Origin of the sequence: Pseudomonas putida (assembly GCF_005080685.1) — a bacterium.
Taxonomy (GTDB): domain Bacteria; phylum Pseudomonadota; class Gammaproteobacteria; order Pseudomonadales; family Pseudomonadaceae; genus Aquipseudomonas; species Aquipseudomonas putida_V.
Genome location: NZ_CP039371.1, coordinates 4,808,789 through 4,866,459, shown reverse-complemented (window position 1 = coordinate 4,866,459; position 57,671 = coordinate 4,808,789). Strand labels below are relative to the sequence as shown.

43 protein-coding genes and 4 pseudogenes (2 of these 47 running past the window's edge) are annotated in these 57,671 nt (G+C 62.7%); 22 read left to right on the top strand and 25 right to left on the bottom strand.

What is annotated here, in order from left to right:
- Positions 1 to 1,008, top strand: partial view of a beta-ketoacyl-ACP synthase III gene (locus E6B08_RS22490; RefSeq protein WP_136916029.1) — the 3' portion only. The gene continues 114 nt to the left of window position 1, outside the view; 1,008 of the gene's 1,122 nt are visible here — the last part of the coding sequence; the start codon falls outside the window, past its left edge; the stop codon is at positions 1,006 to 1,008.
- 174 nt (positions 1,009 to 1,182) lie between these two features.
- Here E6B08_RS22490 and E6B08_RS22485 read toward each other — a convergent pair whose 3' ends face one another.
- Positions 1,183 to 2,427, bottom strand: coding sequence for a putative porin (locus tag E6B08_RS22485; protein ID WP_136916028.1), 1,245 nt, complete (start codon positions 2,425 to 2,427; stop codon positions 1,183 to 1,185).
- A 264-nt stretch (positions 2,428 to 2,691) separates the two neighbouring features.
- Between E6B08_RS22485 and E6B08_RS22480 the strand changes: the two genes are divergently transcribed.
- On the top strand, positions 2,692 to 3,819 hold the full coding sequence (locus tag E6B08_RS22480) for a GNAT family N-acetyltransferase (RefSeq protein ID WP_136916027.1): 1,128 nt from the start codon (positions 2,692 to 2,694) through the stop codon (positions 3,817 to 3,819).
- A 147-nt stretch (positions 3,820 to 3,966) separates the two neighbouring features.
- On the opposite strand, the gene E6B08_RS31575 is transcribed toward E6B08_RS22480, so the two are convergent.
- From E6B08_RS31575 to E6B08_RS22455, 6 genes and pseudogenes are all read right to left on the bottom strand, one after another.
- Positions 3,967 to 4,830 carry a methyl-accepting chemotaxis protein gene (locus E6B08_RS31575; RefSeq protein ID WP_416194410.1) on the bottom strand — a complete coding sequence of 288 codons (864 nt, stop codon included), beginning with the start codon at positions 4,828 to 4,830 and terminating at the stop codon, positions 3,967 to 3,969.
- A pseudogene (locus E6B08_RS31570) lies at positions 4,822 to 5,592 on the bottom strand (MCP four helix bundle domain-containing protein); the annotation flags it as partial. The pseudogene E6B08_RS31570 and the gene E6B08_RS31575, both read right to left, overlap by 9 nt.
- A gap of 94 nt (positions 5,593 to 5,686) precedes the next feature.
- Complete coding sequence (locus E6B08_RS22470; RefSeq protein WP_136916025.1) at positions 5,687 to 7,519, bottom strand: ABC transporter ATP-binding protein; 1,833 nt, start codon at positions 7,517 to 7,519, stop codon at positions 5,687 to 5,689.
- 62 nt (positions 7,520 to 7,581) lie between these two features.
- Positions 7,582 to 8,139 (bottom strand): peptidylprolyl isomerase, encoded by a 558-nt coding sequence (locus E6B08_RS22465; RefSeq protein WP_136916024.1) that lies wholly within the window; start codon positions 8,137 to 8,139, stop codon positions 7,582 to 7,584.
- Entirely contained in the window at positions 8,133 to 8,945 is an 813-nt protein-coding gene (locus tag E6B08_RS22460) for an alpha/beta fold hydrolase (RefSeq protein WP_136916023.1), read from the bottom strand. The genes E6B08_RS22465 and E6B08_RS22460 overlap by 7 nt, the downstream gene beginning before the upstream one ends.
- Positions 8,946 to 8,957: 12 nt before the next feature.
- Complete coding sequence (locus E6B08_RS22455) at positions 8,958 to 9,881, bottom strand: LysR family transcriptional regulator (protein ID WP_133328126.1); 924 nt, start codon at positions 9,879 to 9,881, stop codon at positions 8,958 to 8,960.
- Positions 9,882 to 9,929: 48 nt separating this feature from the next.
- On the opposite strand from E6B08_RS22455, the gene E6B08_RS22450 reads away from it, so the two are divergent.
- The 4 genes from E6B08_RS22450 (at position 9,930) to E6B08_RS22435 (ending at position 12,924) form a co-directional block, all read left to right on the top strand.
- On the top strand, positions 9,930 to 10,244 hold the full coding sequence (locus E6B08_RS22450) for a DUF3316 domain-containing protein (RefSeq protein WP_136916022.1): 315 nt from the start codon (positions 9,930 to 9,932) through the stop codon (positions 10,242 to 10,244).
- A gap of 109 nt (positions 10,245 to 10,353) precedes the next feature.
- The gene (locus E6B08_RS22445) at positions 10,354 to 10,953 is read left to right on the top strand and encodes an FMN-dependent NADH-azoreductase (protein WP_136916021.1); all 600 of its coding nucleotides are present in this window, start codon (positions 10,354 to 10,356) and stop codon (positions 10,951 to 10,953) included.
- A gap of 158 nt (positions 10,954 to 11,111) precedes the next feature.
- Entirely contained in the window at positions 11,112 to 11,987 is an 876-nt protein-coding gene (locus E6B08_RS22440; protein ID WP_136916020.1) for a carboxylate/amino acid/amine transporter, read from the top strand.
- 1 nt (position 11,988) lies between these two features.
- On the top strand, positions 11,989 to 12,924 hold the full coding sequence (locus E6B08_RS22435) for an AEC family transporter (RefSeq protein WP_136916019.1): 936 nt from the start codon (positions 11,989 to 11,991) through the stop codon (positions 12,922 to 12,924).
- Positions 12,925 to 13,852: 928 nt separating this feature from the next.
- On the opposite strand, the gene E6B08_RS22430 is transcribed toward E6B08_RS22435, so the two are convergent.
- The 3 genes from E6B08_RS22430 to E6B08_RS22420 form a co-directional block, all read right to left on the bottom strand.
- Positions 13,853 to 14,104, bottom strand: a complete 252-nt coding sequence (locus E6B08_RS22430; protein ID WP_192938580.1) for a DUF3077 domain-containing protein — start codon at positions 14,102 to 14,104, stop codon at positions 13,853 to 13,855.
- A 191-nt stretch (positions 14,105 to 14,295) separates the two neighbouring features.
- On the bottom strand, positions 14,296 to 14,577 hold the full coding sequence (locus E6B08_RS22425; protein ID WP_136916017.1) for a DUF3077 domain-containing protein: 282 nt from the start codon (positions 14,575 to 14,577) through the stop codon (positions 14,296 to 14,298).
- Positions 14,578 to 15,151: 574 nt separating this feature from the next.
- Positions 15,152 to 16,453 (bottom strand): mechanosensitive ion channel family protein, encoded by a 1,302-nt coding sequence (locus tag E6B08_RS22420; protein ID WP_136916016.1) that lies wholly within the window; start codon positions 16,451 to 16,453, stop codon positions 15,152 to 15,154.
- 103 nt (positions 16,454 to 16,556) lie between these two features.
- Between E6B08_RS22420 and E6B08_RS22415 the strand changes: the two genes are divergently transcribed.
- The gene (locus E6B08_RS22415; protein WP_136916015.1) at positions 16,557 to 17,918 is read left to right on the top strand and encodes a DEAD/DEAH box helicase; all 1,362 of its coding nucleotides are present in this window, start codon (positions 16,557 to 16,559) and stop codon (positions 17,916 to 17,918) included.
- A 156-nt stretch (positions 17,919 to 18,074) separates the two neighbouring features.
- Here the strand turns inward: E6B08_RS22415 and E6B08_RS22410 are convergent, their stop codons facing one another.
- Positions 18,075 to 18,347, bottom strand: a complete 273-nt coding sequence (locus tag E6B08_RS22410; protein WP_136916014.1) for a hypothetical protein — start codon at positions 18,345 to 18,347, stop codon at positions 18,075 to 18,077.
- A 153-nt stretch (positions 18,348 to 18,500) separates the two neighbouring features.
- Between E6B08_RS22410 and E6B08_RS22405 the strand changes: the two are divergent.
- From E6B08_RS22405 to E6B08_RS22385, 4 genes and pseudogenes are all read left to right on the top strand, one after another.
- Positions 18,501 to 18,701: pseudogene (locus tag E6B08_RS22405) on the top strand (SDR family NAD(P)-dependent oxidoreductase); the annotation flags it as partial.
- A gap of 226 nt (positions 18,702 to 18,927) precedes the next feature.
- Entirely contained in the window at positions 18,928 to 19,185 is a 258-nt protein-coding gene (locus E6B08_RS22395) for a BrnA antitoxin family protein (RefSeq protein WP_136916012.1), read from the top strand.
- A 75-nt stretch (positions 19,186 to 19,260) separates the two neighbouring features.
- The gene (locus E6B08_RS22390; protein WP_136916011.1) at positions 19,261 to 19,668 is read left to right on the top strand and encodes a transcriptional regulator; all 408 of its coding nucleotides are present in this window, start codon (positions 19,261 to 19,263) and stop codon (positions 19,666 to 19,668) included.
- A gap of 95 nt (positions 19,669 to 19,763) precedes the next feature.
- Complete coding sequence (locus E6B08_RS22385) at positions 19,764 to 20,690, top strand: DMT family transporter (RefSeq protein WP_136916010.1); 927 nt, start codon at positions 19,764 to 19,766, stop codon at positions 20,688 to 20,690.
- On the opposite strand, the gene E6B08_RS22380 is transcribed toward E6B08_RS22385, so the two are convergent.
- The gene (locus E6B08_RS22380) at positions 20,641 to 21,837 is read right to left on the bottom strand and encodes an MFS transporter (RefSeq protein ID WP_136916009.1); all 1,197 of its coding nucleotides are present in this window, start codon (positions 21,835 to 21,837) and stop codon (positions 20,641 to 20,643) included. The two genes, E6B08_RS22385 and E6B08_RS22380, sit on opposite strands and share 50 nt — an antisense overlap.
- Before the next feature lie 107 nt (positions 21,838 to 21,944).
- Between E6B08_RS22380 and ptrR the strand changes: the two genes are divergently transcribed.
- The gene (ptrR, locus tag E6B08_RS22375; RefSeq protein ID WP_136916008.1) at positions 21,945 to 22,838 is read left to right on the top strand and encodes a putrescine utilization regulator PtrR; all 894 of its coding nucleotides are present in this window, start codon (positions 21,945 to 21,947) and stop codon (positions 22,836 to 22,838) included.
- 124 nt (positions 22,839 to 22,962) lie between these two features.
- Positions 22,963 to 23,091 (top strand): PA1414 family protein, encoded by a 129-nt coding sequence (locus tag E6B08_RS31360; RefSeq protein WP_265411722.1) that lies wholly within the window; start codon positions 22,963 to 22,965, stop codon positions 23,089 to 23,091.
- A gap of 96 nt (positions 23,092 to 23,187) precedes the next feature.
- On the opposite strand, the gene E6B08_RS22370 is transcribed toward E6B08_RS31360, so the two are convergent.
- Positions 23,188 to 24,567 carry a sodium:solute symporter gene (locus tag E6B08_RS22370; RefSeq protein WP_136916007.1) on the bottom strand — a complete coding sequence of 460 codons (1,380 nt, stop codon included), beginning with the start codon at positions 24,565 to 24,567 and terminating at the stop codon, positions 23,188 to 23,190.
- Between the two features lie 114 nt (positions 24,568 to 24,681).
- Complete coding sequence (speB, locus tag E6B08_RS22365; protein WP_136916006.1) at positions 24,682 to 25,632, bottom strand: agmatinase; 951 nt, start codon at positions 25,630 to 25,632, stop codon at positions 24,682 to 24,684.
- A gap of 224 nt (positions 25,633 to 25,856) precedes the next feature.
- Here speB and E6B08_RS22360 point away from each other — a divergent pair, with 224 nt between their 5' ends.
- The 4 genes and pseudogenes from E6B08_RS22360 to E6B08_RS22350 all read left to right on the top strand — a co-directional run bounded on the left by E6B08_RS22360 (position 25,857) and on the right by E6B08_RS22350 (position 29,122).
- Positions 25,857 to 26,750: a LysR family transcriptional regulator gene (locus E6B08_RS22360; protein ID WP_136916005.1), complete on the top strand. Its 894-nt coding sequence runs from the start codon at positions 25,857 to 25,859 to the stop codon at positions 26,748 to 26,750.
- A gap of 134 nt (positions 26,751 to 26,884) precedes the next feature.
- A pseudogene (locus E6B08_RS31565) lies at positions 26,885 to 27,166 on the top strand (PAS domain-containing protein); the annotation flags it as partial.
- Positions 27,167 to 27,475: 309 nt separating this feature from the next.
- A pseudogene (locus E6B08_RS31560) lies at positions 27,476 to 28,450 on the top strand (methyl-accepting chemotaxis protein); the annotation flags it as partial.
- Positions 28,451 to 28,522: 72 nt separating this feature from the next.
- The gene (locus tag E6B08_RS22350; protein WP_136916003.1) at positions 28,523 to 29,122 is read left to right on the top strand and encodes a tRNA-uridine aminocarboxypropyltransferase; all 600 of its coding nucleotides are present in this window, start codon (positions 28,523 to 28,525) and stop codon (positions 29,120 to 29,122) included.
- Positions 29,123 to 29,559: 437 nt separating this feature from the next.
- On the opposite strand, the gene E6B08_RS22345 is transcribed toward E6B08_RS22350, so the two are convergent.
- The 3 genes from E6B08_RS22345 to E6B08_RS22335 all read right to left on the bottom strand — a co-directional run bounded on the left by E6B08_RS22345 (position 29,560) and on the right by E6B08_RS22335 (position 34,553).
- Positions 29,560 to 30,912: an HlyD family type I secretion periplasmic adaptor subunit gene (locus E6B08_RS22345; RefSeq protein ID WP_136916002.1), complete on the bottom strand. Its 1,353-nt coding sequence runs from the start codon at positions 30,910 to 30,912 to the stop codon at positions 29,560 to 29,562.
- A gap of 61 nt (positions 30,913 to 30,973) precedes the next feature.
- A complete protein-coding gene (locus E6B08_RS22340; RefSeq protein WP_136917473.1) occupies positions 30,974 to 33,109 on the bottom strand; it encodes a type I secretion system permease/ATPase in 2,136 nt (711 codons plus the stop codon).
- 70 nt (positions 33,110 to 33,179) lie between these two features.
- Positions 33,180 to 34,553 carry a TolC family outer membrane protein gene (locus E6B08_RS22335; RefSeq protein WP_136916001.1) on the bottom strand — a complete coding sequence of 458 codons (1,374 nt, stop codon included), beginning with the start codon at positions 34,551 to 34,553 and terminating at the stop codon, positions 33,180 to 33,182.
- Between the two features lie 478 nt (positions 34,554 to 35,031).
- Between E6B08_RS22335 and E6B08_RS22330 the strand changes: the two genes are divergently transcribed.
- Positions 35,032 to 43,551, top strand: coding sequence for a retention module-containing protein (locus E6B08_RS22330; RefSeq protein ID WP_136916000.1), 8,520 nt, complete (start codon positions 35,032 to 35,034; stop codon positions 43,549 to 43,551).
- Positions 43,552 to 43,711: 160 nt separating this feature from the next.
- Here E6B08_RS22330 and E6B08_RS31215 read toward each other — a convergent pair whose 3' ends face one another.
- The 4 genes from E6B08_RS31215 to E6B08_RS22310 form a co-directional block, all read right to left on the bottom strand.
- A complete protein-coding gene (locus E6B08_RS31215; RefSeq protein ID WP_238349255.1) occupies positions 43,712 to 44,518 on the bottom strand; it encodes a DUF6708 domain-containing protein in 807 nt (268 codons plus the stop codon).
- The gene (locus tag E6B08_RS22320) at positions 44,515 to 47,760 is read right to left on the bottom strand and encodes a T6SS effector BTH_I2691 family protein (RefSeq protein WP_136915999.1); all 3,246 of its coding nucleotides are present in this window, start codon (positions 47,758 to 47,760) and stop codon (positions 44,515 to 44,517) included. Before E6B08_RS22320 ends, E6B08_RS31215 begins: the two co-directional genes overlap by 4 nt.
- A 239-nt stretch (positions 47,761 to 47,999) precedes the next feature.
- Positions 48,000 to 48,365 carry a YbaN family protein gene (locus tag E6B08_RS22315; protein WP_136915998.1) on the bottom strand — a complete coding sequence of 122 codons (366 nt, stop codon included), beginning with the start codon at positions 48,363 to 48,365 and terminating at the stop codon, positions 48,000 to 48,002.
- A 6-nt stretch (positions 48,366 to 48,371) separates the two neighbouring features.
- Complete coding sequence (locus E6B08_RS22310) at positions 48,372 to 48,959, bottom strand: YecA family protein (RefSeq protein WP_133328170.1); 588 nt, start codon at positions 48,957 to 48,959, stop codon at positions 48,372 to 48,374.
- 246 nt (positions 48,960 to 49,205) lie between these two features.
- Here E6B08_RS22310 and recQ point away from each other — a divergent pair, with 246 nt between their 5' ends.
- Entirely contained in the window at positions 49,206 to 51,350 is a 2,145-nt protein-coding gene (gene recQ, locus E6B08_RS22300) for a DNA helicase RecQ (RefSeq protein ID WP_136915997.1), read from the top strand.
- 139 nt (positions 51,351 to 51,489) lie between these two features.
- The gene (locus E6B08_RS22295; RefSeq protein WP_136915996.1) at positions 51,490 to 51,927 is read left to right on the top strand and encodes a MarR family transcriptional regulator; all 438 of its coding nucleotides are present in this window, start codon (positions 51,490 to 51,492) and stop codon (positions 51,925 to 51,927) included.
- A gap of 74 nt (positions 51,928 to 52,001) precedes the next feature.
- Here the strand turns inward: E6B08_RS22295 and E6B08_RS22290 are convergent, their stop codons facing one another.
- The gene (locus E6B08_RS22290) at positions 52,002 to 54,188 is read right to left on the bottom strand and encodes a patatin-like phospholipase family protein (RefSeq protein ID WP_136915995.1); all 2,187 of its coding nucleotides are present in this window, start codon (positions 54,186 to 54,188) and stop codon (positions 52,002 to 52,004) included.
- A gap of 67 nt (positions 54,189 to 54,255) precedes the next feature.
- On the opposite strand from E6B08_RS22290, the gene E6B08_RS22285 reads away from it, so the two are divergent.
- Positions 54,256 to 54,537: a SelT/SelW/SelH family protein gene (locus E6B08_RS22285; RefSeq protein ID WP_136915994.1), complete on the top strand. Its 282-nt coding sequence runs from the start codon at positions 54,256 to 54,258 to the stop codon at positions 54,535 to 54,537.
- Here the strand turns inward: E6B08_RS22285 and E6B08_RS22280 are convergent, their stop codons facing one another.
- From E6B08_RS22280 to E6B08_RS22270, 3 genes are all read right to left on the bottom strand, one after another.
- Complete coding sequence (locus E6B08_RS22280; RefSeq protein WP_136915993.1) at positions 54,538 to 55,428, bottom strand: DMT family transporter; 891 nt, start codon at positions 55,426 to 55,428, stop codon at positions 54,538 to 54,540.
- A 149-nt stretch (positions 55,429 to 55,577) separates the two neighbouring features.
- A complete protein-coding gene (locus E6B08_RS22275; RefSeq protein ID WP_136915992.1) occupies positions 55,578 to 56,345 on the bottom strand; it encodes a helix-turn-helix transcriptional regulator in 768 nt (255 codons plus the stop codon).
- A 2-nt stretch (positions 56,346 to 56,347) separates the two neighbouring features.
- Positions 56,348 to 56,659, bottom strand: coding sequence for a DUF962 domain-containing protein (locus E6B08_RS22270; RefSeq protein WP_136915991.1), 312 nt, complete (start codon positions 56,657 to 56,659; stop codon positions 56,348 to 56,350).
- A gap of 152 nt (positions 56,660 to 56,811) precedes the next feature.
- Between E6B08_RS22270 and E6B08_RS22265 the strand changes: the two genes are divergently transcribed.
- Positions 56,812 to 57,671, top strand: partial view of an AraC family transcriptional regulator gene (locus E6B08_RS22265; RefSeq protein ID WP_136915990.1) — the 5' portion only. It continues 202 nt past the right edge of the window; the window shows 860 of its 1,062 coding nt (coding positions 1-860); it begins with the start codon at positions 56,812 to 56,814; the stop codon falls past the right edge of the window.

Below are 57,671 nucleotides of genomic sequence, written 5' to 3'. Positions count from 1 at the left end.
GCTGCCGCCATCGCGCGTGGCGAACTCGAGGCCGCACCCGAATCCAGTGCGGCGTTCATCGAAAAGGCCTCGGGTATCAAGAGCCGCTTCGTCATGGACAAGGACGGCATTCTCGACCCTCAGCGCATGAAGCCGCGCCTGCCGGAGCGCTCCAACGACGAGCCGTCGATTCTCTGCGAAATGGCCGTGGCCGCCGCGCACCAGGCCTTGCAGCGTGCCGGACGCACCGCGGCGGATGTCGATGGGGTGATCGTCGCCTGCTCCAACCTGCAGCGCCCGTACCCGGCCATCGCCATCGAAGTGCAGCAGGCGCTGGGGATCCAGGGTTTTGCCTTCGACATGAACGTAGCGTGCTCGTCGGCCACCTTCGGTATCCAGACCGCCGCCAACAGCGTGCAACTGGGCCAGGCCCGCGCGGTGCTGATGGTCAACCCGGAAGTCTGCACCGGCCACCTCAACTTCCGTGACCGCGACAGCCACTTCATCTTCGGTGACGCTGCCACCGCGGTGCTGATCGAGCGTGCCGACAAGGCCACCTCCAAGCACCAGTTCGACATCGTCAGCAGCAAGCTGTGGACCGAATTCTCCAACAACATCCGCAACAACTTCGGCTTCCTCAACCGCGCGGCCGAAGAGGGCATCGGCGCGCCCGACAAGCTGTTCATCCAGGAAGGCCGCAAGGTATTCCGCGAGGTGTGCCCGAAGGTCGCCGAGCTGGTTGGCCAGCACCTGGAAGAGAACGGCCTGCAGCCCTCCGACGTGAAGCGCTTCTGGCTGCACCAGGCGAACCTGAGCATGAACCACCTGATCGTCAAGAAGCTGGTGGGGCGTGAAGTGGATGAGCAGGAGGCGCCGGTGATCCTCGACCGCTATGCCAACACCAGTTCGGCGGGGTCGGTGATTGCCTTCCACCTGTACCAGGATGACCTGGCCCCGGGCGCCCTCGGGGTGCTGAGTTCGTTTGGAGCAGGTTACTCGATCGGTAGCGTGATTCTGCGCAAGCGCTGAGTCATCTGAGTCTGCACCGGCCCCATCGCCGGCAAGCCGGCTCCTACAGGGGGCATCTGTAGGAGCCGGCTTGCCGGCGATGGGGCCGGTGCATTGTCTGCAGACAAAAAAAGCAGGAAATGCCGGATGGGGTCGGCATTTCCCGCCTCAGAGCGAAGCAGAGGAGGGTGTCGCTTAGAACTTGGCTTCCAGGTCCACCTGCAGGGTGTCTACGTCAGCATTGCTGTTCGGCAGGTTGGAGTAGTCGGTCTTGGCCATCAGGTAGGCCGCGCCCAGGGCGAAGTTCTTGTCGATTTCGTAACCGACCTTGAACTTGTGCCCGCGCGAACCGGTGAAGCCGTTGCCGAAGTCCGAATCGGTGAACAGGCTGACTACACCGTTACGCTGTACGTCGCGGTAGTTGTAGTCCAGGCTCCAGGCGCCGATCTTCGACTTCAGGCCCGCCAGCCAGGCGGTGTCCTTGCCATCGGTGCTTTCGGTGTTCTTGACGAACTGGCCGTAGGCCGACAGTGGGATGGCGAAGCCAGTGAAGTCGACCTGACCGAAGCCTTCCACCAGGTTGAACTCGTTGGTGGTGTTGCCCAACGAAGCCAGGGCAGCCGAGGCCTTGTCGTTGTCGTAGCCGTAGATACTGCCACCGACGGTGACCTTGACGGTGTCAGCCGCGTTGAACTTGGTACCCAGCTGGGCCGCGTACAGTTGTGCGTCGTGCTTGAACTGCACACCGTCGCCGTCGACGTTGTCTTTCAGGTTGTAGTGACCGATGCTGCCGAACACTTCGGCCGGGCCGACGTTGGTCTTGTAGGTGGCAGCCACGCCTTCCGGGTTGATATCGCTGTCCCAGATGATATCGCCCATGCTCACCCACGGCTGGTTCATCTTGCCGCCGATCAGGTGCAGGTTCGGTACGGCAGTCGGGTGCCAGTCGAGGTAGGCCAGGTCGACCCACAGCGATTTCTTCTCGAAGTAGTTGTCCAGGCTCTGGTTGGTCGAGCGGGCATCGGCGCTGCTGCCGGTGGCGACACGCACACCAGCGTCGACCTGCGGGTTGATTTCGCTGTAGAAACCGACGCGGGCACGGACGCGCTCGCGGTCCTGGTTGCCACTGCGGGAGATCGGGTTGTCGACGTTGGTGTCTTCGTAGCGCAGGCGGACATCGCCCTTGACCTGGGTCTTGGCGGCCCAGGCGACCTTCTGCTCGAAGGAACTCATGCGCTCGGCCTGAGCTTTCTGATCAGCCTTTTCCTTGGTTTCCGTGGCCAGGTCGGCCTGCAGTTCGTTGTACTGCGCCTGGTTGATGGAGCCGTTGGCGCGGAGCATTTCGAGCAGCTTGGCGTCGACTGCAGCACTGGCCGGAGTACTCAGAGCCAGCATCATGCCGGTGAGGCTCACCCCGGTAAGTGTAGAAACAAGACGCATAAGGTTCTCCCTGTTGGAAATAAGTGGGGAGGCTTGCGCGCCCGCCCCCACGTTGGCATGTCTTCGGAAAAGGCCTGGCTAGACAGGTTTCTGGGGTTCCGGAAAACAGGCGCAAGTATTGCGAGGGGGAATGACAGATTGATGTCTAATTGATGGCGCTGAGGTTAAGTGTTTGAGATTTAAAGGTTTCGCGGGAACCTTTGGCCATTTGAGTGAAACGCCCTTGTCCCGGATACTGGTGGCCTTCCACAGCGAGTCGAAAACGTGACCAGCCTCTACAGCCTTGCCCACTTGCGTGACCTACCTGCGGCGACCTGGGACGCCTTGGTTCCGGCTGGCCAGCCCTTCTTGCGCCACGCCTTCCTCAGTGCCCTCGAAGACAGCGCCAGCGTTGCCCGTGCCACGGGTTGGGCCGCCGAACACCTGGTGCTCGAGCGCGAGGGCGAGGTGCGGGCGATATTGCCGGCGTACCGCAAGTGGCATTCGTTCGGCGAGTATGTGTTCGACCATGGTTGGGCCGATGCCTGCGAGCGCGCCGGCATCGCCTATTACCCCAAGCTGCTCGGTGCCGTGCCGTTCAGTCCGGTAGCCGGCCCGCGCCTGCTGGCGACCGACCCCGGCGACGCGCTGCTGCTGTTGCAGGCCTTACCCGAGTACCTGGGCAAGGCTGGGCTTTCCGGGGCGCACATCAACTTCACCGACCCTGCGCTGGACCAGCACCTGGCCGGGCAGCCAGGTTGGCTCGAGCGCCTGGGTTGCCAATTCCACTGGCGTAACCGTGGCTACCGGGATTTCCAGGACTTTCTCGATACGCTGAGTTCGCGCAAGCGTAAACAGATGCGCAAGGAGCGCGAACAGGTAGCGGGGCAGGGTATCGATTTCCAGTGGTACCAAGGGCACGAGCTGAGTGAGGCACAGTGGGACTTCGTCTACCGCTGCTATGCCAACACCTACGCCGTGCGCCAACGTGCGCCATACCTGACCCGCGAGTGCTTCAGCCTGTGGGCCGAGCGCATGCCCGAGGCGTTGCGCGTGGTGATGGCCCGGCAGGCGGGGCGTGCCGTGGCCATGGCCCTGAGCCTGGTCGGTGGTGACAGCTTGTATGGACGCTACTGGGGCTGCCTGGACGAATTCGACCGGCTGCATTTCGAAACCTGTTTCTACCAGGGGATGGACTTCGCCATAGCCGAGGGCATCCAGCGCTTCGATGCCGGTGCCCAGGGCGAGCACAAGTTGATTCGCGGCTTCGAGCCGGTGCTGACGCGGTCGTGGCACTACCTGTTGCACCCGGGGTTGCGGCGGGCGGTGGATGAGTTTTTGCAGCAAGAGCGTGAAGGGGTGAGGGCCTACGCCGAGCAGGCCCGCGAGATGTTGCCCTATCGGCGCGATTGAGCGCGCTGTGTGGCACAGGCTGCGCCTGTGTTCGCGGGACGAGCCCGCTCCCACAGAGTGAAGACCCTCCTTGCAGGCAACCCCACACCTGTGGGAGCGGGCTCGTCCCGCGAACACGGGCGCAGCCCGTGCCATCCACCGCAGCCCTCAAAGGTTGAAGCGCTTCACCAGGCCATTGAGCCCATTGGCCAGGCGCGACAGCTCCTGGCTCGCGACATTGGTCTGCTGCGACCCCGTCGCGCTCTGCACCGACAGGTCCCGGATATTGGTCAGGTTGCGGTCGACCTCCCGCGCCACCTGCGCCTGCTCTTCGGCGGCGCTGGCAATCACCAGGTTGCGCTCATACATCTCGCTGATCCCCGAGGTGATCTCATGCAACGCCTGCCCGGCACTCTGCGCCAGTTCCTGGGTACTTTGCGCCCGCGCGCTGCTGCTTTGCATGGCCTGCAACGCCTGGCTCGCGCCATTGCGCATCAGCGACACCATCTGCTCGATCTCCTGGGTCGAGTTCTGCGTGCGGTGCGCCAGGGCCCTTACTTCGTCGGCCACCACGGCAAAACCACGCCCGGACTCCCCAGCCCGGGCGGCCTCGATGGCGGCGTTCAGCGCCAGCAGGTTGGTCTGTTCGGCGATCGCGCGAATCACGTCCAGCACCTTGCCGACCTGCTGCGACTGTTCGGCAAGTGTTTCCACCAGCGCGGCGGAAGCGGTGACCTCCTCGGTCAGGTCGCTGATCGCCTCGATGGTCTGCGACACCCGCGCCTGGCCCTGTTGCGCCGACTGCGTCGAGGCCCTGGACGCCTCGGAGGTGGACACTGCATTGCGCGCCACTTCATCCACCGCCGCACTCATTTCATTGACTGCGGTGGCTGCCTGCTCGATCTCGTCGTGCTGGCGGGTCAGCCCTCGGCCCGCCTCCTCGGTCACGGCGTTGAGTTCTTCCGAGGCCGCGGCCAGCTGGGTGGACGATCCGCTGATTTCGCCCAGGGTCTCGCGCAGGCGTTCGCGCATCTGTGCCAGCGATTGCTGCAATTGGCTGACCTCGTCGTTGCCAGTCACGGCAATCGCTTTGCTCAAGTCGCCTTCGGCCACCTGCCGGGCAGCGAGCACCGCGTCGCGCAGCGGCTGGACGATACTGCGGGTCAGCAGCCAGGCCAGGACGATGGTCACCAGCGCCGCCAGCACGATCACCGCGATCACCACCGTGCGCGATTGCTCATAGCGCTCGGCGGAGAGGGTGCCCTCGCGCTCGATGCCCTTGCCATACAGATCGCCCAGTTCGGCCAGTTGCGCACCGGTGCCATCGACCACCGGCTTCATGTCCACCAGCACCAGCTTCTGCAGGGCGGCGCTGTCGCCGCGCCGGGCCAGGGCGAAGGAGTCGGCCATGCCCTTCTGGTACACCGCGAAGTCGCGCCTGAACTGCTGGTACAGGCGGGTTTCCTCCGGCGTGTCGACGAGCGCCTCGTAGGCCTGGATGTTTTGCATCAGCACCGTATTGCGCGCCTCGTACTGACTGACATAGGTGTCGACGTTGGCCGGGTTGGGGTCGAGCGCCACGCGCAGCGAGATGGTGCGGATGCGCAGCATGTTTTCGCGGATGGTATCCACGGTGCGAATGCTTGGCACCCAGTCCTTTTCCATCGCCGTGGCCGAATCACGGATGGTCGACATCTTGGCCAGCGAAAACACCCCAACAAACGCAACCATCAGTGCAATACAGGCAAAGCCCGAAGCAGCCCTTGGCGCGATACTCCATCTGCGTAACAGCATTACCACCTCGCCGGCCCACCAGGGCCTGTAGTTGTTGAGTCGTACGACAACGTGTATCGGCGAGGTGGGCGGGCGCTTGAGGGGCGGGCAGGGGTCAGTCGACGCCGACGAACCCCCCGGTCTGGTGGTGCCACAGGCGGGCATACAGGCCGTGCTGGGCCAGCAGTTCGGCATGGCTGCCGGATTCCACCACATGGCCTTGGTCGAGCACCACCAGGCGGTCCATGCGAGCGATGGTCGACAGGCGGTGGGCGATGGCGATGACCGTCTTGCCCTGCATCAGGGTTTCCAGGCTTTCCTGGATCGCGGCTTCGACTTCCGAGTCCAGCGCCGAGGTCGCTTCGTCCATGATCAGGATCGGCGCGTTCTTCAACAGCACCCGGGCGATGGCGATGCGCTGGCGCTGGCCGCCGGACAGCTTGACCCCGCGCTCGCCGACATGGGCGTCGAAGCCGGTGCGGCCCTGGGCATCGGACAACTGCGGTATGAACCCGTCGGCCCGGGCCCGGCGCACCGCCTCGAGCAGTTGTGCCTCGCTGGCGTCGGGACGGCCGTAGAGCAGGTTGTCGCGGATCGAGCGGTGCAGCAGCGAGGTGTCCTGGGTGATCATGCCGATCTGCGCGCGCAGGCTGGCCTGGCTGACCTCGGCGATGTCCTGGCCATCGATCAGGATGCGCCCACCTTGCACGTCGTACAGACGCAGCAGCAGGTTCACCAAGGTCGACTTGCCCGCCCCCGACGGGCCGATCAGGCCGATCTTCTCGCCGGGGCGGATATCCAGGTTCAACCCTTCGATGACGTTGGCCGCCTTGCCGTAGTGGAAATCGACATCGTCGAAGCGCACGCCGCCACGGCTGACCTTGAGCGGCGGGGCGTTGGGCTTGTCGCGCACCGTGACCGGCTGGGCGATGGTCTGCAGGCCATCCTGGACCATGCCGATGTTCTCGAAGATGCCGTTGACCACCCACATGATCCAGCCCGACATGTTGACGATGCGAATCACCAGGCCGGTGGCCAGGGCGATGGCGCCCACGGTGATCAGCGATTGGCTCCACAGCCACAGGGCCAGGCCCGTGGTGGCGACCACCAACAGGCCATTGAGGGTGGTGATGACCACGTCCATGCTGGTGATCACCCGCGAAGCCAGCTGGGTTTTTTCGGTCTGTTCGCGAATCGCTTCGCGGGCATATTGCTGCTCGTAGTCGGTATGGGCGAACAGCTTGAGGGTGGCGATGTTGGTATAGCCGTCGACGATGCGCCCCATCAGCTTGGAGCGGGCGTCGGAGGAGATTACCGAGCGCTCCTTGACCCGTGGCACGAAGTACATCAACGCGGCGATGTAGCAGGCGATCCAGGCCAGCAGTGGCAGCATCAGGCGCCAGTCGGCCTCGGCGAACAGCACCAGTGAACTGATGGCGTAGATCAGCACGTGCCACAGGGCGTCCACCGCCTGCACGGCCGAGTCACGCAGCGAGTTGCCGGTCTGCATGATGCGCTGGGCGATGCGCCCGGCAAAATCGCTCTGGAAGAAATTCAGGCTCTGCTTGAGCACGTAGGAGTGGTTTTGCCAGCGGATCAGGCTGGTCATGCCGGGGTTGATGGTCTGGTGCACCAGCAGGTCATGCAGGCCGAAGAACAGCGGCCGCAGCAGCAGGATCACCACCAGCATCCAGATCAGCTCGCCGCTGTGCTCGCTGAAGAAATTGGCATTGGGCGTGCCCTGGGCCAGGTCGATGATGCGGCTGAGGTAGCCGAACATCGCCACCTCGATCAGCGAGGCGAACAGCCCCACCACCAGCAGCGCGAGAAAGCTTGGCCATACCTGGCGCAGGTAGTAGAGGTAGAACGGCCAAACCTGGCTGGGCGGTGATTCGCTCGGGGCTTCGCGGAAGATATCGATCAATTGCTCGAAACGACGATACAGCATGGGCAGGGCAACTCCTTTTCCAACCGACCGGCAAGCGGCTCACGTCCTTGTGAGACCGGCAATCAGTCGATGCGTTTGGCCGACTTGATGTAGACCGGGTCAGCCGGTACATCGCGCATGCCGCTTTTCATGGTGGTGGGCGAGTTGACGATCTGGTCGACCACTTCCATGCCCTTGGTCACTTTGCCGAACACCGCATAGCCGGCGTCACGGCCCGGGTTGAGGAAATCGTTGTCGGCCACGTTGATGAAGAACTGGCTGGTGGCCGAGTTCGGGTTGGACGTACGCGCCATCGACAGGGTGCCACGGGTGTTCATCAGGCCATTGCTGGCTTCGTTCTTGATTGGATCACGGGTGTCTTTCTGCACCATGCGGTCGGTGAAACCGCCACCCTGGACCATGAAGCCGGGGATCACCCGGTGGAAAATGGTGTTGTTGTAGAAGCCGCTGTCGACGTATTCGAGGAAGTTCTTCGTGCTGAGCGGCGCCTTCTCGGCATTGAGTTCGATTTCCACCTGGCCGAAGCTGGTGTCGAGCAGGACGTGCGGGGTTTTGTCCGAGGCCATGACGCTGGCGGCGAAAGCGAACGAGCAGGCGGTGAGCAGGAGGTTTTTCAGCATGGGCTCAAAGATCCTTGAGAGGTGGAGGCGGCGGTCAGAAACTGCAGCAGGGTCTGGTTGAAGACGTCGGGTTGATCGAGGGGCGTAGCGTGCCGGGAATCGTCGATGACCGCCAGCCTGGCCTTGGGCATCTTGGCCACGTAGCGCTCCTTGAGTTGTATCGGAGTGTAATCGTGGTCGGCGGCGATGATCAGCGTCGGACAGCGAATCTGGCCGATGCGTTCCTCCACGCCCCAGTCGACGATGGCGTCGAAACTGGCGAGGTAGGCGCGTTTGTCGTTGCGTGCCCAGCGTTGCGCCATGGTCTGGCGCAGGTCGGCCTGTTCGGGTTTGGGGAACAGGCGCTCGGCCAGGCCCTTGCCCACCGTTTCGACACTGAGCACGCGCGCCAGGCTCCAGCGCTTGGCCCACCACAGCCAGTCGGAAGCGCTGCGGCGCTTGACCGCCGGGGCGCTGTTGACGATGCACAGGCTGCGCAGCCATTGCGGGTGATCGACGGCGAACTGGAAGCCGACCATGCCGCCCATCGATAGCCCGACGAAGTGCACCGGGCCGGTGTGCAGGTGCTCGAGCAAGGCCAGCAGATCGGCGCTGAAGGTGGCGATCTGGTAACCGTCGCGAGGTTTATCGGAGCGGCCGTGGCCGCGGATGTCCATGAGGATCACCCGGTAGTGCTGGCTCAGCACCGGCACCTGCAGTTCCCAGTCCTGGCTGCTGGAGCCCAGCCCATGCAACAGCACCACGGGGTCGCCGTGGCCATATTCCTGATAATGCAAAGAGCATCCTTCATGTTCGAAATAGGCCAAGGCGCGGTCCTCTCAAGCTTGTGGGGGGGCTGCGAAGGGCACGTCCAGGGGCGCGGTGTCGAAGTTGCGCAGCAGGTCGATGAGAATCTGCGTGGCCGGGCCCAAGGTCTTCTCTTTGCTCGAATAAAGGTAGAACAGTGGGTGGCGGCTGCCACCCTGATCCAGTGGTAGCGGTTTCAGCACGCCGTCGCGCAGTTCCCGTTCGATCATGTGGCGGGGCAGCCAGGCGAAGCCCAGGCCGCTGCTGACGAAGGTGGCGGCGGTGCCCAGGCTGCCGACCGTCCAGCGTTGCTCGGCGCCCAACCAGCCGACATCGCGCGGTTGCGCCCGGCCCGAGTCGCGGATCACCACCTGCAGTTGGCTCTCCAGGTCCTGGAAGGTGATCTCCCGGCCCAGGCGGTGCAGGCTGTGCTCGGGGTGGGCGACGGCGACGAACTCCACCGAACTCAGCTCGGTGCCCAGGTAGCCGCCGATGCTGAAACTGCTGATGGCAAGGTCGGCGATGCCTTCGTGCAGCACTTCCTCGACGCCGGACAAGACTTCCTCGCGCAAGCGCACGCGGCACCCACGGCTTTGTGGCATGAATGCACTGAGGGCCCGCACCAGGCGGGCGCTGGGGTAGGCGGCATCGACCACCACGCGCACCTCGGCTTCCCAGCCTTGTTCCATGTGGTGGGCCAGGTCCTCGAGCTGGCTGGCCTGCTTGACCAGGTGCCGCGAGCGGCGCAGCAATACGTTGCCGGCCTCGGTCAGCACCGCCTTGCGCCCATCGATGCGCAGCAGCGGCACGCCCAGTTGCTCCTGCATCCGCGCCACGGTGTAGCTCACCGATGATTGCGAGCGGTGCAGGGCTTCGGCGGCCTGGGCAAACCCGCCGTGGTCGACCACTGCCTGCAGGGTTCGCCACTGATCCAGGGTTACGCGCGGCGCTTTCATGTTCGGCTCCTGTTGTCCTAAGCTGCGCTCTTCTCAAGGAGAGCGCCCATGAAGAAATGTTGTGCGGTATTGCTGCTGTGCCTGCCACTGGGGGCGATGGCCTACCCGATCGAGGTAGAAAAGCAGACGTCCGGTGTACAGCTCGACTACACCACCTACGCCACTGCCTACGACATCGGCAGCATCAGCCTGAACAACTATGGGAAGGTGCCGGCACGCTGCAAGGTTACCTTCCGCAATGGCCCGGAGGCGCCACGGGTACGCCGGGTGAATGTGGCAGCCGGAAAAAGCGTGGACGTTACCGCCAAGTTCAATCGGCAGATCATCAGGCTCAGAGTGGATCTGACCTGCGAAGCGCAATAAAACGGATTAATCGATAGATTGAACCCACTTTTTACGCTTTTTAATCGATAGGTCAAGCCTTAATCTTCTCTCCATCGAATCGCACCCTTTTTCGCCGATGGAGGCAGCCATGTCCCGCGTACTGATCATCGAAAGCAGCGCCCGCCAGCAGGATTCCGTATCCCGCCAACTGACCCGCGACTTCATCGCCCAGTGGCAAGCGGCGCACCCGAGCGATCAGATCACCGTACGCGACCTGGCCGCGACCCCGGTGCCGCACTTGGACGCCGACTTGCTCGGCGGCTGGATGAAGCCTGAAGAACAGCGCAGCGCCAACGAAGTGCAGGCCCTGGCTCGCTCAAACGAATTGACCGATGAACTGCTCGAAGCCGATGTGCTGGTGATGGCCGCACCGATGTACAACTTCACCATCCCCAGCACCCTAAAGGCCTGGCTGGACCATGTGCTGCGCGCCGGCATCACCTTCAAGTACACCCCGACCGGCCCCCAAGGCCTGCTCACCGGCAAGCGTGCCATCGTGCTGACCGCCCGGGGCGGTATCCACGCCGGCGCCACCAGCGACCATCAGGAACCGTACCTGCGCCAGGTGATGGCCTTCATCGGCATCCACGATGTCAATTTCATCCATGCCGAAGGCCTGAACATGAGCGGTGACTTCCACGAGAAGGGCCTCAACCAGGCCAAGGCGAAGCTGGCCGCAGTGGCCTGAGTGGCAACGAATTCCCAACCCTGACACCTCTTTGCTCCTTGGGTGTACCTGCCCGGCCTGATGGCCGGGCTTTTTTATGCCCGGCCCCACATTTCCCATGGTTGAACTGCAACGCCGCAAACCGCTAAGGTCGCCGCCTTGATTCAAGAGAGGCAACCATGGGCTACCTGATTATCGTCGCGCTGATCCAGGCGTTTTCCTTCAGTTTGATCGGCGAGTACCTGGCCGGGCACGTCGACAGCTACTTCGCCGTGCTCGCCCGCGTGGTGTTGGCGGGCCTGGTGTTCCTGCCACTGACCCGTTGGCGCCAGGTCGAGCCGCGTTTCATGCGCTCGATGCTGCTGATCGGTGCCTTGCAATATGGCATCACCTACGTCTGCCTGTACCTGAGTTTCCGCGTGCTGACGGTGCCGGAGGTGCTGCTGTTCACCATCCTCACGCCGCTGCACGTGACCCTGATCGAAGATGCCCTGAACCGGCGCTTCAATCCCTGGGCCCTGATCGCGGCGCTGGTGGCCGTGGCGGGCGCGGCGGTGATCCGTTTCGACAGCATCACGGGCGACTTCTTCATCGGCTTCCTGCTGCTGCAACTGGCCAACTTCACCTACGCCGCCGGCCAGGTGCTGTACCGCCACCTGATCGCCCGCTACCCCAGCGACCTGCCGCACTACAAACGCTTCGGCTACTTCTATCTGGGTGCGTTGCTGATCGCATTGCCGGCGTTTGTGCTGTTCGGCAATGCCCAGCACCTGCCGAGCACCGACGTGCAGTGGCTGGTGTTGCTGTTCCTCGGCCTGTGCCCGACGGCGCTGGGCTTGTATTGGTGGAACAAGGGCGCGTGCCTGGTTTCGGGTGGCACGTTGGCGGTGATGAACAACCTGCACGTGCCGGTGGGTCTGTTGCTCAACCTGCTGATCTGGAACCGCGACGAGCCGCTGGGGCGCTTGTTCGTCGGTGGCGCGATCATCCTCGCATCGGTGTGGCTGGCCCGCCTGGGCGGTCGGGCGCGCGCGGCGCTGAGCCATAAGGCCTGACATGCATACCATTTTCGTCATCGTCGCGCCGATCTTCGCCCTGATCCTGGTCGGCTACCTGTGCCGCAAGACCAACAAGCTGGGCGACAAGGCCGCTGCCGAAATCAACAAGATGGTGGTCTGGCTGTGCCTGCCGGCGCTGTTGTTCAAGGTCACCGCCACCGCGACCTGGAGCGAGATCTGGCACCCAGGGTTCATCCTGGCGTTCGGCGCCGGGGCACTGGCGATGTTCGTCATCACCCTGGGCTGGCGCCTGTACAGCGGCCATGGGTTGGTGGCCTCCAGCATCGACGGGCTGAGTGCCGGCTATGCCAACACCGGCTATATCGGCATTCCGCTGTGCGTGCTGCTGTTCGGCCAGGCCGGCTTGCAGCCGGCGTTGATTTCGTCGTTGCTCGTGGTGTGCGTGGTGTTTGCGGTTGCGCTGACGCTGATCGAGATCGGCTTGCAGGAAGAGCGGCGTATCGGCCGGGCCATACGGGTCGTGGCCAAGGCCCTGGCCAAGAACCCCCTGGTGTTCTCGCCGGTGGCCGGTGCAGCCTGGGCCATGTCCGGGTTGGGCCTGGCGGAGCCGGTGATGCATTTTCTCGACATGCTGGCGTTGGCCACCACGCCTTGCGCATTGATTTCGCTCGGCGCGTTCCTGGCCGAGAAGCGCACCGGCACCCAGGCCAGCCCGTGGCCGCTGGTGTGGCTGAAGCTGGTCGGGCAGCCGGCGTTGACCTGGGTGCTGGCGTACAAGGTGTTCAGCCTGCCGACCATGTGGGCGGCCTCGGCCGTGCTGCTGGCGGCGCTGCCGACCGGGACCGGGCCGTTCATGCTGGCGGAATACTACAACCGCGAGGCCGGGTTGATTTCGCGGACGATCCTGTTGTCGACCGTGGTGTCGTTGGGGACGTTGACGGGGTTGTTGTATCTGTTGGGGTATGCGGGGTAGGACCCTGATGATTGAAGAAATCCCTCAGCGTTGTTAAGCTGTTGCCGAGGGCTCAATAAGAGCATTGCTGTTCGGTGACAAGGTGCTAACGACCGACAGTGCGGATTGCAAGGTGCACCACCTTGCGGTAGCGGCAACCAGGCAACAACGGTTGGCTTGCGGTCCAATTGGCCAGATTCGGCCCATTTGCTAAGTAAGCGCTGCGACTACCAGCCCTCCTAGACTTTCTAAAAGGCGCCCGAACGGCGCCTTTTTTCATTCTACGTTACAGATCACTTTGCCCACCTGGGTACCGTGCCCGCGACGGTTGATCCTGTAGGCCGTTACCACCGAGTAGAATGCAAGCCTAACGTTTTCATTTACGATGGGCTCGAGGATCACGACACCCTTAGCGCTGCGAAGAATCGCGATACGATATCCATTTTTTGTCTGGTGGAACTCGCAGTAAATGGGCGCCTTGTGCACGATTACCGAAGCCACATAGGTCGGGACTTCGTCCACCGTCCTGCATCCCCAGCTCGGCAATTCATGGCCATGCTGCTCCCAGATGTGCCTTATGCCGTATCCCTTGTTCCGGCCGATCTGCCGACCAGCCCTCAAGTAAATGTGCCCCTCGGGTAGAAGGATGCTCTGACACCTCATGGGCGGCACATAGCCAAAGCTTTGCTGCTGGGTTTGCGGGTGCGCGATGTAGTCATCCTTGTGAAGCTCTGGTCTGTAGACCGGCGACCAGTATTGGTGCATGAGGGATGGACAAATAAAGCTCCCTTGCAGTCGCCGGTCTCGCTGCTTGGTAAGGAAACTCTGAGACTAGAGCGTCTGTCAGCCACGTCGCAACGATAAACAGCCGGGAAAAGTAGCTTTGGGAAATGGACTACAAGTTAGGTATACCTCGTGGGGCAAATCTGTTTGACGAAACTGCAAATGATCACGGATAAAACTGCCCCCGAAGCCGCGAAGGCAGCATCCCCTGGTCGATCTCATCCAACAGCGTCTTGACCATGGCGCCGATGTGGTAGGACGCCGCTGTCATCCGCTGATCCCCCATCAATACACCGGTCTGGTTCAGATAACGGGCACATTCCATCAGTTTTTGCGCCTCTGCCTGGGCGTAGGAGAGGGTTGTGGTTGGGGTCACGGTGAAGATGGATTGGGAGGCGCGAAAGGTTGGCAGCGGCATTGGGTCTTCGGGTGGCGGGATTCGGGATGGTTTGCAGGGTGGCATGGTGGTTTGTCCTCGGGTTTGGTGGGGGATGGCACGGGCTGCGCCCGTGTTCGCGGGACAAGCCCGCTCCCACAGCATCCGCGCAGCTGTTGGGCTCGACGCTGTACTTGTGGGAGCGGGCTTGTCCCGCGAAGAGGCCGGCTCAATCAGTACACATCTCGCCGCTTCATGCCCAACTCGGCATCATCCAACAAGGCCTTGGCCAGGGCGCTGAGGTAGTGCGCAGCCCACACGCATTGAGGTTTATCATCCATCACGCCCGCGATGCTCATGTCGCGGGCGCAGCCCATTAATTCGGAGGCTTGTTCGCGAGCGTGGTGGCAAGGAATGCCAGGCTCGATGCAGAACAAGGGTTGGGTCTGGTTTTCACCTTGGTAGAACTTGGTTTTGCCGACTGTGAAGCTGCGGCTGGTCTCGTCCGTGGGCATGGTTTTATCTCCCTGAAGTTTTGGGTGCCTGGGCTGGCCTTATCGCCGGCAAGCCGGCTCCTACACGCCCGCCTGTCATCCAGGGGAAGGGAGTGGTGGAGATGTAAGGCGGGGTTGCTCGCGATCAGGCCAGGCATAACGTGATTTTGCTGGTTTTCGCGGCCTGGATGGAGGCTAGATATCTTCGAGGGAGTAGGGGGTGTGCGGCGGGTCGGGAACGATCTTAAGCATCTGCATATTTCCGTCATGGGGCCGCCAACTTCATGCTGTCAAACAGAAGGGTGGCAGCGGTACGTGGGTTGACAGACCGGCGGAATATGCAAGCTCCGGCGCACGCAAGCGTGCCCCACGTACAGCCGCCATTAAGGACGAGCCGTATGCATAATACCGTAGCGGCCTGTCAAAGCCGGTCGTTGATGTGCAACGACACCCCGAGACTAGAACGCATCCCGGCCAGGCCGCAACGGAAAATAGGCCGCGGCAGTATCTTTGGGAAACGTCCTACAAAGAAGAGCCTAAATCTGATTACTCCGTCTAAATTACGCCATCCGGGGCCGTAAAACGGCCCCAAGTCTCAAGCCTCGCTCATCTCCTCCAGCCGACGCGGCTCCATCGGCTCCCGGCCACGCCCGCCCAACCCAACCCGCATATCGTTGCCGCTCGGCTGCTGATACAAACTCAACCCGAACTCCGGCAACACCGCCAGCAGGTAATCGAAGATATCCCCCTGGATCCGCTCGTAATCGGCCCATACCGTGGTGGTGCTGAAGCAGTAGATCTCCAGCGGCACCCCTTCGGCGGTCGTCTGCATCTGGCGGACCATGCAGGTCATGTCCGAGTGCACATTAGGATGGTTCTGCAGGTAGGCGAGGGTGAAGGCGCGGAACGTGCCGATATTGGTCAACCGCCGCCGATTGGCCGAATGCCCGGCAAGCCGGTTCTTGGCCTGGTTCCAGTCGCTCAACTCCTGGCGCTTGCCGGCCAGGTACTCGGCCAGCAACTGCACTTGCTCCAGACGCTGCTCCTCCTCGGCAGTGAGGAAACGCACGCTGGCGACATCGATGAACAGGCTGCGCTTGATCCGTCGCCCACCGGCCTGGCGCATGCCGCGGTAGTTGCGAAACGACTCGCTCATCAAGCGCCAGGTGGGAATCGAGACGATGGTCTTGTCGAAATTCTGCACCTTGACCGTGTGCAAGGTGATGTCCACCACATCACCATCGGCGCCGACCTGGGGCATTTCGATCCAGTCGCCGACATGCAACATGTCGTTGCTGGTGAGCTGCACGCTGGCCACGAACGACAGCAGGGTGTCCTTGTACACCAACAACAACACCGCCGACATCGCACCCAGGCCCGACAGCAGCAACAGCGGCGAGCGGTCGATCAGGGTGGCGACGATGACGATCGAGGCGAAGATCCACAGCATCATCTTGGCCAGTTGCACGTAACCCTTGATCGAGCGGGTGCGCGCATGTTCGGTGCGGGCATAGATATGCAACAGCGCATCGAGCAGGCACGACAGCGCCAGGGTCATGAACAGCAGGGTGAAGGCCAGGGCCACATTGCCGAGAAAGTGCTGGGCGGTATCGGAAAGCTCCGGCACCAGCTTGAGGCCGAACTGGATCACCAGCGACGGGGTGGTCTGGGCCAGGCGGTGCAGGACCTTGTCGTGGCGCAGGTCGTCGATCCAGCTCAGCGCCGGTTGGCGCCCCAGCAGACGGGCGGCGTGCAGGATCAGGAAGCGCGCCAGGCGGCCGAGCACCAGCGAAATCAGCAGCAGCACGGCCAGGCCGATGGCGGCGTGGAGCATCGGATGTTGGTCGAGGGTGCCCCACAAGTCGAGGGAGTCACGCCAGATTCTTTGGATATCCATGGGCTTTGCAACATCTGTGTAGCGAAAAGAACGGCTATTAGAGCGTGGATAGCATGCCGGAGGCCAAAAGAAATTCGGCTCCGGCGGCAGAAAACGTTACCCTATGCAACTGAATTTCCCGCACTTGCCTGAGGTTACCTCCGTGTTCTCCCAATTCGCCCTGCATGAACGCCTGCTTAAAGCCGTGGCCGAGCTTAAATTCGTCGAGCCAACCCCGGTGCAGGCCGCGGCCATCCCCTTGGCCTTGCAAGGGCGTGACCTGCGCGTGACCGCTCAGACCGGCAGCGGCAAGACCGCCGCGTTCGTCCTGCCGCTGCTCAATCGCCTGGTCGACCTGCGCGAGCGCCGCGTCGAGATCCGCGCCCTGATCCTGCTGCCGACCCGCGAGCTGGCCCAGCAGACCCTCAAGCAGGTGCAACTGTTCTCCCAGTTCACCTACATCAAGTCGGGCCTGGTGACCGGCGGTGAGGACTTCAAGGAACAGGCCGCCATGCTGCGCAAGGTGCCGGACGTGCTGATCGGCACCCCGGGCCGTCTGCTCGAGCAGCTCAACGCCGGCAACCTCGACCTGTCCCACGTGCAGGTGCTGATCCTCGACGAAGCCGACCGCATGCTCGACATGGGCTTCGCCGAAGACATGGAGCGCCTGTGCAAGGAGTGCGAGAACCGCGAGCAGACCCTGCTGTTCTCCGCCACCACGGGTGGTGCGGCACTGCGCGACATCATCGGCAAGGTGCTCAAGGACCCCGAGCATCTGATGCTCAACAGCGTTTCGCAGCTGGCCGAAGGCACCCGCCAGCAGATCATCACCGCCGACCACGACCAGCACAAAGAGCAGATCGTCCAGTGGTTGCTGGCCAACGAGACCTTCGACAAGGCGATCATCTTCACCAACACCCGGGCCCTGGCCGACCGCATCTACGGCCATCTGGTGGCCAAGGACGTGAAGGCCTTCGTGCTGCACGGCGAGAAGGACCAGAAGGACCGCAAGCTGGCCATCGAGCGCTTCAAGCAAGGCAGCTCCAAGGTGCTGGTGGCCACCGACGTGGCGGCTCGTGGCCTGGACATCGATGGCCTGGACCTGGTGATCAACTTCGACATGCCACGCAGCGGTGACGAGTACGTGCATCGTGTGGGCCGCACTGGCCGCGCCGGTGGTGAAGGCCTGGCGATCTCGCTGATCACCCACAATGACTGGAACCTGATGTCCAGCATCGAACGCTACCTCAAGCAGCAGTTCGAGCGTCGGGTCATCAAGGAAGTGAAGGGCACCTACAACGGGCCGAAGAAGGTCAAGGCCTCGGGCAAGGCTGCCGGGACCAAGAAGAAAAAGGTCGAGAAGAAGACGGGCGAGAAGAAGGCCGCGGCCAAGCGCAAGCCGACCGCCAAGCCAAAGGCCAATGCGCCGCTGGCGAGCGCCGATGGCCTGGCGCCGCTGAAAAAGCGCAAGCCGGCGGTTGAGTAAGGTTGACGCTGGCGTTGTGGGAGCGGCCTTGCGGCGCGAAGGGGCTGCATCGCAGCCCCGCGATCCTTGCGACGATACATCAATCCTGGGGCCGCTTTGCGGCCCTTTCGCGACGCAAGGCCGCTCCCACAGGGCAGGCGCTCGCAGGCATGGGGATCATTCGGCCTTTTTCTCCGCTTCCTTCAACTCCTTGATCCGCTTGTCGATCAACTGACACTTATCGGGCAGGTCCTTGCTCGCCGTCCCAAGCTCCATCCCCTGGAGCTCGTCATTCATTTCCTTGGCCTTCTGCGGATTCTGTTCGGTCAGCTGGCTGACCAGCCCAGCCAGCTCCTCACGCTTTTGCGTGGCCTCTTCGGGTGTGCAGGCCCAGGCGGGTAGGGCGCACAACAATCCGGCCGCGCAGGCCAGGCTTGGCAGCAGTTTCATCCTGATCACCTCCAACGGTGGCTGTACGCGGTGGAGCCTCCCAGGCGGGGGAAGTTCAGAAATCCTCCACTGGCCTATACCCCCGGGTATATGGACCCCGTCTGCCCTCGGCCCTAGTTTGTAGCCACAAATACGACAACCGAGGAACAACCCATGGATCGTTTGCAAGGCAAGGTCGCGCTGATCACCGGTGGCGCTGGCGGTTGCGGCTTGGCCGCATCGGAACGGTTCGCCGCCGAGGGCGCCAAGGTGGCGATCCTCGACCTGCCCACCAGCCAAGGGGAAGCGCTCGCCGCGTGGATCAGTGCCAACGGCGGCCAGGCGCTGTTCGTGCCCGCCGATGTGTCCAGTGCCGATGGCAACGGCTTGGGATAGCCGGCAATGCCGAGCTGTTTCGCTTGTTCATCAACTTCCTGGTGAAGCAGGGAAGCCTCTGTGGGCTACATGATATCCGTCTCGTTGTAGTCCATTTCTGAATCGTTGGCACAGGGCCTCCGGGGCCGCCGATCACGACCATACTGCTCTGGTCTTATCCTCGGGGAGTCCGCCCGAAAAGCCACCAGACGGGAAGCCAAACGCTATGACCAAACCCTCTCGCACTGACTGGAACCGCCTGGCCCAGCAGGCCGACGACGATATCGATACTTCGGATGTCGCCGAGCTTGATGACGCTTTTTTCAGCCAGGCGCAGCTGCGCGTCCCCGCCAAGCAGACAATGACCATTCGCCTGGATTCCGATGCCCTGGCGTGGTTCAAGGAGCAGGGAGCGGGTTACCAGACCCGTATCAACCAACTGTTGCGCCAAGACATGCAAGCCCAGCAGCAACGCCGGCGCTGATACTTTCGGAACGCTCACCCGCGGGCGTTGGTCCCAAGCTGTGTACCCCTTCGCCCACAGCTGGAGGCCACGGCCATGAGCACATCCTACGATTGGGACCTGATCGAGCGCTTGTTGCACGAGGTGCAGAACGGTGCCAACCACAGTTTCACTCCCCGCGCCTATGCCGAACAGCACGCGGCACGCCTGGCCGCCGACGGCGAGTCGGTGGGGGATCTGGACCACCTGAAAACCCGCGCCTGTGAATATGAAAAACTGTTGCTGGAGCGCGGGTTCATCGAAAGCCGGCCTGAAAAAGACGGCGGTAACGGCGAGAATTTCGTCCTGACCGAAAGCGGCTCGCGCCTGCTGAGCCTGATCGACAGTAGCATTCCAGGCTTCGAGCACCCACGTCAGGAGCTGGACAAACAGGAAGATGCGCTGGACAAGATCACTTTCGAGGGCGTTTCGTCGAAAGCTCAGATTGCAGGCGGCGCGATTTGAGGGTGGCAAGGGCGGCCTCGGAAACCCGATAATCGGTCATTCCTTATCGACTGCCGAGTTTGCCCCATGCCTCTGTCAATCCAAACGGCCCGCTCATGAGCGAGGCGCGTAAAAGCCCTGATGCCTTCGCGTTTCAGGTGATGCTCGTGCTGTGCCTGATCTGGGGCTGCCAGCAGGTGCTGATAAAAACCGCCGCCGTCGACATCGCACCCGTAATGCAGGCGGCCTTGCGCAACGGCATTGCCGCCACGCTGGTCGGTCTCCTCGTGGTGTGGCGCGGCGACTTCAAGCAGGCCAGCCGTACCTGGCAGGCGGGCTTGCTCGCCGGCGCCCTGTTCGGCCTGGAGTTCCTGTTCATCGCTGAAGGGCTGAAACTGACGTCGGCGGCGCATATGTCGGTATTTCTGTATACCGCACCGATGTTCACCGCCCTTGGCTTGCACTTCATCCTGCCCAGCGAGCGTTTGCGGCTGCTTCAATGGGTGGGCATCCTGTTGGCTTTCGGCGGGATAGTCATGGCCTTCGCCGGAGGCATGTCGTTCGCGCAAATGGACGCTGGAATGTTGCTGGGCGATGCCCTCGGTGTACTGGCCGGGATGGCGTGGGGAGCGACCACGGTGGTGATACGCTGCTCACGCCTGTCGGAAGCGCCAGCGAGCCTCACGTTGTTCTATCAACTGGCGATCGGCTTTGCCGGTTTGCTGCTGATCGCGTTGCTGAGCGGGCAGATTGGCGTGGTCTCATTGACGCCCTTGGCGGTGGGCAGCGTATTGTTCCAGGCTGTGGTCGTGTCGTTCATCAGCTACCTCACCTGGTTCTGGTTGTTGCGCAAGTACCTGGCTTCGAACCTGGCCGTGTTCTCGTTCATCACGCCGCTGTTCGGCGTGACCTTTGGCGTGCTGTTGCTCGATGAACCCCTGAGCGTGAACTTCGTGCTGGGGGCGGTGATGGTGTTGGCGGGAGTAGTGCTGGTCAGTGCCGAGCCGTGGGTGAAGCAGCAGTTGCGCAAGTGGGTGGGTTGATCGCCGCGCATCCCTGCCGCCCACGCCCACCCACCAGCACCAACACACCCGCCACCCCCAATCCGCTTGCCGCCAGCAACAGCGCAGGCTGCAAGCTCCCGCTGTAATGGTTGCTCAGGGCCGCCAGCAACGGCCCGCTCAGTTGCCCCAGGGCGAAACAGGCGGTCAACAAACCCGCATTACGCTGCGTGGCATGCGGTGCCAGCTCCCGCGAGCGCTGCATCACCAACTGCATGCAGGCCAGGAACGGCGTGCCGCAGAGCACCACGCCCAAGGCCAGCCCGAGGCCGTCGCCGAGCAGGCAGGCCAGTACCCCCAGCCCCTGCAGCCACAAGGTGGCGGTCAGCCAGGCCGATGTACGCCCTGGCCGACGCACGCTGACCAGCACCACCCCCAGCGCCGCTGCCAGGCCGAACGCCGGCCAGAACAGGTCGGCCATCCAGTTGCCACGAAATTGCTGATTGGCCATTTGCGAGAGGAATGTGGCTGGCAGGATGTAGCCGACACCGTACAGCGCATAGACCAGCCCCAGGCGGCCAATTCCCAGGCTGCGGCTCGGGCCTTGCGCGGCGGCACGGGGCGCGGGCTCCAAAGCACGCGGCAGTGCGGGGCGCACGGCCAGCAACATCACCAGCGCGGCCACGGCATACACCAGCCACAAACCTGCCGAGCCCATCCCCAGCAAATGCGCACCGAGTGCCAGCAGGCCGGTCAGGGCGATACCCAGGCCGGGCCCGGCAAAAACCATAGCGCCCAGGCGCTGGCGTCCATTGGCGTTAGCCACTTGCTGGCTCAGGCTGGTGATCATCACCAGTACCCACGCGCTGGCCACGCCGGTGCCGAATCGCAGCAGTGCATGGCTCCAGAAGCCCTCGGCGGCCCAGGAAGCAAGGGTGAGCAGCACGCATAACCACAGCCCGCCATGCAGGCGCAGGCGGACCTGAGCAGGCTTGCGGGCGAACATGGCATCCACCGCACCGAGGAAGTAGCCCAGGTAATTGGCTGCCGCCACCAGGCCGGCAGCGGTGAGGTCGAAGTGTCCTTCGGCGATGAGCTGCGGCAGTTGCGGTGTCAGGGCAAAGCGGCCGATGCCCATGGCCATCATCAGGGCCACGGCGCTGGCCAGCAGTTGTACGAAGGGCGACATTGGCTGAACTCCCACACGAAGATAAGCGATGGATGGGAGGTTACGGCGGATTGACTTTCAGTAAAATTGAATAATGATGATCAAGTTGTTCTGTTTTGGAGAATGCAATGGAGTTCAGCCAACTGCGGATCTTCCAGGCCGTGGCCGAGGAAGGCTCGGTGACCCGCGCCGCCGAGCGCCTGCACCGGGTGCCGTCGAACCTGTCGACGCGGCTGCGCCAGCTTGAAGATCAGCTCGGTGTCGAGTTGTTCCTGCGTGAGCGCCAACGCCTGCAGTTGTCGCCAGCCGGCAAGGTGCTGCTCGATTATGCCCACCGCCTATCGGCCCTGCATGACCAGGCGGTAGCGGCAGTGCAGGGCGGCCAGCCGGCCGGCGACTTCGTATTGGGCACCATGTACAGTACGGCGGCCATTCACCTGCCCGGGCTGCTGGCGCGGTATCACCAGGCCTATCCGGAGGTGAACCTGCAGGTGCAGGCAGCGCCCAGCGGCGAGCTGCTCGAAGGCCTGCTCAGCCATCGGCTCGATGCCGCCTTGGTGGATGGCCCGCCCAGTCTGGCAGGGCTCGATGGCGTGCCGCTGTGCGACGAAACGCTGCTGATCATCACCAGCCCGGAGCATCCTCCGGTGCGCAGTGCGCGGGATGTGGCGGGCAAGGCGGTGTTCACCTTCCGCCAGGGCTGCTCGTACCGCATGCGCCTGGAGGCCTGGTATGCCGATGCCCACACGCCGATGGGCAGGGTGATGGAGATCGAGTCGTACCAGAGCATGTTGGCCTGCGTGATTGCCGGTGCCGGCGTGGCCTTGATGGCCGAATCGATGCTCGACAGCCTACCTGGGCGTGACCGGGTTCGCGCCCATCGTCTGCAGGCGCCGTTCGACCACGCGGTCACGTGGCTGATGTGGCGCCAGGGCATGCGCGGGGCGAATTTGCAGGCCTGGATCGATTTGCAACAAAGCGAAACGATTAACCAGTCGTCGGACGCAGCCGTTTCCGCTTGATTTGTATCAAACTCGACCATATCTGTTGGGATATGGGCATGCGTAATACAGCACATAGGACTATGATCTGTATGAAACATCGCAGGATTGAATTGCCGTGAGGCTGACCCGTCAAGGGGGCACTATGAAAAACCAAATGTTCAACTGGCTCCACGATCTGGGTGTGGCGCTGGGGCTGATTCCACCACCCTTGCAGCCGGTACCGATCCCGACTGATGAAGAGCAGCGCAAGCGCCAACTGCGCCGCCGCTGACGAGAGACAAAAAGGCCGCTGCGTCCGGGGGATGCAGCGGCCTTTTTGTCGTTTGCGTTTGTCGTTTGCGCAGGCCCTATCGCCGGCAGACGATCATCAAGCCAGTTTCACTTCAGCCACCGCCTTGGGCGACACCAGGCTGACCACCACGAAGCTCACCAGGCCGATCGCCAGGCTGTAGTAGATCGGCGTATTGGCATCCAGCCCATCCTTGAACATGAACACCAGTGCAGTGACGAAGCCCAGCGACATGCTGACGATCGCCCCTGCCGTGGTGGCGCGTTTCCAGAAGATCGCCCCGATCAGCGGCACCAGCATGCCACCCACCAGCAGGTTGTAGGCCAGGGTCAGGGCGCTGATCACGTCGCTTACCACCAGGGCGATGCCCAGCACCACCAGGCCGGTGAGCAAGGTGAACAGGCGGTTGATGCCCAGGCTCGACTGCTTGCCGCCGCGCAGCCTGGGCAGCATGTCCTCGGTAAGGGTGGTTGACGCCGCCAGCAGCGCGGCGCTGGCCGTGGACATCATGGCTGCCAGGGCCGCTGCCAGCAGCAGGCCGCGAATGCCGTCGGGCAAGGCGCTCTTGATCATTTCGGCGAAGGCATTGTTGGGGTTGGCCAAGTCCGGCAGCAGCACGTGCGCGGCCATGCCGATCAGCGCGCAGGCCAGGCCGTACAACACGCAGTAGATCCCGGCGGCGGTGCCGGCGCGCTGGCAGACTTTCTCGTCACGGGCGGTGAACACCCGTTGCCAGATGTCCTGGCCGATGAGGATGCCGAAGAAGTAGATCAGGAAATAGGTGATGATGGTGTCCCAGCCGATGGTGGTCAGCTGGAAGCTGGCGGCCGGCAGCTTGGCCACCAGCACGTCCCAGCCACCGACCTTGTACAGGCACACCGGCAGCAGGATGAACATCAGGCCCACGGTCTTGATCACGAACTGGACGATGTCGGTCAGGGTCAGCGACCACATGCCGCCGATGGTCGAGTAGATCACCACCACTCCACCGCCCAGGAGCAACGACGCCCAGAACGGCAGGTCGAGCAACACTTGCAGCACCGTGGTCATGGCCAGTACCGAGGTCACGCCGAGCATCAGCGCATAGGCGAGCATGATTGCCGCGCTGGCCTGGCGCGCCATGGGGTTGTAGCGCCGCTCCAGCACCTGGGTGACGGTGAAGATGCGCAGGCGCAGCAGGGGTTTGGCGAGGAACAGGTTGATGGCGATGATGCCCAGGCCCAGTGCGGCGCAGAGCCAGAACCCGGAGATGCCGTGGACGTAGCCCAGGCGTACGGTGCCGACGGTGGAGGCGCCGCCGAGCACGGTGGTGGCCATGGTGCCCATGTACAGCGTCGGGCCCAGGTTGCGCCCGGCCACAAGATAGTCCTCGTGGCTCTTGGCCCGGCGCATGCCGTACCAGCCAAGCCCCAGCATGCCGGCGGCGTAGAGCATTACAACGATGATGTCCAAGGCCATTGGGGGTCTCCCGATTGTCTTTATTATGGCGCGGTGGAGCACCCGGGCGGTTGCTGCGCCCGGCGCTTCAGTGGTGTGTTTGGCGGCCTCGATGAACGGGCCACCCAGGCCGAATCAGCGGTGGACGACGCCCGGCAGCACGCAGAGCATTTCGAACAGCAGGTTGGCGCCCAGCAACGAGGTGTTGCCGGTGGTGTCGTAGGGCGGGGAGACCTCGACCAGGTCACAGCCGATCAAGTCCAGGCCTTGGCAGCCGCGAATGATCTCCATCGCCTGGATGGTGGTCAAGCCGCCGATTTCAGGCGTGCCGGTCCCTGGGGCCCAGGCCGGGTCGATGCCGTCGATGTCGAACGACAGGTACACCGGGCCACCGCCGACCTTCTCGCGCACTTCGGCCATCAGTGGCTGCAGCGACTTGTGCCAGCACTCTTCGGCCTGTACCACGCGGAAACCCTGGCGTCGGCTCCAGTTGAAGTCGTCGGCGGTGTAGCCCTGGGCGCGCAGGCCGATCTGCACCACGCGGTCGCAGTCGAGCAGGCCTTCTTCGACGGCACGGCGGAACGTGGTGCCGTGGGCGATCTTCTCGCCGAACATGTGGTCGTTGACGTCGGCGTGGGCATCGATGTGCACCAGGCCGATCTTGCCATGTTTCTTGTGCAGAGCGCGCAGGATCGGCAGGGTGATGGTGTGGTCGCCACCGAGGGTCAGCGGGATGATGTTGTGCTCGAGGACCTCGTCATACGCCTCTTCGATGATGCGCACGGCGTCGAGCAGGTTGAAGGTGTTGATCGCCACGTCGCCGATGTCGGCCACCGACAGCGAGTCGAACGGCGCGGCGCCGGTCGCCATGTTGTAAGGGCGGATCATCACCGATTCGGCGCGGATCTGCCGCGGCCCGAAGCGGGTGCCCGAGCGCAGCGAGGTGCCGATGTCCAGCGGCACGCCGATGAACGCGGCGTCGAGGCCGGCGGCGCTTTGCAGGTGGGGAAGACGCAGCATGGTGGCGATGCCGCCGAAACGCGGCATTTCGTTGCCGCCCAGTGGTTGGTGGAGAATCTTGTCCACGGTGGGCCTCATCAGTCGGTCGATTGTTGTGTTTGTTCGAACCTGTGCCGCCGCGTGCCTCGAAGGGGGCAGAGCCTGGCGGGCAGGGGCATTTCGGCCAAGTCTGCGCAAGGTAGTGCTCTGGAAGAATCGCTACCGGCAAAAACTTACTTCAGATTTTTCTGAACTAAACCTCTTGGGACCGGGTAGACTGACCGCTATCACCGCTGCCGAACCTTTGCCCCATGGCCTCGACACTGCCCGACCTGAAACTGCTGCGCATCTTCGTCAGCGTGGTGCGCCACCAGGGGTTCGCCAACGCCCAGCGCGAGCTCAACCTGTCGACCTCGGCCATCAGTACCTACATGAGCCAGCTCGAGGGCTCGCTCGGTATCGTGCTCTGCCACCGTGGCCGGGGCGGCTTCAGCCTGACCAGCAAAGGCGAGCTGTTCCACCAGGAAACCCTGCGCCTGCTTGCCGAACTGGACGGCTTCGAGCAATACGCCGCTGCGCTCAAGGGCGAGTTGCGTGGCACCCTCAACCTGGGCGTGATCGACTCCACGGTCGGTGACCGTGCGCTGCCGCTGGCCGAGGCCATCGGTGCCTACAGCCAGGAGCATCCGGCAGTGCACCTGCACCTGTCGGTCTCCAGCCCCTATGAGCTACAGCTGGGCGTGCAGGACAATCGCCTGGACCTGGCCATCGGTGCGTTCTCCTCGCGTATGAGCGGGCTGGTCTACCAACCGCTGTATCGCGAGCAGCACTGGCTGTACTGCAGCAGCCGCCACCCGCTGTATGCCGAGCGGCGCATCCCCGAACAGGTGGTCACCCAGCAGCGTATGGTCGGGCGTGGCTACTGGAGCCAGGCCGAGCTGGCCCGGCATGGCTTCAAGCACAGTGCGGCGACGGTCGACAGCATGGAGGCTCAGCTCATCCTGATCCTCTCTGGCGCCTACATCGGCTACCTGCCCGAACACTACGCCCAGGCCTGGGTCGACAAGGGCGACCTGCGGGTGTTGTCGCCAGCCACCTTCGGCTACCAGGCGCCGTTCTCCCTGATCGTCCGTCGTGGCCGTAGCCGCGAGCCGTTGATCCAGACCTTCCGTGATCTGCTCAAGAGCCAACTCAACGTTGGCTGAGTAACCCGCGCAGGTATTTTGTCGGGATGTCCTAATGTCCTACAAAAGCCGACCGCTAACCTTATTAGCTTTCTGCTAAACATCAATATGCGTTGTTGGTGTCTCCACTGTATTGCCTAGAAGGACCAACCAAGATGCGCATGAATTTGCCGCTGACCGAGCACGAAAGAACCTTTCCCAGCGAGCAACGACTGATTTCCACGACGGATCTCAACAGTCGGATCACCTACTGCAACGATGCCTTCGTGGCGATCAGCGGTTTCACCTATGACGAACTGGTCGGCCAGCCGCACAACCTGGTGCGCCATCCGGACATGCCGGCGGCGGTGTTCGGCCACATGTGGGACACCATCAAGCAGGGCAAGCCCTGGATGGGCGTGGTCAAGAATCGCGCGAAGAATGGCGACTACTACTGGGTGAGTGCCTATGTCACGGCCATCTACGAGAATGGCCGCATCAGCGGCTACGAATCGGTGCGCTCGGTGCCCAGCCGCGCGCAGATCCGCCGCGCCGAGGCACTCTATGCGCGCTTGCGTGCGGGAAAGGCCGCGGTACCGAGGGTGGCCCGCCTGGCTCACGGCCTGGGGCGCGGCTGGCCGTTGATCGCCGCCGGCCTGTTGAGTGCAGCGAGCTATCTGTGGCTGGCCCCGCAGGCAGCACTCGGGGTGTTGGCCGGTAGCCTGCTGCTGGCCTGGTACCTGCTCGAACACCAGCACAACCAGGCCATTCGCCTGACCTTGCGCGAACACCCCAAGGCATTCACCAGTCCGCTGGTAGCCCTGACCTACAGCGACAACACAGGCCTGCAGGGGCAACTGGACCTCGCCATGTTCAGCGAAGAAGCCCGCCTGCAGACCGCCTTGACCCGCCTGGTGGACGCGGGTGTCGGGGTCAAGGCCCGAGCTGCGCAGTCTGCCGACCTGTCCGAGGCGCAGGCGCAGATGCTCGACCGGCAGCGCAACGAGACCGATCAGTCGGCGACGGCGATCGCGCAGATGGCCGCGACCATCCAGGAAGTCACCCATAACGTGCAGAGCACTGCCCATGCGGCTGGCGACGCCGACCAGCTGGCCCAGAAGGGCAGCGAGCTGGCGCAGCAGAGCCTGAGGGCCATGGGCAGCATGAGCGATGCGGTCGACGACATCGGCCAGGCGGTCAATGCCCTGGCCGAGCAGACCCAGTCCATCGGCAGCGTGGTCGACGTGATCACCTCGATCGCCGAACAGACCAACCTGCTGGCGCTCAACGCCGCGATCGAGGCGGCTCGGGCGGGGGAACAAGGACGCGGGTTCGCGGTGGTGGCCGACGAAGTGCGTTCGCTGGCTCGCCGCACGCGTTCATCCACCGACGAGATCCACCAGATCATCGCCACCTTGCGCGCCAGCGCCGACCGCGCAGTGAGCACTGCCAGCCGCGGCGAGCAGATCTCGCGTGACAGCGTGCACAGCGTCGAGGCCGTGCAGGCGGCGCTGGCCGGTATCGCCCAGGCGGTCAGCCGCATCACCGGGATGAGCCAGCAGATGGCGACAGCCTCTGAGCAGCAGAGTCACGTGGCCGAGGACATCAGTCAGCAGATCGTGCGCATCAGCCAGTTGTGCGACGAGACGGCGGGGCAAGCCAAGCAGGGCGCCGAGATCAGCCAGGACCTGGAGCGCATGGCCGAGTACCTGCACGATCTGGCAGAGCGGTTCAATCGGTAGGGCCAGGTTTGCCAGGCCATTCGCGGGCAAGTCGCTGGCTGTGGCAAAATCCGTGTGTCAACGGAGACTCCCATGCCCAGACCTCGCTGCGAACGCTGCCAGCGCCCACTCGACCATTGCCTCTGCCCATTGATTCCCGCACTCGCCAGCCGCACCCGCGTGGTCGTGCTGCAGCACCCCAGTGAAACCGGCCACGCGCTCAACACCGCGCGCCTGGCGGCCCTGGGGCTGGTCAATGCCGAGCTGCGTATTGGTGAAGTGTTCGATGACCTCGATGAACTGCTGGCGACTCCACGCTATCGGCCGGTGCTGCTATTTCCGGGCGAACAGGCTCAGGAGCTTACAACCTATGGCGAGGCAGACGACGTCCCGTTGCTGCTTGTCGTCCCCGACGGCACCTGGCGCAAGGCGCGCAAGCTGCTGTACCTGAACCCGCTGCTCGAGGCGCTGCCCCGGGTCACGCTGGCGCAGGTGGCGCCGTCGCGTTATCGCCTGCGCAAGGCGCCGGAGCCTGGGGCGCTGTCGACCCTCGAGGCGGTGGTACAGGCGCTGAACGTGCTGGAGCAACCGGCTAAGTTCGATGGGTTGCTACGGCCGTTTGAGGCGTTGATCGAGGGGCAGATCGACGCGATGGGGGCCGAGGTGTTTGCGCGTAATCATGGGGGGGATTGAAGTGCTTGCCGTGAGGTTTTCGGTGTCGGTCAGATCGAGCGCCGCCCGCGCGGCGCTTCGCGGGACAAGCCCGCTCCCACATTTGTTGCAACGTGCCTATGTCTGATAGGCCATGGTTGTCAGCCTTGTGGGCCCGGCGCGATTTTTGTGTTGGCGCCAGGGCGCACCACGATATTCCGTGGTGCGCCAAAGGCGAGCAACCATGGCCTGACAGACATAGGCACGTTGCAACAAATGTGGGAGCGGGCTTGTCCCGCGAAGCGCCGCGCGGGCGGCGCTCGATGTATGCGGCACTACAACTCTTCAGCGCACGCTTCGCGAAGCGCCGCGCGGGCGGCGCTCGATGTATGCGGCACTACAACTCTTCAGCGCACGCTTCGCGAAGCGCCGCCCGCGCGCTCGATTTCAAAGGCGCCAACACTCTCGCGGCGAGCCCATCAACGCTCGCGCAATGCCTCGGTCCGCGCCTTGAGCACCGGCTTGAGCAGATAATCCAGCACGCTTTTCTGCCCGGTGATGATATCCACCGTGGCAATCATCCCCGGGATGATCAACAACGGCTTGTTGTCGCCCCCCAAATGGTTCTTCTCGGTCCGCACCTGGATCAGATAGAACGCGTTGCCCTTGTCGTCGGTCACGGTGTCGGCGCTGATCAGCTCGAGTTTGGCCTTCAACCCGCCATAGATGGTGTAGTCGTAGGCACTGAACTTGACCATGGCCTGCTGCCCAGGGTGCAGGAAGGCCACGTCTTGAGGCCTTACCTTGGCCTCGATCAGCAGGTTGTCCTCGATCGGCACGATCTCCACCAGATCGCTGCCTGGCTGCACCACGCCGCCGATGGTGTTGACCTTGAGCAGTTTGACGATGCCGCGCACCGGCGACACCACCGTGGTGCGGTTGACCCGGTCGTCGATGGCGATGCTGGTAGCGGTGATCTTCGACAGCTCCGTGCGCTTGTCGTTGAGGTCCTTGGCCGCTTCGGAACGGAACGTCGCATCGGATTCCTGCACCTTGCTCTTGATTTCCGCCACCGCCGCTTCGGCGCGAGGGATAGCCAGGCTGGTGGCGTTGAGTTGGCCCCGGGCTTCGACCGTGCGCTGCTTGAGACGGAGGATTTCCACCGGTGATATGGCGCCGGTGCCCACCAGCGGCGACGACATGTTCAGCTCTTCCTGCAACAGCCCCAAGGCCGAGCGGTACTGTTCGACCTTGGAACGGAACTCGGCCAGCTCCTGGGTCTTCTGCCGCAACTGCTCGGCAAGGGTCTGCTTTTCGCTGGCCAGGCGGCGCTGGCGCGAGTCGTACAGCGCCTGTTCGTCGTCGGCGACCTGTGGCGCCTTGGCGCGGACCTCGTCCGACAACACGAACGGACGACCCTCGGACTCGGCTGACAGCCGTTCCACCTGGGCCATCAGCGCGTAGCGATCAGCCTCGCTCTCGCCCTTGTTGGAACGAAAGCGGGTGTCGTCCAGGCGCAACAGCCTGGCGCCTTTCTCGACCATCTGTCCTTCGCGCACGAACAATTCAGTGACGATGCCGCCCTCCAGGTTCTGCACCACCTGCACCTTGCTCGACGGAATAGCCTTGCCTTCGCCTACCGTCACTTCATCGAGCACGGCCAGACTGGCCCAGGCCAGGGCTACCAGCAACAGGATCCCCGCCAGCCAGACGGTCAGGCGCGACAGGCGCGGCGAGTCCTGCAGGGTGGCACCAGCCAGTTCTGGCATGTAGTCGCGTTCGGCGTTCTTGTCGGCGCCGTGGGGACTGCGAACGCTATGGCCGATGGACATGGACTACCTCTCATGAAACGGGCGTGAAGCACAGGGGGGCTCATCGCGGGCAAGCCCGCGTCTACAGGGCGGCGCCTACGCGGCCCTTGCGCAACGCGTCGACGACCGCATCCTTCGGTCCGTCGGCGACGATCTTGCCGTTGTCCAGCACCAGCAGCCGGTCCACCAGGCTGAGCATCGAGGTGCGGTGGGTCACCAGCAGCAGGGTCTTGCCCGGTACCCAGGCCAGCAGACGTTGGCGCAGTTGTTCCTCGCCGCTGTTGTCCATGTGGCTGGTGGGTTCGTCGAGAATCAGGATGGGCGGTTCTAGCAACAAGGCCCGCGCCAGCAGCACGGCCTGGCGTTGGCCGCCCGACAGCAGTTGGCCGCGTTCGCCGACCGGGCGGTCGAAGCCGTTCGGGTGTTGCCGGGCAAGTTCCGTGACGCCGGTCAGTTCGGCCACCTCGAGCATGCGCGCATCGCTGACGTGGCGGGCGCCGAGGGTGAGGTTGTCGCGCAGGCTGCCAGCCAGCAGCGGCAGGTCGTGGGCGACGTAACCGATCTGGCTGCGCAGGTCGGCGATGTCCAGCTGGCGCAGGTCGAGATTGTCGAGCAGCACCTGGCCGTCATCGGGGTGGTAGAAGCCCATCAGCATGCGCGCCAGGGTGCTCTTGCCCGAGCCGCTGCGGCCGATGATGCCGATGCGCTCGCCAGGTTGGATCGACAGGCTGACGTCCTGCAACGCAGCCGAAGCCTGGCCGGGATAGCGGAAGGTCACGTGGCTCAGGGCCAAGCCGCCCTTGAGCGTGGTGTGCTCGAGCGCTTGCTGCTGCGCCTCGCGCTCTTGCGGCAGGGCCATCAGCGCGTCGGTGCTGCGCATGGTCAACTGGGCTTGTTGGTAGCGGGTGATCAGCCCGGCGATCTGGCCGAGCGGGGCCAGCACCCGGCTGCCGAGCATGTAGCTGGCGACCAGGGCACCGACGCTGAGGTTGCCGGCGATGATGCTGTAGACCCCAGCGACGATGGTCGCCATGCCGCAGAACTGCTGGATGAACAGCGTGCCGTTGCTGGCCAGCGACGACAGGTTGCGGGCATGGGCATCGAGGCGGGCGATGGCGCCATTGGTGTGTTCCCACTGGTACTGGCGCTCGCTTTCGGCGCCGCAGGCCTTGAGGGTTTCCAGGCCGCCGAGGGTCTCGATCAGCAGCGCCTGGCGGACCGCGCCGAGGCTCAGGCTTTTCTGCACGGTGTCGCGCAGGCGCGCCTGGATGATCAGGGCGAAGCCCACCGCCAGCGGGAAGGCGATCAATGGGATCAGCACCAGCCAGCCGCCCAGCAGACCTATCACCAGCAGCATCAGGGCAACGAACGGCAGGTCGATGATGCTGGTGAGGGTTACCGCCGTGAGGAATTCGCGCAGGCCCTGGAAGTCGTGGATGCTCTGGGCGAAACCGCCGATGGTGGCAGGCCGGGCCTTCATCGACATGCCGGTGATGCGTTCGAACAGGGTGGCGGAGAGGATCAGGTCGGTTTTCTTGCCGGCCTGGTCCAGAAGGTGCGCCCGGACCATGCGCAACACCAGCTCGAAGGCGGTGCCGATGAACAACCCGGCCACCAGCACCCACAGCGTCGACAGCGCCTGGTTGGGGACGACGCGGTCGTAGGTCTGCATCACGAACAGCGGCACCATCAGGCCCAGCACGTTGATCAGCAGGCTGGCCAGCAGGGCATCGCCATACAACCAGCGAGAATGGCGCAAGGTATCGCGGAACCAGGCTTCGACCCTTGGCACCAGTGGCGAGCGCAAGTCTTCCAGGGTATGCCGGGGGCGGGCGAACAAGGCGCGGCCGGCGTAGGCCTGCTCCAGCGCGTCGCGTTCGACCCACTGCTCGCCGCCATCGGACTCGCAGGGGAGTACCAGCGCCCGGCCATCTTCCCCCCAGCGTTCCAGCACGGCGCTGCGGCCATCGTTGAGCAACAGCAGCACCGGCAGGTTGAGCGGCGAAATATCCGTCAGCGGGCGCTGCAGCACACGGCCCTGCAACCCGGCCCTTGCCGCTGCCCGCGGCAACAGGTCGGCGCCCAGGCGCTGCTGGGCCAGCGGCAGGCCACTGCACAGGCTTGCCCTGCTGGCCGGGCGGCCATGCAGGTGACACAGGATCAGCAAGCCGTCGAGCAACGGGTCATCGACATCCGGGCGCGGTTGCCCGCTTTGCATACTGGTCACGATGGCCTACTCCGCCACGGTGGATGGGGGACTACTAGCAGTGCCAGGAGGTGGCTGCACTTCAGCGCATGTCAGGCAACTGGGCCTGGGTTCGCACATCGGTCTTGGCGATGGCTTCAGGTGGCAGGGAAATGCGCTGCTTGCTCAGCAGTTCGCCCATGGTCGCCAGCACCCGGTACATCGAGAATTCTTCCGTGTAGCGCACTTCGGTGTAACGGCGGTTGGCGTTGTACAGCTCGTTTTCACTGTCGAGCACGTCGAGCAGGGTGCGTTGGCCGAGGCCGAACTGGTCTTGGTAGGCGCCACGCACACGCTGGGTGGTTTCGGCGTACTCGCGGGCAGTCGGGGTCTGCTTGCGCGCATTGTTCATGGCGTTCCAGGCCAGGCTGAGGTTTTCGGTCAGCTCGCGCAGGGCGTTGTTACGGATGTCCATCGCCTGGTTGATCTTGTGTGCGTCCGATTGCAGGCGGGCCTTGTCGCTGCCGCCGCGGAACAGGTTGTAGCTGAGCTCGACGCCCGCCTGCCAGTCGTTGTTGGCATGCCCGCGTTCGCCGCCGATGTTGTTGTTGGCGCCGGTCGCCAGCACCGCATCCAGGCGTGGGTAGAACGGCGACTTGGCCACCTCGTACTGTTGTTCCGCCGCGTTGACGTCGGCCTGGGCGGATTTCAGGTACGGGTTGTTCTCCCGCATGCCCTGGCGCGCTGCGTCCAGGTTGGCGGGCATCTGTGCCTGGATCGACTGCGGCGTCTCCAACTCGTCGGGCACACGGCCGATCACGCTGTAGAAGTTGGCTTCGGCGTCGGCCAGATCGACTTCGGCGGTGTCCAGGTTGTTTTCCGCCAAGGCGCGGCGGGCGGTGGACTGATCGAGGTCGGCGTTGCTGCCCACGCCGCGTTCGCTGCGCAGGCCGATCTGGTCGTTGACGCGCAGGTGCGCCTGCAGGTTGTTCTTGGCCAGGGTCACCAGTTCGCGACGTTTGAGGACCTCCAGGTACACCTCGACGGCGCGCAGGGCGACGTCCTGGGCAATGGCCTGGGTGTAGTAGGCGCGGGAGGTCGCGACGGCCTCGGTGCGGCCCACTTCGTTGGCGGTGTTGAAGCCGTCAAAGATCATCTGCCGCAGGCGTAGCTCTGACTGCGTGTAGTTGAGGGTTTCCTTGTTGTGGTTACGCGTGCCATCGGCATTCAGGCCGCGGGTATTGAGGTTGTCCGAACGTTGGCGTCCGTAGCCTGCGACCAGGTCGACGGTGGGGTAGTAGCCGCCGCGCGCGAACTTTACGTCCTCATCGGCCGATAGCGTGCTGTTGCGATTGGAACTGACCTGGGGGTGGTAGTCCACGGCGCTCTGCACCGCCTCGGTTATCGACATTGCCTGGGTATTGGCGCACGTCATCGCCAACAGGATTGCACTGGTGAGGGGGGTAAGGGCGCGCATGGGGTACATCTCCCTGAATCTGCAAAGTGTCAGTGTCTTTCTTTGTTTCGCCAAAAAATTGGCGATATTTATCATCAAAACCGTTTCAGGTTTGTAACAAGGAGCTAAGAACATTTCTGACGCGAGCTAAGAAGAATTTTTCATATGAATTATGCGAAAAAAAACTTATGCGGACTAAGGAAAGCAGGACATTGTTTCTTCCAAGTGATTTGAAAACCCGCTGCAGCAGGCGCGTTACAAGGATCTTGGACAGTTGCAGATTTTTTACAGCTAGGGACAGGGATAGGCAGGTAAAAGCGGTTTTTGGCGACAAAAAATTGGCATAGACGAACGGTCGGAACTTACCTCCACTATCGCCAAAGTAGATATTTCGGTAGTTAGATGTCTCGTTTTCGAGACTGATGCGAACCGATCGACGCCTCCGTTTTCTCCCTTGTCGACGCTGTGAAAACCCATTGGTAAGGGGAGGCGTTAGGTCATGGCTAAGTTGATCGGTGTGGTTGGCAAGGTGATTGGCGAGGTGTTCGCGATCGGCAGCGACGGCAGCCGTCGAGCCCTGATGGAGGGTGATCGGGTATACGCGGGCGAGCAGGTAGAAACCGGTACTGCTGGTGCCGTGGCGGTCCACCTGGACAACGGCAGCGAACTGACCCTGGGCCGCGACAGCCGCCTGGAGATGAGCAGCGACCTGTTGGCCAGCCAGGCACCGCATGTGCAGACCGCCGACTTGGCCCCCACTGACGCGCAACTCAGCGATGTCGAGAAACTCCAGCAAGCCATCGCCGCGGGTCAGGACCCCAGCCAGGTCGCCGAGGCGACTGCCGCAGGCCCCACCGGCAGTAGCGCCGCAGGTGGCCAGGGGGGTGGCCACAGCTTCGTGATGCTGAGCGAAGTGGGCGGCCGCGTGGACCCGCAGATCGGTTTCCCCACTGCCGGGTTCAATGGCATCCCAGAACTCGCCAGCCGCGAAATTGGTGGTCTCGACCCCAGCAACAGCGACGACGATGTACAACCGCCAACCCCTCCGGAGCCCGGCACGGATCATCCCGTCAGCCTGCAAGGGTTGGATCTGAGCCCTGGCGAGTTGGCCCTCGACGAGGCCAACCTGGCGCAAGGTTCGGCCAGCAACCCGGCGGCGCTCACCCAGCAGGGCAGCTTCACCGTAGTGGCCGAGGACGGGGTATTCAACCTCAGCGTTGGCGGCATCAACGTGGTCACGGCCGGTGTGGTCACTGGGGTTGGCCAGTCCATCACCACGGCATTGGGCAACACGCTGACCATCACCGGTTACAACCCGGCCACAGGTGTGGTGAACTACAGCTATACGCTCAACGGCGCCGAGCAGCATGCCTCTGGCGCGGGGGCCAATGACCTGGGCGAGCACTTCCCGGTGTTGGTCAGCGACAGCGATGGGGACGTGGCCCAAGGGTCGCTGGATGTGACCATTCGTGACGATGTGCCAAAGGCGGTGAATGATACCAACGCCGTCACCGCGACCGAGCACCATGCCGAGCTGACCGGCAACGTACTGACCAACGACGTGCAGGGCGCTGATCGCGTGGCGGGCGGGCCGGTGATCGGTGGCACCTTCACCGGTACCTACGGCACATTGGTGCTGGCGGCCGACGGGGCCTACACCTACACCCTCAACACCAACGACCCGGACTTCAAGAACCTCGGCGGTGGCGGCGCCGGTTTGGAGACTTTCACCTACACGATCAAGGACGCTGACGGCGACACCAGTTCCGCGACCCTGACGTTGAAGGTGAACAATCTCGACGACACCGTGACCCTCGACGGCCTCAAGGTGCAGGGCGGCGAGCTGACCGTGTACGAGAAGAACCTTGCCGACGGCAGCGCACCGAATGAAGGTGCCCTGACCCAGCAGGGCACCTTCAAGGTCATAGCGCCAGATGGGCTGCAAAGCCTGAGCGTGGGTGGGATTTCGGTGGTGAGTAACGGCGTTGCGGCAGGCTTCCCGCAGTCGATCACCACGCTCGAGGGCAATACCCTGACGGTGACCGGCTACAACCCGAGCACCGGGGTGGTCAGCTACAGCTACACCCTGGTGGACAACGAGAGCCATCCGAATGGCGGTGGTGCCAATAGCATCAGCGAGCAGTTCACCGTGATCGCCAAGGATATCGACGGCGACACCCGCAGTGGCACCCTGGACGTGAACATCGTCGACGACGTGCCCAAGGCGGTGAACGACACCAACGCCGTCACCGCGACCGAGCAACATACCGAGCTGACCGGCAATGTGCTGGCCAACGATGTGCAGGGTGCCGATCGCGTGGCGGGCGGGCCGGTGATCGCTGGCACCTTCACCGGTACCTACGGCACCTTGGTGCTGGCGGCCGACGGGTCCTACACCTACACCCTCAACACCAACGACCCGGACTTCAAGAACCTCGGCGGTGGCGGCGCCGGTGTGGAGACTTTCACCTACACGATCAAGGACGCTGACGGCGACACCAGTTCCGCGACCCTGACGTTGAAGGTAAACAATCTCGACGACACGGTGACCCTCGACGGCCTCAGCGTGCAGGGTGGCGAGCTGACCGTGTACGAGAAGAACCTTGCCGACGGCAGCGCACCGAACGAAGGTGCCCTGACCCAGCAGGGCACCTTCAAGGTGATTGCGCCCGATGGCCTGCAGAGCCTGAGCGTGGGTGGCATCGCGGTAGTGAGCAATGGCGTGGCAGCCGGTTTCCCACAGTCGATCACCACCGCGCAAGGCAATACCCTGACCGTGACCGGTTACAACCCGACGACCGGTGTGGTGAGCTACAGCTACACCCTGGTGGACAACGAGAGCCACCCGACCGGCGGCGGTGCCAACAGCATCAGCGAACAGTTCACCGTGATCGCCAAAGACCTGGACGGTGATACTCGCACTGGGACGCTGGACGTCAATATCGTCGATGATGTGCCCCAGGCCGCGCCGGACTCCACCAGCGTGGTAGAAGGCAGCACGGTATCGGGCAATGTCTTTCTCAACGACAAGATGGGCGCGGACCAGGCCGGTACCAGCAATGTCGTGGTCGGCGCGCGCGCCGGGTCGGATGTGTCGAAATCGGCTATCGGCAATCTCAACACCGAGATAGTTGGCCAGTACGGCACCTTGACCATCGATGCCGCTGGTAACGCGGTGTATCACGCCAATCCGAACAGCGTGGCACCCGCCGGTGCCACTGACGTGTTCGTCTACACCATCCGGGACACCGATGGTGATGAAAGCACCACGACCATTACCATCAATGTCCAGGACTGCTCGCTGACGGTTGCAGGCCCCGGTGGTGTGACGGTGTATGAAAAAGCACTGGATACAGTCCAGGATGGCAATGACCTAGCGCCCGGCAAGGTGACCGGCAGCCAGCCGACATCCACCGGGGAAACGGCGTCCGGCAACTTGGCAACCGGCGTCAGTGGCGGCGTCGGTGGCTTGACCTTTACCTTGGTCGGCAATGCCGAAGGCCAGTACGGGCAGATCAAGCTCAACGCCGATGGCTCGTATACCTACACCCTCACCAAAGCTGCCGATTCGCCCGTGCATCAGAACGACGGCGCCAACAGCGTGACGGAAACCTTCACCTACGAGGTGAAGGACTCGCTCGGCAACAGCACCACCAGTACCATCGTCATTACCATCGTCGACGACGTGCCAAAGGCCTACAGCGATTTCGCCAATGTCTACGAAGGCGGAACGGTGAGTGACAACGTGCTGGTCAACGACGTGACCGGTGCCGACGTACGCGCCGATGGTGCCTATGTGGTAGGGGTTCGTGCGGGTTCCAACACTTCGACCTCCGCCATCGGCCAACTGGATACCAAGGTGCAAGGCCAGTACGGCTACCTGACCCTGGATGCCCAGGGCAACGCCGTGTACCACGCCAATCCGAACAGTGTGGCGCCGGCCGGTGCCACTGACACCTTCGTCTACACCATCCGCGATGCCGACGGTGACGAAAGCACCACCACCCTCACTGTCAAAGTGCATGACACGTCGCTGGTCGCTTGCGAAGACACCGATGTGAAGGTGTACGAAAAAGCTTTGGACCTGAACCAGGATGGCAACGACCTGGCCCCCGGGACGGTGAACGGCAGTCAGCCTGGTTCAACCGGTGAGACGGCTTCCGGCACCTTGGTCGGTTCTGTCAGCGGTGGTATAGGCGCCTTGACCTACACCCTGGTCGACAACGCGGTAGGGAAGTACGGCCAGCTTCAGTTGAATGCGAACGGCACCTACACCTACACCCTGACTTCACCAGCCGATTCGCCCGTGCATCAGAACGACGGCGCGAACAACGTGACGGAAACCTTCACCTACGAGGTGAAGGACTCGCTCGGCAACAGCACCACCAGTACCATCGTCATTACCATCGTCGACGACGTGCCAAAGGCCTACAGCGATTTCGCCAATGTCTACGAAGGCGGAACGGTGAGTGACAACGTGCTGGTCAACGACGTGACCGGTGCCGACGTACGCGCCGATGGTGCCTACGTGGTAGGGGTTCGTGCGGGTTCCAGCACTTCGACCTCCGCCATCGGCCAACTGGATACCAAGGTGCAAGGCCAGTACGGCTACCTGACCCTGGATGCCCAGGGCAACGCGGTGTACCACGCCAATCCGAACAGTGTGGCGCCGGCTGGTGCCACCGACACCTTCGTCTACACCATCCGCGATGCCGACGGTGACGAAAGCACCACCACCCTCACTGTCAAAGTGCATGACACGTCGCTGGTCGCTTGCGAAGACACCGATGTGAAGGTGTACGAAAAAGCTTTGGACCTGAACCAGGATGGCAACGACCTGGCCCCCGGGACGGTGACCGGCAGTCAGCCTGGCTCAACCGGTGAGACGGCTTCCGGCACCTTGGTCGGTTCTGTCAGCGGTGGTATAGGCGCCTTGACCTACACCCTGGTCGACAATGCCGAAGGCCAGTACGGGCAGATCAAGCTCAACGCCGATGGCTCGTATACCTACACCCTCACCAAAGCTGCCGATTCGCCCGTGCATCAGAACGACGGCGCGAACAACGTGACGGAAACCTTCACCTACGAGGTGAAGGACTCGCTCGGCAACAGCACCACCAGCACCATCGTCATCACCATCGTCGACGATGTACCAAAGGCCTACAGCGATTTCGCCAATGTCTACGAAGGCGGAACGGTGAGTGACAACGTGCTGTTCAACGACGTGACCGGTGCCGACGCACGCGCCGATGGTGCCTATGTGGTAGGGGTTCGTGCGGGTTCCAACACTTCGACTTCCGCCATCGGCCAACTGGATACCCAGGTGCAAGGCCAGTACGGCTACCTGACCCTGGATGCCCAGGGCAACGCGGTGTACCACGCCAATCCGAACAGTGTGGCGCCGGCTGGGGCCACTGACACCTTCGTCTACACCATCCGTGATGCCGACGGTGACGAAAGCACCACCACCATCACCCTGAAGGTGCATGACATTTCGCTGTCGGTGTGTGACGACGCTGGCGTGACAGTGTATGAAAAAGCCCTGGACCTGACTCAGGATGGCAAGGACCTGGCGCCCGGTACGGTGGTCGGGAGCCAACCGGGTTCGACCGGCGAGACGGCGTCCGGCACCCTGGCTGGCTCCGTCAATGGCGGCATAGGGGCGCTGACCTTCACCCTGGTCGACAACGCGGTAGGGAAGTACGGCCAGCTTCAGTTGAATGCGAACGGCACCTACACCTACACCCTGACTTCACCAGCCGATTCGCCCGTGCATCAGAACGACGGCGCGAACAACGTGACGGAAACCTTCACCTACGAGGTGAAGGACTCGCTCGGCAACAGCACCACCAGCACCATCGTCATCACCATCGTCGACGATGTACCAAAGGCCTACAGCGATTTCGCCAATGTCTACGAAGGCGGAACGGTGAGTGACAACGTGCTGGTCAACGACGTGACCGGTGCCGACGCACGCGCCGATGGTGCCTACGTGGTAGGGGTTCGTGCGGGTTTCAACACTTCGACCTCTGCCATCGGCAAACTCGGCGTCAACGTACAGGGCGATTACGGTTACCTGACCCTGGATGCCCAGGGCAACGCGGTGTACCACGCCAATCCGAACAGCGTGGCGCCGGCTGGGGCCACCGACACCTTCGTCTACACCATCCGCGATGCCGACGGGGATGAAAGCACCACGACGATATCCATCAAGGTGCACGACGTCTCGATGTCGGTCTGTGACGACGCCAGCGTGAAGGTGTACGAAAAAGCGCTGGACCTGAACCAGGACGGCAAGGATCTTGCGCCTGGCACCGCTACCGGTAGCGACCCGTCCTCGACCGGCGAGACAGCCTCCGGCAGCCTGGCCGGATCGGTCAATGGCGGCATTGGACCGATTACCTACACCTTGCTCGGAAACGCCACAGGGCAGTACGGACAGATTCAGATAAACCCCAACGGTTCCTACACCTACACACTGACCTCTCCAGCCAACACCCCAGGCGCCAATTCGGCATCGGAACAGTTCCTCTACAAGGCTACCGACTCGTTGGGCAACAGCGTCACCGGCAAAATTACCGTCAATGTCATGGATGACGCGCCCAGCACTGCATGTGCCGAGCGCTCGGTCACCCCGAGCCAGGTCGATTCCAACATCCTGCTGGTGATCGACGTGTCCAGCAGCATGGCCCAGAGCTCCGGCGTGTCGGGGTTGAACCGCCTGGAGCTGACGAAACAGGCGATCAGCGCATTGCTCGACAAGTACGACGACATGGGTGAAATCAAGGTGCAGATCGTCACCTTCGGCACCGGTGCCAAGGTGCTGTCCGACCAGTGGGTGACCATCGACCAAGCCAAGGCACTGGTCGCCAACCTCAAGGCAGGCGGCTCGACCTACTACGATGACGCGGTCGACTCCGCGCAGACCGCTTTCGACAAGGCCGGCAAGCTGACTGGCGCGCAGAACGTCAGCTATTTCTTCTCGGACGGTGCGCCCACCACCGGCCACGCCATCGACGCCAGCCGCGAGGGCAATTGGGAGTCCTTCCTCGACAGCAATGGGGTCAAGTCCTACGCCATCGGGATGGGTAATGGCGCCAACGCCAGTAAACTCGACCCATTGGCTTACGACGGCAACAGTCATACCGACACCAACTCGGTGGTGGTCACAGACCTCAACCAGCTCGGCTCGGTACTGTCGGGTACCGTGCAAGGAGCGCCGATCACCGGCAGCTTGATGACTGGCGGTGGTTTCGGCGCCGACGGTGGCTTCATCAAGGCGCTACTGGTGGATGGCGTCACCTACACCTTCGATCCCAAGGCCGACGGCGGCAAAGGTGGCTACGCGGTTGCGGGCGGTGCGGACAAGGCCACCTTCGATACCGTGAGCAACTCGCTCAGCATCAAGACGGCCCTGGGCGGCACACTACTGGTGGATATGGACACCGGCGAGTACACCTACACCTCGGCCAAGGGCAGCAGCGGCAGCGCCGTGGAGCGATTCGGTTTCACCGCCAGTGACAACGACGGCGATACCAGTAGCGCTACCCTGACGGTGCGGGTCAACGGCAACAGCGCGCCGGTGGCGGGTGCCGACCACATCATCACCAACATCACCGGGGCCACCATTACGGTGCCGGCCGAGGCGCTGCTGCACAACGACAGCGATGCCGATAACGATCGGCTGAGCGTGTCGCCGAACACCTTCAACACTGGATTCGCCGACAAGGGGGCAGGCTTCGGTACGGGGGCCGTCAAGACACTCGCCTTCAACGAACACGGCAACAAGACGGAGAACCAGTTCAAAGCCTTGGATCGCAGTGCCTTTGCGCTCAATGCCAGCAATATGACCGCAGCGTTGGTCGTGCTTGGCTACCTGGGGTCGATCAGCGGCAGCAGCGGGGCGAACGATGAAGACGTGATCACGGTGCAGCTGCGCAAGGGCGAAACCCTGCAGCTCGACCACGACCGGCCAGCCGGCAACATCACGCTGGAGTGGAAGGATGAAAATGGCAGCTACCAGACCATCGCCAGTGGCCAGAGCTTCACCGCAAGCCATGACGGCACCTACAGCATCCATGTGATCAACGAGGTCAACCCCAGCGGGAGCAGCAAGTCTGGTTCCGAGGACTACAAGCTGAGCTTGCTGGTCAACTACGCCCAGGCCGAGAACGAGGTGCACCATGACACCTACACCCTGAGTGACGGCCACGGTGGCGGCGCCACGGGCGCGGTGGACATCACCTACCAGGCCGGCACGACCCTGACCGGCACCGACAATGACGATGTGCTGCTCGCCGGCGGTGGCGACGACACGCTCTATGGCGGGAACGGGCACGATGTGCTGGTCGGCGGCGAGGGCAATGACAAGCTCTATGGCGGCGCCGGCGACGACCTGCTGATCGGCGGCCCAGGCAACGACCTGCTCGACGGTGGTGCTGGCAACGACACCGCCAGCTACGCCTCGGCAACTTCGGGGGTTACCGTCAACCTCGGCGTGGGCACGCAGCAGAACACCATAGGGGCTGGGCTCGATACGTTGTCGAGCATCGAGAACCTGATCGGCTCCGACTACAACGACACGCTGATTGGCAACGGCGTCGACAACCAGATTACTGGCGGTCTGGGCAACGACATGCTCACCGGGGGAGGGGGCAGCGATACGTTCATCTGGAACAAGGGCGATACCGGGCACGACACCATCACCGACTTCAGCCTGGGCAATGATCACCTCGACCTGTCACAGCTGTTGCAGGGCGAGAACGCCACGGCGGCGTCGCTGGATGATTACCTGCACTTCAAGGTCAGCGGCACCGGCACCCAGGCGGTGTCGACCATCGAGGTCAGCAGCGTCGCGGGGGCGAATGCGACTCAGACGATCGATTTAACGGGGATCGATCTGGCCCAGCATTATGGGGTGACGGCGGGGGCGGGTGGGGTGATCTCGGCGGGGCAGGATACGGCGACGATCATTACTGGGATGCTTAATGATCATTCGTTGAAGGTGGATACGGTGTAGGGCATCGCCTGAATGGCTACTTGGATGAGGAGGAACTCATCCAAGTAGCCGACCCTGGCAACGGGGTTGCCATTGAAGGTGTATTGAGTGCTTCCCGTTTCGACCACGCCGACGCCGTATATGGACCGTCATGGGTGGTGGCTGATGAGTGTCATGGGTTTCATGACTTTTCTTCCGAGCCTGGTGCGGTGCGGGATTCGAGGTCCATGTCCGCCGGCCATTGGACTTTGGGTGCGATCCGAATGAAAGGGTTGGGGTGGTCTACGAGATCAATTCCGTATGGCGGCGGACCGAACTCCACGGACCCTACATCGCGTCTTTGCATGTATAGGCGAACAGCCTCCCAACGATCTGTTCCTAAATGAATTCCTTGGCTGAAAAATAGTCGATCGATTATTTGGCCTGTGTCCGGGTCATGGACTGCGATTTTCACGCTTTCAATCAAGCCGCCATAGCCCATGGGGGCATAGAGGCTATAGGCTTCTGCGGTGAGGTCTTGCCAGTTATAAGCGACAGGTTTCACACCCCAGAGCTTACGGTTGAAAATATTAAACAGATGGTATCTATACTCGTAGAAATAAACTTTCTGTCGATCTCTATTGAACCGTATGGGCTCGTCGCGAGGTGTCTCTATATCCATTCTCACTAAAGGCGAGATTGCATAAATCGCGCAGGGTATCAGCACTAAGAACGTCAAGGTGACGTCAAGTCTCGATGAGTAAGGGCTTGACAGTAAATGGTAGAGTGAAGGGGCGATGCCCAGTAAAAAAAAGGCCAGTACTGCGACTGCTCCGGATATTGCTATGCCTCTGACTTGGGTGGTGGATCTTGGGATTTCTATGTATGTATCATTGCTCTTGTTTGTTCGGATTCGGAGGATTGAAGCGATAGGGAGGGTAGGGTCGTTGGGTTTCGGTAAGTTATACTTCCAGCCGGCGTCATGCTCAGGGAGGTATGTGGAATTCATTCGTTTAACTCCGTGGTGACAATTTCAGCAACTGCATTTGGGTTGTTTGTGTCTGGGCAGTAAGCGAAAGTAAGCGTCGCGGCTAGAATAGTGTGTTGTCCAAGGCTTGGGATCAGTTCAATGCTGCCAGTTATCTGGAGGGGCAGGTCCCTTGTTTGGCTTGAATGTCTTGTTGGGTCTCCATTGGTTTGTATGGTTATCCCATTTTTATTGTAGTCATCAAGTTTCGGTGCCGTGAAATGAGTGGGTTGATTTTTTAGGGGGGGCGGCAGGTAGCCGGGGTGGCTATCATGTACAGCGATTTGTTCGCCGCCGCTGTAATGGGGGGGATTTCCGTCGCCAGCACGATGAACAATCAGTGACCATCGATAACTTGCTTGCGAGGCATGGTGTATTGGTGTTGTGATTTTAAAATTAATTGTTTGTTTGTTTGTGAAATTTATTTGGCCGCCTATTCTGGAATTGCTTGGGGCGTTGGAGAGGAGGGTCTTGAATTCTAGTTGCGCTTGGATGCCAAGCGTCGCGCCATTGAGTTCTGCGTAGGCAATATCTGCCTGTAGATAGCTGCTCCAGTGGACTTTGGGTGTCTCGTTGCTAACCCCGAAATAGCAGCGTCTAATCCAGCGCTCTATTAGCGAAGACTGCAGTTCTGCTGCCCGGTTAGCGAGTGCAAGCGCACCTAGACCGATCAAGAGGCTGATGCCTAGGATTCCGAGCACCGTAGGATGGAAGACTGCGTAAATTGATGGTGGTATTCCGATTAGGAAGAGAGAGCTAGCTGCCAGGTAGAAAGAGGATGCAGATTTATCTCCTGATAAAAATGTCCTTCTAGCTGCCATGGTCGTTTGGGTGGCATCAAATATTCCAGTCGCTGCGCTAATAATTGCTCCGGCTCGTGTGAGGTGTTCTCCTAATTTGATTGTTGCGTTGATTTTTGCGGGGTCTTTAGGTAGTGAGGACGACATTTTTTTGGCTGCCGCAGAGCTCGATCGGAGCGCCAAGCCTACTGATTCTAATCCGCCTCCAATTATGCCAAAGCTTGAGCCGTACAGCGCCGCCAAAGCTTCCCCGGACTTTGGGCCAATCTCCGACTCAGCCTGTTTTATGTTTTTTTGCAGGCTGTCGTTCACCAGATACAGTCCACCCAGACTCAGCAGCAGTTCCCAGCTTGTCGCCATGCCTCTCAGTCCAGCGAAACTGGTACGTACCAATTGCGAAGCCTGTCGAGCGTTAACCCGTACCCCATCGAGCGCCTTCCGTGCATGTACTTCGAGCGTCCCAGCCGCCACTGAAATGTTCACCAACCCCAGTTGAGCCGTATTACCGAGTTGGTTGACATTCAAATGGACCTCCTTGAGCAGCTGCTCACGCAATACATGAGCCTTGCCCTCCACCCAGACGCTGACATTGATCACCGTATTCGCAATCTTCGGATCAAGCACCGCAAGGCTCAGCAGCCCTGTCTGGATGATCGGTCTCACCTTGCGCATCCCGCCCTGCGCGCCGGCCATCATTTCATCGAGGCTCGGCATCACCCGATCCCGTGCCTTGGCCATCGCTTCATTGGCCTTCTGCTGCACCTCCCGCACATGAGCGCACTGCAAGGCGTAGTACTCGCCCAGTTTCATCGGCACTTGCAGTTCGATCAGATGCACCCCGTTGTAGAGCAACTGACTGGCCGTGTTCAGGCGCAGCACCACATGCTGGATACCGGGGGCCAATTGGGCCTGCAGGCGTTGGGTGGCAGCATTCAGGGCGCCCTGCGCTTCGCTGACTGCTTGTTTCAGGGCATCACGCAGGCGCAGCCCGAAATCATCGCTGGCAATGAGCTTGGTCAGCGCAGCATAGAGCTTGTCGCTGTCATTCCATTGCACCGGGTCGTTATGAGAGAAGCTCGGAAGCAGCGCAGCGAGCAACGCCTGGTCGCGTAGGAGAACGGCCCGATAGGCCGGGCTGTTTAGGTCTCGCAGCCACTTTAGCCAAAGCGCTTCGCTGCTTCCGGCTGGAGGAGCGCCAGGCTCGGAGCGCGGCGCTTCGGTGATGCCGCCGGCCAGACACGCAGCCATGGTCTTGCAGTACGCCACGCCTGAATCGCGGTCACGGCCGTCGTAGTCGTACTGCTCGATGCGCGCGAACGCCACGCTCTCACAGAGGGCGGCATACTTTTTCGCGTGGTAGTCGATATGCCATTGGAAGCGTGCCTCCTGGCAGTCGTACTCCAGCTGGAAGGCGGCGCGTCGGGGTTCGTCGTAACGCTCCTCGAGCCTTGCATCGCTCTGTTGCTGGCGCATCTCGACGATGCGCTGGCGTTCGATTTCTGGAACGACGAACACCGGCGGCCCGTCGCCTGTGTGAGGCCCGAACGCTGGGACCTTTTGCGCAGCCCACTCACGGTGGGTCGCCCGGATGATTTGCAGGATCTGCGAGGTTTGCAGTTGGTAGGCACGCTGCGGGTCCTCGCGCCAGACTTGGCGTTTGACGATCCAGCCGAGGCGTTGATGGTTGTACTCCTGGATGAGCCCGACCGTGTCGTGGAGGATAACCGCGGGAACACCCTGCGTAAGGGTGTGCTTGGCCATGGCGTTGGTCACGAAACCACGCAGGGCCGTTTTGCGCAGCAGGCGGCTGTGGAACCCGTGGGCGCTGTCGAAAGGGCCGGCCAATTGCTGGTTGTATTCGAACACCAGGCCATCGACTTGAAGATGCTCGGGCGTCATGGCCATGCCAACGTCGCCAGGATTGTCCCGGGCCTGGGCCAGGTCCAACACCTGGAAACGGTCAGATGGCGCCTTGGCGGTCTTGTAGTCAATGAGCACGCTGACCGGCCAGGGATCACTGGAAAATGCGATCCACGCCGTGCTGTAGCGATCCGTATCGACGTTGAAGAACGCCGAGGGAATGTCGTGGTCCGCGTTCACGCACTTATTTGGCAACGGAGGTGGGGCACCGAGTGGCGGCTCGTAGGGGTCGAAGCGGCGAAGGTGGCCCTGCTCGGTGACTTCGTAGGCATGCCAGACGCTCTCGTCGAGCAACACATAGAGGTAGCCGCTGCGCAGTGTACGCAGTCCTAGCATGGTTCCTGGCACAGGTGGGGCGTCGTCTGCGATCCAGGCAGGCCGCGTATCGGGCACGAGTGCCCGTCTCAGGGGCAGGATGGGCAGGCCATGGCGTTCACAGGCCTTGCACTGGTCGGGGAGCGCAGTTTCGGCGACCGCGGTGGCAATGATTTGGCTGATGCTCATTGGCGGCTCTTGGGATTCCAGCGCGTGGATGGGTGGTCAGGTACGATCAAGCTGAGCCTGAACACTAGCGAGGAACCAATTCTCAGAGGAGCCTTGGGCGTCCTAAAAAGCCGTAGGAAAATTCGTTTTTGATATTCGCGCGCTTTGGCGGGAGCCGACTTTGGACATCAAACCCCCGTATCTCAACGGGCTCAAAGAACTTCGATTAGGGATAGAACGACAATGAGGACGCGACAGCCTCACCCCGGCCTGCGCAGAGTCTTCTGCCTAAGGATATACACACTCACCAGCACCGCACTGGTGAGCATGAACGCCCGGGCCCAGAACAGCGGCACCAGATAGCACGACAGGCCGATGCTCACCCACATCAGCCCGATGGCGTAGACCTTGCCTTTGAGTGGGATGCCTTCACCGCTCAGGTAGTCGCGGATCCACGGCCCGAGCTTGGGGTGGTTGACCAACCAGTGGTGAAAGCGCGGCGAGCTGCGCGCGAAGCAGGCCGCCGCCAACAGCAGGAACGGGGTGGTGGGTAGCACCGGCAGGAAGATCCCCACGACCCCCAACGCAACGCTGAGCCAGCCGATGGCCAGCAGCAGGTAGCGCATCGCGGCTCAGTGATGGCGTGGCTTGAGCAGGGCCGGCTTTTCGTCGGGTGCGTGCAGCAGCAGGAACAAGGCAGACAACGCCTCGGGGATCTGCACGATCATGTCGTCCTGCAGATTGGCGTTGCTGGCGATGTCGGCGAACTCGGGCTGCTCGTCGAACAGGCCCGAACCCACCATGATCGGCAGCAGCATCTCGCTGACTTCTTCCTCGGCGTCTTCGAACCAGGCTTCCTCGCGCAGGAAAACGCCCTCCATGAAGCCGATGCACCAGCCGCGCAGGTCGGAATCGTCTGGCTCGTCGGTCAGGTCCAGGTCACATGGCAGGTCGAATTCCTCGTCGCTGGCCAGTTGGCGGGCGATGTGCGCCTTGAGCGCGACCAGGGTCGCCTCGATCTCGGTGCGCTGGGCATCGCTGGCGTAGTGCGGCTCCTCGGCGAACAGCGCGTCGATCCACTCGCGCTCGGGAACCTCCACGGCAGAGATCGACAAGGCAGTCAGGTAGCCATGGGCGGCGACGTAGTCCAGCGCTTCTTCGTGCAGCTCATCGGCATCGAGGAAGGCTTGCAGGCGGGTCAGTTGCTCGGCGAAGGACATTACAGGGCTACCTTGGGGAATAAACGATAGTGAATTCTAGCACCTTGCAGCGACGGCGGGGCAAAGGGAACGTCTGTCAGCGCCGCGCACTGTGCGGCCCGTCACTGCGGTATACTCCGCGGTTTTTCATCCAGGGGCGGGTTTTGCCGCCTGTTGGCAAAAGCCGCTTACGCATTCGACGTGTGCCGGGCGGTTTTTTCGTCCAGCCTGTTGGTCCAGGATGGTACGGCGAATTTGGAGTTGCACATGCTCGAACAGGCTCAGCGGGTTCTCAAGGATATCTTCGGCTACGACAGTTTCCGTGGGCGCCAGGCTGCGATCATCGAATGCGTGGCCAATGGCGGCGACGCCCTGGTGCTGATGCCCACCGGTGGCGGCAAGTCGCTGTGCTTCCAGGTGCCGGGCCTGCTGCGCCAGGGCCTGACCGTGGTGGTGTCGCCGCTGATCGCGCTGATGGACGATCAGGTCGCGACCCTCGACGAGCTGGGCGTGGCCGCCGCCGCGCTGAATTCCACGCTGAGCGCCGAGCAGCAGCGCGACCTGGCCGGGCGCCTGCGCCGTGGCGAGGTGAAAATGCTCTATCTGGCACCGGAGCGTCTGGTGCAGCCGCGCATGCTGGATTTCCTTCGCGGCCTGGACATTGCCCTGTTCGCCATCGACGAAGCCCACTGCGTGTCGCAATGGGGCCACGACTTCCGTCCCGAATACCTGCAATTGGGCCAGTTGGCCGAATTGTTCCCGCATGTGCCACGGATTGCCCTGACCGCCACCGCCGACATGCGTACCCGCGAGGAAATCGTCCAGCGCCTGCACCTGCAGGGCGCCGAGCGCTTTCTGTCGAGCTTCGACCGGCCCAACATCTTCTACCGCATCGTGCCCAAGGAAGCGCCGCGCAAGCAACTGATGGCGTTTCTCGGCGAGCGCCGGGGCAACGCCGGTATCGTCTATTGCCTATCGCGCAAGAAGGTCGACGAGACCGCCGCCTTCCTTTGCGACCAGGGTTTCCCGGCGCTGCCGTATCACGCTGGCCTGCCCGCCGAGACGCGCTCCGCCAACCAGCACCGCTTCCTCAACGAGGAGGGGCTGATCATGGTCGCGACCATCGCTTTCGGCATGGGTATCGACAAGCCCAACGTGCGCTTCGTCGCCCACCTCGACCTGCCCAAGTCGCTCGAGGCCTATTACCAGGAGACCGGCCGTGCCGGCCGTGACGGCCTGCCGTCCGATGCCTGGATGGCCTACGGCCTGCAGGACATGGTGATGCTCAAGCAGATGCTGCAGAACTCCGAGGGCGATGAGCGACACAAGCGTGTGGAACAGCACAAGCTCGATGCGATGCTGGCCTTGTGCGAAGAAACCCGCTGCCGCCGCCAGGCATTGCTCGCCTACTTCGACGAGGTGCTCGAGCAGCCTTGCGGACACTGCGACAACTGCGTCGACCAGGTGCAGACCTGGGACGCCACCGAACCTGCCCGCCAGGCGTTGTCGACCGTGTTCCGTACCGGCCAGCGCTATGGGGTAGGGCATCTGGTGGACGTGCTGCTGGGCAAGGACACCGAAAAGGTGCGCAACTTCGGCCACGAGAAGCTTTCGGTGTTCGGTGTCGGCAAGGCCATGGCCGAGGCCGAATGGCGTTCGTTGTTCCGTCAGCTGGTGGCGCGTGGCCTGGTCGATATCGACCTGGAAGGCTACGGCGGCCTACGCCTGTCCGACAGCTGCCGTCCGTTGCTGCGCGGCGAAGTGACCTTGCAGTTACGTCGCGACCTCAAGCCGCAGACCGTGGCCAAGTCGTCCTCCAGTGGCGGCAGCCCTGCCAGCCAGTTGGTTCGCGCCGAAGAGCGCGAGCTGTGGGAAGCGCTGCGGACCTTGCGACGCAAGCTGGCCGAGGAGCACAGCGTGCCGCCCTACGTCATCTTCCCCGACTCGACCCTGCTCGAAATGTTGCGTAGCCAGCCCACCAGCCTCAGCGACATGGCCCAGGTCAGCGGTGTGGGTGCACGCAAGCTGGAGCGCTACGGCCAGGCATTCCTCGAGGTGCTCAATGGCGCCGGCGGCTCCGAGGAGGCGCCCAAGGTGGTGCTCGACCTGCGCCACGAGCTGGTCAGCCTGGCCCGTGCCGGCATGACCCCGGCGCAGATCGCCGGTCAGCTGAACTGCAGCGAGAAGAACGTCTACAGCCTGCTGGCCGAAGCCATTGGCCGTCAGGAGTTGAGCCTGGAACAGGCCCTGGACCTGCCCGAGGACTTGATGATGGAAGTGCAGGACGCCTTCCTCGATGGTGAAGGCGAGCTGCCACCGGTGGCCACTATCGCGCCGCTGTTCGGTGCGCGGGTGCCGGAAGGCGTGCTCTATTGCGTGAGGGCGGCATTGGCTGCGGAGTTCGAGCTCTGATCGAGGGGCATATCGGTCAAGTGCTGATCTTTGTCATGCTTTTTGACGATTTTCAGTCCTATCCGCGCCAGGTAGCCTTGCTTGCCGCGCGCGGTCATGATTAGCTGCCTAATAATTAGTTCGAGTCGATGAGTTTCCTATGCCCCTGAACGACAACCAACACCGCTTCGGCATGCAACTGGCCCAGATGTCCCGGGGCTGGCGTGCCGAACTGGATCGCCGCTTGGCCGGACTCAACCTGTCCCAGGCGCGCTGGCTGGTGTTGTTGCACCTGGCGCGTTTCGAAGAGCCGCCAACCCAACGCGAATTGGCCCAGAGCGTGGGGGTGGAGGGTCCCACCCTTGCGCGCTTGCTCGACAGCCTGGAAAACCAGGGACTGGTTCGGCGCCAGGCCGTGGTGGAAGATCGTCGGGCGAAGAAGATCGCCCTGTGCCCGCCGGCCAAGCCGATGATCGAACAGATCGAGACCATCGCCAATGCCCTGCGTCTGGAGTTGTTCACCGGTATCGACCCGGCTGAACTGGATGTGTGCATGCGCGTGCATGCCAAGATCCTGGCCAATCTCGAGAAGGTCTGAAGGTAGCTACAAGCCCCGAATAGCAAGCCAAGGCAGATCCGCGTCATGACGCGGATCTGCTTTTTCTGTGCCGCTTAGAACGTGTGCCCCAAGTTGAGGTACACCGCCTGTTCATGGGCGCTGTTGGCCCCATAGCTCAGGTTCAGCGGCCCCAATGGCGTCTCCATGCCCAGGAAGATACTCGCCGCATTGATGTAACCGCTATCGAACTCGTTGTCGTTGTTCCATGCCCGCCCGCGCTCGAGCGAGCCACCTATGTACAACGGGAAGTCCAGCGGGACGTAGGCCCGCGGGGTCAGGCGGCGGTAATAGACCATGCGCAACAGGCTGACGTTCTGCCCCGACACCGAGTCCTGGCGGAAGCCGGAAAGCTCGCGGGCACCGCCGATCACGAAGCTCGAGGTCACGACCTCCGTGTCGTCCAGGGTTCGCCCGTAGCGCCCGCCGAGCACGAAGGTGTTCGGCCCGCTGCTGAATGCCTTGTCCAGGTTGAGCAGCCACTGGCGGTAGTCTTCGTCCGAATCCAGCGACTTGTCGTATTTGCGCAAGGTCAGCCCGATGTCCTCGCCACTGTGCGGGAAGTACACGTTGTCCATGGTGTCGAACGAATACTTGAGCGCGTAGAAGCCCTCGTTGAAACTGACTTTCGGCAGGTCCTGGTCGCCGATGCGCACGTCGGCCTCGCCCCAGGCCTTGCCCGCACCCAGGCGCACTTCGCCATAGGTGCCGATCTGGCGGCCGAAGTTCAGGCCGAAGCCGTAGCGCTCCAGGCGGTATTCGGCGATCGGATCGTTGTCCAGGGTGGCTTCGATGTTCTGTGAGCTGAAGTCCAGGTAGGGCGCGATGAAATACCGCGAGCCCACGTCCAGCGGCTGGTAGAACTCGCTGTAGAGCTCTTGCTGATCGCCGATCTGCGCGCGGGTCAGCCATTCTGCGCCCAGCTCGTTGATGCCGTTGACGCGGTAGCTGGCACCGAGGTTGAAGGCGCTGTCGCCGCGCAAGTCGTCCGACAGGTTCAGGCCGAGGCGCAGGTAGTCGGTGCCGCCGCGTTTGCCGCGCGCGGTGATTACCAGTGTGTTGTCTTCGCCTTTGTGCACAACCCGGTAATGCACCCGGTCGAAGTAGTCCAGGCCGTAGAGCGTGCCCATGTCGGTTTGCAGGCGGTCGAGTTCCAGGGGTTGGCCGATTGGCTGACGGATGTAGTAGCGGATCACGTCGTCACTGACCTTGGAGTCGTTTTCCACCTTGATCGCGGTGATCACCGGCGTGCGCTGGCGCGGCGAGCGCGCCACCGCCAGGCTGGCGTCGCCCTCGGGTTGGCGCAAGGCCGCCAGGCGCGGCTCGAGCAACTGCGCAGCGCGGTAACCGGCGTCGATCATGTCGCGTGCGCGGCCGAAATCGGTGACGCCGAATGCTGCCAGCGGCGGCTGGATGAGAATGTCGTCGCGATGCAGGCTGGCCAGTTGCTCCTCGGAATTGCGTCGGGTCATCAGGGTGATCGACTGGTTGAGCACGTCCACGACGGTGGCCAGTTGCTTGCGATCACGCAGCGGCGAGCCGATGTCGACCACGATGGCAACGTCCACGCCCATGTCGCGCGCCACGTCCAGCGGGATGTTATCGACCATGCCACCATCCACCAGCAGCCGGCCATCGACCTCCACCGGGGCGAATACCGCCGGGATCGACATGCTCGCGCGGATCACCTGGGGCAGGTGGCCGCGCTTGAACACCACTTTTTCGCCGCTGGCGATATCGGTGGCGACGGCGCGAAAGGGAATGGGCAGTTTGTCGAAGTCGCGGATGTCGGCGGTATGGGCCAGCTTGCTTTCCAGCAGCAGGGCCAGGTTCTGCCCCTGGATCACCCCCAGCGGCAGGCCGAGGCTGCCATCGTCGCGGAAGCTGAGCTTCTGCTTGACCAGGAAATCACGGTCGTCCTGCTTGCGTCGGAAGGGGACGTCCTTGCGCGGCGGGGCGTCCGACAGCGCCTGTTGCCAATCCAGGGTGGTGGCGAGCTTTTCCAGTTCCTCGACGCTGTAACCTGAGGCATACAGGCCCCCGACCACCGCCCCCATGCTGGTGCCGGCAATGGCGTCGATGCGTACCCCCTGTTGTTCCAGGGCCTTGAGTACGCCGATGTGGGCGAGTCCGCGGGCAGCGCCGCCGGAAAGCACCAGGCCGACCTTGGGCCGGGCGGGTTCGGCGGCAAGCACCGTGCAGGTGGTGAGCATCAGCAAAAGGCATAACAGCAAACGGCGCATCGTGAGTCTCAAACCGAGGGCTAAAGACCGCTAGTATAAGCGGCCACTCAACCGGAGACCCGCGACCATGGCCGATGCCAAGCCGGAAATTGTCATTACCTATTGCACCCAGTGCCAATGGCTGCTGCGCGCAGCCTGGCTGGCCCAGGAACTGCTTAGCACCTTCAGCGACGATCTTGGCCGGGTAGCCCTCGAACCTGGCACGGGTGGCGTGTTCAGGATCACCTGCAACGGCGTGCAGATCTGGGAGCGCAAGGCCGATGGTGGCTTCCCCGAAGCCAAGCAGCTCAAGCAGCGCGTGCGTGACCAGATCGACCCGCAACGCGACCTGGGCCACAACGATCGCTGATCAGGTGCCCTGCGCGGCCTCGCGCTGGCGCGGCGGTTGTTCGGCAGCCAGGCGGCTGGACAACACGATGGCGAAGATGATCAGCGCGCCACCGGCCAACATCCGCAAGCTGGGCGTTTCATTGAACACCACCCACGCCACCGCGATGCCATAGACCGGCTCCATGCCGAACACCACCGCGGCGGTGCGGGCCTTGATCACCGCCAGGCTGGCCACGAACAAGCTGTGCGCCACCCCGGTACAGAAGATGCCCAGCAGGGCGATCCATAGCCAGTCCATGGCCTTGATCTGGGCCAGGCCTGGTGCGGCGAACGGCAGCAGGCACAGGCCCACCACCAGGTTTTGCCACAAGGCAGCCTGCACGGCGGGCAAGCGGCCGGAGCCGGCGCGGTTGGTCAGCGATAACAGCGAGAACAGCAGCCCCGACAACAGCGCCCAGAGCAAGCCGCTGGTGGCTTCGCTGGCCAGGTCGAACTGCGGTGTGACCAGCACCAGGCCGATGCTCACCAACAGCACCAGCACTGCTTCGTTGCGGCGAATGCGCTCGCGGAACAGCAGCCCTTCGAGGATGACCGTGAATGCGGGGAAGCTGGCGAATCCAAGGGTAGCGATGGCCACGCCGCCGACCTTGACCGCGATGAAGAAGCTCACCCAATGCCCGGCCAGCAGCACTCCGCCGAGCAGCAGGCGGCGCAGGTCCTGGTTGTTCAGACGGCGCCAGCCGGGGCCTGCGAGGCTGGCGAAAAGGCCCAGGGCAAGCACGGCGAAAGCCGCGCGGCCAAAGACGATCTGCGTTGGGCTGGCACTGCCGGCCAGTTTGCCGAAGACGCCGGTCAGGCCGAAGAACAGCGCGCCGATATGCAGGGCGCCGAGGGCGGTGCGGTGGTTCATGGTGATCCTTGTGGCTCGAGGTCTTTGCTGGCTGTACCGGCCCGTTCCCGGGCAGCGTCGATCCCTGTAGGAGCGGGCTTGCCCGCGAAAGGGCCGGTACAGACGCAGTGTAACCCCATCGGATAACCACTTCTGTCGCGCAACTGGCGTCAGTTATCGCCAGACTCGCGCCGCAGCGCCAACGGCGAGCAGCCAAACGCTCGCAGCATCGCCGCGGAAAACGCACTCTGCGAGCTGTACCCGACTTGCGCGGCAATCTCGCCCATCGGCAGCCTCGTTCGCGTCACCAACTGCCGCGCCTTGAGCAAACGCCGTTGGCGAATGTAGTCCATCGGCGTCATTGCGCACTCCTCGACGAACCGCGCATGCAGCCGGGCACTGGACAACCCGGCGATGCGTGCCAGGTCGGCCACTTGCAGCGGGTAGGCCGCGTGCCGCTCGATGTGCGCATCGAAGGCGGCATAGGGCAGTCGCCGGCTGGGCATGACATTGGCCGAGGCGCTCGGGTTGAGGCTGGCCAGCAGCAATACCGCACCCTGGCGCGCAATCAACGGGTCTTCCATGGGGCTTGCCGCCAGCCAGTCCACCAGCTGCTGTTGGCGTGGGTCCAGGCAAAGTGCGCCGGGACGATCGAGTAGGCGCCGGCTGGCATCGGCATGATCGCCCAACTGCTCGTGCAGCCACTGTTGGTCCGGTACGTCGAGCACCAGGCAATGGCTACCGGCGTCGCTGCCGCAGGTGTGGTGCGCGCCTGCCGGTACCACCACAAGCCCTTGCCGGCCGAGCAGCGTGCCCTGGCCTTGCACTTCGAAGTCCAGGCGCCCGCGCAACCCGAACACCAATTGCGGGTGCTCGTGGCTGTGGGCGATCAGGTCATCGCGATAATGACGCAGTGAGAGAATTGGATCGGTGTGCATGACTACAGGCTGATGCGCCCCAGCAGAATGTCGCGGAACATTACGAAATCGCCGAACAGGCTGTACAGAGGGTGGGTGAACGTGGCCGGGCGGTTTTTCTCGAAGAAGAAATGCCCGATCCAGGCGAAGCCGTAGCCGAACAGCGGCAGTGCCAGCAACAGCAGCCATTTGCCGCTGCCGATCGTGTAGGCCAGCAACGCGATGACCAGGCTGGTGCCGACGAAGTGCAAGCGCCGGCAGGTCGGGTTGCTGTGCTCGCCCAGGTAGTAGGGGTAGAACTCGGCAAAACTGCGAAACTGCGCTGAGCTGGTCATGGCATTGCTCCGGTGTTAACACTTTTTGACAGGATACACGGCGTGGAGCCTGATTCGAGTCTAGAGTCATTGGCGGAGCCGGCCAGTGACAATCGGCGCCAAATAAGTATCCGTGGGTTACCGCATGAAGCGGTCAGCGAAAGAAGCCTGTCATGAGTGAAAGAACCACGTCAGCCAGCTGGGCGTCAGGGATCGTCAAGGCACTCGAGCTCGAAGGGCTCGACTGCCCAGCCATGTTCAGGCAGCTCGGGCTGGACTTCACCGCCCTCGACGACCCTGATGCGCGTTTTCCCCAGGACGACATGACCCGCCTCTGGCAACTGGCGGTCGAACTGTCGGGCAACGAAGCCATTGGGTTGAACATGGCGCGGGTGGTACGCCCGGCTTCGTTCCATGTGGTGGGCTACGCGCTGATGTCCAGCCGCACCCTGGCCGAAGGCTTCGAGCGGCTGGTGCGTTACCAGCGCATCATTGCCGAAAGTTCCGACCTGAGTTTCCGCCTGGGCCCTGAGGGCTATTCGCTGATACTCACCGTGCATGGCGATCATCTACCACCCACTCGACACAGTGCCGAAGCCTCGCTCGCCTGTGCGCTGGCGCTGTGCAGCTGGCTCAGCGGCCGGCCGATCCAGCCGGTGCGGGTAATGGTGCAGGGGGCGCAGCCGAAGAACATCGAGCCCTACAAGGTGGCGTTCCATTGTCCGTTGGTGTTTGGCGCGCCACGCGATGCACTGGTGTTCGAACGTGCCGATATGGAGGCACCGCTGCCAACTGCCAACGAGGCGATGGCGATCCTCCATGACCGTTTCGCCGGCGAGTACCTGGCGCGCTTCTCGGAAAGCCGCGTGACTCACCGGGTGCGCCAGGTGCTGTGTCGCATCCTGCCCCAGGGCGAACCCAAGCGGGAAACCCTGGCCCAGGCCCTGCACCTGTCGCAACGTACCCTGCAGCGGCGCCTGCAGGAAGAGGGCACCAGCTTCCAGGCCTTGCTCGACGATACCCGTCGCGAGCT

Excerpts from the sequence above, each read along its gene's own strand:
- E6B08_RS22360 (WP_136916005.1), top strand. The coding sequence starts at position 25,857 with ATGGCCTCGACACTGCCCGACCTGAAACTGCTGCGCATCTTCGTCAGC.
- E6B08_RS22310 (WP_133328170.1), bottom strand. The coding sequence starts at position 48,959 with ATGTCCTTCGCCGAGCAACTGACCCGCCTGCAAGCCTTCCTCGATGCC.
- E6B08_RS22290 (WP_136915995.1), bottom strand. The coding sequence starts at position 54,188 with ATGCGCCGTTTGCTGTTATGCCTTTTGCTGATGCTCACCACCTGCACG.
- E6B08_RS22470 (WP_136916025.1), bottom strand. The coding sequence starts at position 7,519 with ATGCTGTATCGTCGTTTCGAGCAATTGATCGATATCTTCCGCGAAGCC.
- E6B08_RS22270 (WP_136915991.1), bottom strand. The coding sequence starts at position 56,659 with ATGACCAGCTCAGCGCAGTTTCGCAGTTTTGCCGAGTTCTACCCCTAC.
- E6B08_RS31575 (WP_416194410.1), bottom strand. The coding sequence starts at position 4,830 with ATGCGCGAACGCCTGCGCGAGACCCTGGGCGAAATCAGCGGATCGTCC.
- E6B08_RS22390 (WP_136916011.1), top strand. The coding sequence starts at position 19,261 with ATGAGCACATCCTACGATTGGGACCTGATCGAGCGCTTGTTGCACGAG.
- E6B08_RS22335 (WP_136916001.1), bottom strand. The coding sequence starts at position 34,553 with ATGCGCGCCCTTACCCCCCTCACCAGTGCAATCCTGTTGGCGATGACG.
- ptrR (WP_136916008.1), top strand. The coding sequence starts at position 21,945 with ATGGAGTTCAGCCAACTGCGGATCTTCCAGGCCGTGGCCGAGGAAGGC.
- E6B08_RS22430 (WP_192938580.1), bottom strand. The coding sequence starts at position 14,104 with ATGCCGCTGCCAACCTTTCGCGCCTCCCAATCCATCTTCACCGTGACC.
- E6B08_RS22385 (WP_136916010.1), top strand. The coding sequence starts at position 19,764 with ATGAGCGAGGCGCGTAAAAGCCCTGATGCCTTCGCGTTTCAGGTGATG.
- E6B08_RS22285 (WP_136915994.1), top strand. The coding sequence starts at position 54,256 with ATGGCCGATGCCAAGCCGGAAATTGTCATTACCTATTGCACCCAGTGC.
- E6B08_RS22280 (WP_136915993.1), bottom strand. The coding sequence starts at position 55,428 with ATGAACCACCGCACCGCCCTCGGCGCCCTGCATATCGGCGCGCTGTTC.
- E6B08_RS22435 (WP_136916019.1), top strand. The coding sequence starts at position 11,989 with ATGCATACCATTTTCGTCATCGTCGCGCCGATCTTCGCCCTGATCCTG.
- E6B08_RS22395 (WP_136916012.1), top strand. The coding sequence starts at position 18,928 with ATGACCAAACCCTCTCGCACTGACTGGAACCGCCTGGCCCAGCAGGCC.
- E6B08_RS22370 (WP_136916007.1), bottom strand. The coding sequence starts at position 24,567 with ATGGCCTTGGACATCATCGTTGTAATGCTCTACGCCGCCGGCATGCTG.
- E6B08_RS22445 (WP_136916021.1), top strand. The coding sequence starts at position 10,354 with ATGTCCCGCGTACTGATCATCGAAAGCAGCGCCCGCCAGCAGGATTCC.
- E6B08_RS22330 (WP_136916000.1), top strand. The coding sequence starts at position 35,032 with ATGGCTAAGTTGATCGGTGTGGTTGGCAAGGTGATTGGCGAGGTGTTC.
- E6B08_RS22450 (WP_136916022.1), top strand. The coding sequence starts at position 9,930 with ATGAAGAAATGTTGTGCGGTATTGCTGCTGTGCCTGCCACTGGGGGCG.
- E6B08_RS22455 (WP_133328126.1), bottom strand. The coding sequence starts at position 9,881 with ATGAAAGCGCCGCGCGTAACCCTGGATCAGTGGCGAACCCTGCAGGCA.
- E6B08_RS22380 (WP_136916009.1), bottom strand. The coding sequence starts at position 21,837 with ATGTCGCCCTTCGTACAACTGCTGGCCAGCGCCGTGGCCCTGATGATG.
- E6B08_RS22275 (WP_136915992.1), bottom strand. The coding sequence starts at position 56,345 with ATGCACACCGATCCAATTCTCTCACTGCGTCATTATCGCGATGACCTG.
- E6B08_RS22350 (WP_136916003.1), top strand. The coding sequence starts at position 28,523 with ATGCCCAGACCTCGCTGCGAACGCTGCCAGCGCCCACTCGACCATTGC.
- E6B08_RS22415 (WP_136916015.1), top strand. The coding sequence starts at position 16,557 with ATGCAACTGAATTTCCCGCACTTGCCTGAGGTTACCTCCGTGTTCTCC.
- E6B08_RS22340 (WP_136917473.1), bottom strand. The coding sequence starts at position 33,109 with ATGCAAAGCGGGCAACCGCGCCCGGATGTCGATGACCCGTTGCTCGAC.
- E6B08_RS22440 (WP_136916020.1), top strand. The coding sequence starts at position 11,112 with ATGGGCTACCTGATTATCGTCGCGCTGATCCAGGCGTTTTCCTTCAGT.
- E6B08_RS22425 (WP_136916017.1), bottom strand. The coding sequence starts at position 14,577 with ATGCCCACGGACGAGACCAGCCGCAGCTTCACAGTCGGCAAAACCAAG.
- E6B08_RS22410 (WP_136916014.1), bottom strand. The coding sequence starts at position 18,347 with ATGAAACTGCTGCCAAGCCTGGCCTGCGCGGCCGGATTGTTGTGCGCC.
- E6B08_RS22485 (WP_136916028.1), bottom strand. The coding sequence starts at position 2,427 with ATGCGTCTTGTTTCTACACTTACCGGGGTGAGCCTCACCGGCATGATG.
- E6B08_RS22295 (WP_136915996.1), top strand. The coding sequence starts at position 51,490 with ATGCCCCTGAACGACAACCAACACCGCTTCGGCATGCAACTGGCCCAG.
- E6B08_RS22320 (WP_136915999.1), bottom strand. The coding sequence starts at position 47,760 with ATGAGCATCAGCCAAATCATTGCCACCGCGGTCGCCGAAACTGCGCTC.
- E6B08_RS22315 (WP_136915998.1), bottom strand. The coding sequence starts at position 48,365 with ATGCGCTACCTGCTGCTGGCCATCGGCTGGCTCAGCGTTGCGTTGGGG.
- E6B08_RS22465 (WP_136916024.1), bottom strand. The coding sequence starts at position 8,139 with ATGCTGAAAAACCTCCTGCTCACCGCCTGCTCGTTCGCTTTCGCCGCC.
- E6B08_RS31215 (WP_238349255.1), bottom strand. The coding sequence starts at position 44,518 with ATGAATTCCACATACCTCCCTGAGCATGACGCCGGCTGGAAGTATAAC.
- E6B08_RS22420 (WP_136916016.1), bottom strand. The coding sequence starts at position 16,453 with ATGGATATCCAAAGAATCTGGCGTGACTCCCTCGACTTGTGGGGCACC.
- E6B08_RS22345 (WP_136916002.1), bottom strand. The coding sequence starts at position 30,912 with ATGTCCATCGGCCATAGCGTTCGCAGTCCCCACGGCGCCGACAAGAAC.
- E6B08_RS31360 (WP_265411722.1), top strand. The coding sequence starts at position 22,963 with ATGAAAAACCAAATGTTCAACTGGCTCCACGATCTGGGTGTGGCGCTG.
- recQ (WP_136915997.1), top strand. The coding sequence starts at position 49,206 with ATGCTCGAACAGGCTCAGCGGGTTCTCAAGGATATCTTCGGCTACGAC.